At 35.4% G+C, this 57671-nt stretch carries 56 protein-coding genes (2 of these 56 running past the window's edge); 18 read left to right on the plus strand and 38 right to left on the minus strand.

What is annotated here, in order from left to right; all coding sequences use genetic code 11:
- The 31 genes from MHM83_RS04840 to MHM83_RS04990 all read right to left on the minus strand — a co-directional run.
- Positions 1 to 305, minus strand: the 5' portion of a protein-coding gene (locus MHM83_RS04840; RefSeq protein ID WP_159612857.1) for a DUF1304 domain-containing protein. The gene continues 58 nt to the left of window position 1, outside the view; 305 of the gene's 363 nt are visible here — the first part of the coding sequence; it begins with the start codon at positions 303 to 305; its stop codon lies off the left edge, out of view.
- Positions 306 to 311: 6 nt separating this feature from the next.
- Positions 312 to 2411 carry a copper-translocating P-type ATPase gene (locus MHM83_RS04845; RefSeq protein WP_239178628.1) on the minus strand — a complete coding sequence of 700 codons (2100 nt, stop codon included), beginning with the start codon at positions 2409 to 2411 and terminating at the stop codon, positions 312 to 314.
- An 18-nt stretch (positions 2412 to 2429) separates the two neighbouring features.
- Complete coding sequence (locus tag MHM83_RS04850; protein WP_159612930.1) at positions 2430 to 2723, minus strand: phosphoribosylpyrophosphate synthetase; 294 nt, start codon at positions 2721 to 2723, stop codon at positions 2430 to 2432.
- A gap of 7 nt (positions 2724 to 2730) precedes the next feature.
- Positions 2731 to 3315: a hypothetical protein gene (locus MHM83_RS04855; RefSeq protein ID WP_239178630.1), complete on the minus strand. Its 585-nt coding sequence runs from the start codon at positions 3313 to 3315 to the stop codon at positions 2731 to 2733.
- Positions 3316 to 3377: 62 nt separating this feature from the next.
- Positions 3378 to 4271 carry a ribose-phosphate pyrophosphokinase gene (locus tag MHM83_RS04860; protein WP_159612851.1) on the minus strand — a complete coding sequence of 298 codons (894 nt, stop codon included), beginning with the start codon at positions 4269 to 4271 and terminating at the stop codon, positions 3378 to 3380.
- Positions 4272 to 4279: 8 nt separating this feature from the next.
- Positions 4280 to 5782, minus strand: a complete 1503-nt coding sequence (locus MHM83_RS04865; RefSeq protein ID WP_159612849.1) for a thymidine phosphorylase family protein — start codon at positions 5780 to 5782, stop codon at positions 4280 to 4282.
- Positions 5783 to 5789: 7 nt separating this feature from the next.
- Positions 5790 to 6191: a DUF6010 family protein gene (locus MHM83_RS04870; RefSeq protein ID WP_159612847.1), complete on the minus strand. Its 402-nt coding sequence runs from the start codon at positions 6189 to 6191 to the stop codon at positions 5790 to 5792.
- A 5-nt stretch (positions 6192 to 6196) separates the two neighbouring features.
- The gene (locus tag MHM83_RS04875) at positions 6197 to 7579 is read right to left on the minus strand and encodes an MBL fold metallo-hydrolase RNA specificity domain-containing protein (protein ID WP_159612845.1); all 1383 of its coding nucleotides are present in this window, start codon (positions 7577 to 7579) and stop codon (positions 6197 to 6199) included.
- Entirely contained in the window at positions 7576 to 8436 is an 861-nt protein-coding gene (locus tag MHM83_RS04880; protein WP_159612843.1) for an ATP cone domain-containing protein, read from the minus strand. The genes MHM83_RS04875 and MHM83_RS04880 overlap by 4 nt, the downstream gene beginning before the upstream one ends.
- Positions 8437 to 8439: 3 nt before the next feature.
- The gene (locus MHM83_RS04885) at positions 8440 to 9270 is read right to left on the minus strand and encodes a universal stress protein (protein ID WP_159612841.1); all 831 of its coding nucleotides are present in this window, start codon (positions 9268 to 9270) and stop codon (positions 8440 to 8442) included.
- 29 nt (positions 9271 to 9299) lie between these two features.
- Complete coding sequence (locus MHM83_RS04890; RefSeq protein WP_159612839.1) at positions 9300 to 10295, minus strand: 2-hydroxyacid dehydrogenase; 996 nt, start codon at positions 10293 to 10295, stop codon at positions 9300 to 9302.
- Between the two features lies 1 nt (position 10296).
- Positions 10297 to 11565, minus strand: a complete 1269-nt coding sequence (locus MHM83_RS04895; protein ID WP_239178632.1) for an MgtC/SapB family protein — start codon at positions 11563 to 11565, stop codon at positions 10297 to 10299.
- A gap of 2 nt (positions 11566 to 11567) precedes the next feature.
- A complete protein-coding gene (locus MHM83_RS04900; protein WP_159612835.1) occupies positions 11568 to 12542 on the minus strand; it encodes an ATP-dependent 6-phosphofructokinase in 975 nt (324 codons plus the stop codon).
- Positions 12543 to 12546: 4 nt separating this feature from the next.
- A complete protein-coding gene (locus MHM83_RS04905; RefSeq protein ID WP_159612833.1) occupies positions 12547 to 13905 on the minus strand; it encodes a dicarboxylate/amino acid:cation symporter in 1359 nt (452 codons plus the stop codon).
- 11 nt (positions 13906 to 13916) lie between these two features.
- Positions 13917 to 14978 (minus strand): class I fructose-bisphosphate aldolase, encoded by a 1062-nt coding sequence (locus MHM83_RS04910; protein ID WP_159612831.1) that lies wholly within the window; start codon positions 14976 to 14978, stop codon positions 13917 to 13919.
- Between the two features lie 11 nt (positions 14979 to 14989).
- Positions 14990 to 16000 (minus strand): type II glyceraldehyde-3-phosphate dehydrogenase, encoded by a 1011-nt coding sequence (locus tag MHM83_RS04915; protein WP_159612829.1) that lies wholly within the window; start codon positions 15998 to 16000, stop codon positions 14990 to 14992.
- A gap of 1 nt (position 16001) precedes the next feature.
- Positions 16002 to 17315 (minus strand): Na+/H+ antiporter NhaA, encoded by a 1314-nt coding sequence (gene nhaA / locus MHM83_RS04920; RefSeq protein ID WP_159612827.1) that lies wholly within the window; start codon positions 17313 to 17315, stop codon positions 16002 to 16004.
- On the minus strand, positions 17308 to 18699 hold the full coding sequence (locus MHM83_RS04925; RefSeq protein WP_159612928.1) for an NAD(P)/FAD-dependent oxidoreductase: 1392 nt from the start codon (positions 18697 to 18699) through the stop codon (positions 17308 to 17310). Before MHM83_RS04925 ends, nhaA begins: the two co-directional genes overlap by 8 nt.
- 16 nt (positions 18700 to 18715) lie before the next feature.
- Entirely contained in the window at positions 18716 to 19177 is a 462-nt protein-coding gene (locus tag MHM83_RS04930) for a universal stress protein (protein ID WP_159612825.1), read from the minus strand.
- Between the two features lie 26 nt (positions 19178 to 19203).
- Positions 19204 to 19521, minus strand: coding sequence for a hypothetical protein (locus MHM83_RS04935; protein ID WP_239178634.1), 318 nt, complete (start codon positions 19519 to 19521; stop codon positions 19204 to 19206).
- Positions 19522 to 19727: 206 nt separating this feature from the next.
- Positions 19728 to 20342 carry a lycopene cyclase domain-containing protein gene (locus tag MHM83_RS04940; protein WP_239178636.1) on the minus strand — a complete coding sequence of 205 codons (615 nt, stop codon included), beginning with the start codon at positions 20340 to 20342 and terminating at the stop codon, positions 19728 to 19730.
- A gap of 113 nt (positions 20343 to 20455) precedes the next feature.
- On the minus strand, positions 20456 to 20734 hold the full coding sequence (locus MHM83_RS04945; protein WP_159612819.1) for a DUF5676 family membrane protein: 279 nt from the start codon (positions 20732 to 20734) through the stop codon (positions 20456 to 20458).
- An 18-nt stretch (positions 20735 to 20752) separates the two neighbouring features.
- A complete protein-coding gene (locus MHM83_RS04950; RefSeq protein WP_159612817.1) occupies positions 20753 to 20971 on the minus strand; it encodes an SHOCT domain-containing protein in 219 nt (72 codons plus the stop codon).
- A gap of 20 nt (positions 20972 to 20991) precedes the next feature.
- Entirely contained in the window at positions 20992 to 21213 is a 222-nt protein-coding gene (locus MHM83_RS04955) for a heavy-metal-associated domain-containing protein (protein WP_159612815.1), read from the minus strand.
- A gap of 327 nt (positions 21214 to 21540) precedes the next feature.
- Positions 21541 to 21846: a cytochrome c gene (locus MHM83_RS04960; protein ID WP_159612811.1), complete on the minus strand. Its 306-nt coding sequence runs from the start codon at positions 21844 to 21846 to the stop codon at positions 21541 to 21543.
- 21 nt (positions 21847 to 21867) lie between these two features.
- Entirely contained in the window at positions 21868 to 23052 is a 1185-nt protein-coding gene (locus MHM83_RS04965; protein WP_159612809.1) for a porin, read from the minus strand.
- Positions 23052 to 23426, minus strand: coding sequence for a c-type cytochrome (locus MHM83_RS04970; protein ID WP_239178640.1), 375 nt, complete (start codon positions 23424 to 23426; stop codon positions 23052 to 23054). The genes MHM83_RS04965 and MHM83_RS04970 overlap by 1 nt, the downstream gene beginning before the upstream one ends.
- Before the next feature lie 116 nt (positions 23427 to 23542).
- On the minus strand, positions 23543 to 24148 hold the full coding sequence (locus MHM83_RS04975) for a WG repeat-containing protein (protein WP_159612805.1): 606 nt from the start codon (positions 24146 to 24148) through the stop codon (positions 23543 to 23545).
- A 71-nt stretch (positions 24149 to 24219) separates the two neighbouring features.
- Positions 24220 to 24801, minus strand: coding sequence for a helix-turn-helix domain-containing protein (locus MHM83_RS04980; protein ID WP_159612803.1), 582 nt, complete (start codon positions 24799 to 24801; stop codon positions 24220 to 24222).
- A 176-nt stretch (positions 24802 to 24977) separates the two neighbouring features.
- On the minus strand, positions 24978 to 25403 hold the full coding sequence (locus MHM83_RS04985) for an HYC_CC_PP family protein (protein ID WP_239178642.1): 426 nt from the start codon (positions 25401 to 25403) through the stop codon (positions 24978 to 24980).
- Between the two features lie 164 nt (positions 25404 to 25567).
- Complete coding sequence (locus MHM83_RS04990; protein WP_159612801.1) at positions 25568 to 27799, minus strand: TonB-dependent receptor family protein; 2232 nt, start codon at positions 27797 to 27799, stop codon at positions 25568 to 25570.
- 245 nt (positions 27800 to 28044) lie between these two features.
- Between MHM83_RS04990 and MHM83_RS04995 the strand changes: the two genes are divergently transcribed.
- From MHM83_RS04995 to MHM83_RS05075, 18 genes are all read left to right on the plus strand, one after another.
- Entirely contained in the window at positions 28045 to 28461 is a 417-nt protein-coding gene (locus MHM83_RS04995; RefSeq protein WP_159612799.1) for an HYC_CC_PP family protein, read from the plus strand.
- 102 nt (positions 28462 to 28563) lie between these two features.
- Positions 28564 to 32301, plus strand: coding sequence for an efflux RND transporter permease subunit (locus MHM83_RS05000; protein WP_159612797.1), 3738 nt, complete (start codon positions 28564 to 28566; stop codon positions 32299 to 32301).
- Positions 32298 to 33515, plus strand: a complete 1218-nt coding sequence (locus MHM83_RS05005) for a TolC family protein (RefSeq protein WP_159612795.1) — start codon at positions 32298 to 32300, stop codon at positions 33513 to 33515. The genes MHM83_RS05000 and MHM83_RS05005 overlap by 4 nt, the downstream gene beginning before the upstream one ends.
- 2 nt (positions 33516 to 33517) lie before the next feature.
- The gene (locus tag MHM83_RS05010) at positions 33518 to 35803 is read left to right on the plus strand and encodes a multicopper oxidase domain-containing protein (RefSeq protein ID WP_239178647.1); all 2286 of its coding nucleotides are present in this window, start codon (positions 33518 to 33520) and stop codon (positions 35801 to 35803) included.
- A 40-nt stretch (positions 35804 to 35843) separates the two neighbouring features.
- Positions 35844 to 36476 carry a DUF3347 domain-containing protein gene (locus tag MHM83_RS05015; RefSeq protein WP_159612791.1) on the plus strand — a complete coding sequence of 211 codons (633 nt, stop codon included), beginning with the start codon at positions 35844 to 35846 and terminating at the stop codon, positions 36474 to 36476.
- Positions 36477 to 36929 (plus strand): heme-binding domain-containing protein, encoded by a 453-nt coding sequence (locus MHM83_RS05020; protein WP_159612789.1) that lies wholly within the window; start codon positions 36477 to 36479, stop codon positions 36927 to 36929.
- A gap of 20 nt (positions 36930 to 36949) precedes the next feature.
- Complete coding sequence (locus tag MHM83_RS05025; protein ID WP_159612787.1) at positions 36950 to 37522, plus strand: DUF3347 domain-containing protein; 573 nt, start codon at positions 36950 to 36952, stop codon at positions 37520 to 37522.
- Positions 37523 to 37909: 387 nt separating this feature from the next.
- Positions 37910 to 38044 carry a hypothetical protein gene (locus tag MHM83_RS16155; RefSeq protein WP_255724774.1) on the plus strand — a complete coding sequence of 45 codons (135 nt, stop codon included), beginning with the start codon at positions 37910 to 37912 and terminating at the stop codon, positions 38042 to 38044.
- A gap of 13 nt (positions 38045 to 38057) precedes the next feature.
- Positions 38058 to 38615 (plus strand): potassium channel family protein, encoded by a 558-nt coding sequence (locus tag MHM83_RS05030; RefSeq protein WP_239178649.1) that lies wholly within the window; start codon positions 38058 to 38060, stop codon positions 38613 to 38615.
- A 77-nt stretch (positions 38616 to 38692) separates the two neighbouring features.
- On the plus strand, positions 38693 to 39118 hold the full coding sequence (locus MHM83_RS05035; protein ID WP_370641903.1) for a nuclear transport factor 2 family protein: 426 nt from the start codon (positions 38693 to 38695) through the stop codon (positions 39116 to 39118).
- A gap of 6 nt (positions 39119 to 39124) precedes the next feature.
- Positions 39125 to 39712: a DUF2911 domain-containing protein gene (locus MHM83_RS05040; RefSeq protein ID WP_159612781.1), complete on the plus strand. Its 588-nt coding sequence runs from the start codon at positions 39125 to 39127 to the stop codon at positions 39710 to 39712.
- A gap of 1 nt (position 39713) precedes the next feature.
- Positions 39714 to 40424, plus strand: a complete 711-nt coding sequence (locus MHM83_RS05045; RefSeq protein WP_159612779.1) for a PepSY domain-containing protein — start codon at positions 39714 to 39716, stop codon at positions 40422 to 40424.
- Positions 40425 to 40428: 4 nt separating this feature from the next.
- Positions 40429 to 42222, plus strand: coding sequence for an efflux RND transporter periplasmic adaptor subunit (locus MHM83_RS05050; protein WP_159612777.1), 1794 nt, complete (start codon positions 40429 to 40431; stop codon positions 42220 to 42222).
- 257 nt (positions 42223 to 42479) lie between these two features.
- Complete coding sequence (locus MHM83_RS05055; RefSeq protein WP_159612773.1) at positions 42480 to 43046, plus strand: AraC family transcriptional regulator; 567 nt, start codon at positions 42480 to 42482, stop codon at positions 43044 to 43046.
- Between the two features lie 106 nt (positions 43047 to 43152).
- Positions 43153 to 45411, plus strand: a complete 2259-nt coding sequence (locus MHM83_RS05060) for a heavy metal translocating P-type ATPase (RefSeq protein ID WP_159612771.1) — start codon at positions 43153 to 43155, stop codon at positions 45409 to 45411.
- 23 nt (positions 45412 to 45434) lie between these two features.
- Positions 45435 to 45647 (plus strand): heavy-metal-associated domain-containing protein, encoded by a 213-nt coding sequence (locus tag MHM83_RS05065; protein ID WP_159612769.1) that lies wholly within the window; start codon positions 45435 to 45437, stop codon positions 45645 to 45647.
- A 15-nt stretch (positions 45648 to 45662) separates the two neighbouring features.
- On the plus strand, positions 45663 to 46463 hold the full coding sequence (locus tag MHM83_RS05070; RefSeq protein WP_159612767.1) for a zinc-dependent peptidase: 801 nt from the start codon (positions 45663 to 45665) through the stop codon (positions 46461 to 46463).
- 196 nt (positions 46464 to 46659) lie between these two features.
- The gene (locus MHM83_RS05075; protein ID WP_159612765.1) at positions 46660 to 47754 is read left to right on the plus strand and encodes an alpha/beta hydrolase family protein; all 1095 of its coding nucleotides are present in this window, start codon (positions 46660 to 46662) and stop codon (positions 47752 to 47754) included.
- Between the two features lie 103 nt (positions 47755 to 47857).
- On the opposite strand, the gene MHM83_RS05080 is transcribed toward MHM83_RS05075, so the two are convergent.
- The 7 genes from MHM83_RS05080 to MHM83_RS05105 form a co-directional block, all read right to left on the minus strand.
- Entirely contained in the window at positions 47858 to 48310 is a 453-nt protein-coding gene (locus tag MHM83_RS05080; RefSeq protein ID WP_159612763.1) for a Fur family transcriptional regulator, read from the minus strand.
- 16 nt (positions 48311 to 48326) lie between these two features.
- A complete protein-coding gene (locus MHM83_RS05085; RefSeq protein ID WP_159612924.1) occupies positions 48327 to 50330 on the minus strand; it encodes a heavy metal translocating P-type ATPase in 2004 nt (667 codons plus the stop codon).
- A gap of 14 nt (positions 50331 to 50344) precedes the next feature.
- Positions 50345 to 50761 carry a Fur family transcriptional regulator gene (locus MHM83_RS05090; RefSeq protein WP_159612761.1) on the minus strand — a complete coding sequence of 139 codons (417 nt, stop codon included), beginning with the start codon at positions 50759 to 50761 and terminating at the stop codon, positions 50345 to 50347.
- A 191-nt stretch (positions 50762 to 50952) separates the two neighbouring features.
- Positions 50953 to 52194 (minus strand): efflux RND transporter periplasmic adaptor subunit, encoded by a 1242-nt coding sequence (locus tag MHM83_RS05095; RefSeq protein ID WP_239178653.1) that lies wholly within the window; start codon positions 52192 to 52194, stop codon positions 50953 to 50955.
- 20 nt (positions 52195 to 52214) lie between these two features.
- A complete protein-coding gene (locus tag MHM83_RS05100; RefSeq protein WP_159612920.1) occupies positions 52215 to 56648 on the minus strand; it encodes a CusA/CzcA family heavy metal efflux RND transporter in 4434 nt (1477 codons plus the stop codon).
- A 125-nt stretch (positions 56649 to 56773) separates the two neighbouring features.
- Positions 56774 to 57088 carry a DUF6660 family protein gene (locus tag MHM83_RS16225; RefSeq protein ID WP_370641893.1) on the minus strand — a complete coding sequence of 105 codons (315 nt, stop codon included), beginning with the start codon at positions 57086 to 57088 and terminating at the stop codon, positions 56774 to 56776.
- Positions 57089 to 57293: 205 nt separating this feature from the next.
- Positions 57294 to 57671 carry the 3' end of a S41 family peptidase gene (locus MHM83_RS05105; RefSeq protein ID WP_159612759.1) on the minus strand. The gene runs 1068 nt beyond the window's last position, so 378 of the gene's 1446 nt are visible here — the last part of the coding sequence; its start codon lies off the right edge, out of view; the stop codon is at positions 57294 to 57296.

Consider the following 57671-nt stretch of genomic DNA (forward strand, 5'->3'; position numbering starts at 1 on the left):
ATCTTTTTTGAAATAGATAAAGAGCCATATATCCCAGCAATGATAATGCAGCCTAAAAAGAATAATGCGATATTGTTAGACCAAATGGGGTTAGAGATAAACAACGTCCATAAGAGACCGACAGCTAAAAAACCATTGTACAGACCCTGATTTGCTGCCATAGCTTTAGTGGGTTTAAAAAGATCCTTTGGAATTTCCTTGAATGTTTTTTTGCCTAAATGCTCCCAAGAAAACATTTCTATATATAAAATGTAAAAATGCTCCAAGGTAACTAAAACGATTAGTATTTTTGAAAGTATTGCCATAAATCTTTATTTACTTATTTTCCTCTTTAGTAGTTGTGCGTTAATTGCTACTATAATCGTGCTTAAGCTCATAAATACGGCTCCGATGGCTGGTCCCAATACAAATCCAGAAGAATACAACACTCCAGCAGCTAAAGGAATGGCTATCACATTATATCCCGTTGCCCATATCAGATTCTGAATCATTTTATTGTAAGTTGCTTTTCCAAATAATATCAAATTGGCAATGTCCTTTGGATTGCTGTTGACCAAAATAATATCGGCTGTTTCGGCAGCTACATCCGTTCCAGAACCAACAGCAATTCCAACATTAGCCTTGGCAAGCGCAGGAGCATCGTTTACTCCATCACCAGTCATTGCTACAAATTCATTTTGTGCCTGAAGTTTTTCTACGATTTCTACTTTTTGGTGTGGTAATACTTCAGCATAATAACCATCTAGCCCAAGTTTTTCGCTTACTGCTTTTGCCGTCTTTTCATTATCACCTGTAGCCATCAAAACTTTAATATTATTCTTTTTAAAAACCTTTATGGCTTCGGCAGATTCTGGTCGTATTTCATCGGCTAGAGCAATATATCCTGCTAATTCCCTATTTATTATGACAAAAACTACTGTTTCGGCAGCATCACTATAGGCGTCTTTTGGGATATCTATTTTTTTATCTCTTAAATAACCTGGACTTACCACCTTAACTTGTTTTCCTTCTACATTTGCCTCTACACCTTTGCCGGTAATGGCATTAAAATTTTCGGGATTAGGAATGGTAATATTATCTTCTTTGACCTTTTTTATGATTCCAACGGCTATAGGATGTTCCGAACTCTGTTCCAAAGCGCTAGAAAGTCTTAAAATTTCTTCTGTTGAATATTCTTGTTTAACCGATTCAACTCTTGTGACACCAAAATCACCTTTTGTCAACGTCCCGGTTTTATCAAACAACAAAGCTGATATTTTTCGGGATTCTTCAAAAGCTGTTCGATTCCTTATCAATAAACCATTTTGTGCAGATACCGCTGTAGATATAGCGACAACTAACGGGATAGCAAGTCCTAATGCGTGTGGGCAAGCAATAACCATAACCGTTACCATTCTCTCTAAGGCATATACAAATGGAAAGCCTAAAATGAGCCAAACTGCCAATGTCCCAAAACCAATAGCCAAAGCAATGTATGTTAACCATTTTGCAGCCCTGTCTGAAAGGTTTTGCATTTTAGATTTGGTCTTTTGTGCTTCCTCGACCATTTTGATTACTTTGTTGAGATAACTATCCTTACCTGTATGTTCTACCTTAACCTTTAAGGCACTATTGCCGTTTATTGAACCACCAATTACTTTATCATTTTCATCTTTTTTTACTGGTTTGGATTCTCCTGTGAGCATCGATTCGTTTAAATAACTCGAACCATCGACTATAATACCGTCAGCAGGAACTTTTTCACCTGGCTTTACTAAAATCACATCGTCTTTTAATAAATCTTCTAAAGGAATATCTTCTATAGCATCACCTTTTACTCTATGAGCTTCGGAAGGCATCATACTTACTAAAAGCTGTAAGGCTTTTGATGCGCCCAATACACTTTTCATCTCTATCCAATGTCCTAATAACATTATCGCGATTAGTGTTGCTAATTCCCAGAAAAAATCATCTCCCTTTAAGCCAAAAACAGTCGCGGTACTATAAAAATAGGCGACACTAATAGCCATAGAAATTAAGGTCATCATCCCTGGTGAACCTTTCTTTACTTCGGAAACAAATCCCTTAAGAAATGGCCAGCCACCATAGAAATAGACTACAGAAGAAAGTGCAAATAAGATATATGGGTTTCCTGGAAGTAAAAATTCGTATCCAAAAAAATCTTGAATCATTGGGGATAAGAATAGAATTGGAATGGTAAGTGCAAGTGTTACCCAAAACCATTTGCGAAAATCATCAATCATCATTTTGTGATGGTCGTGCCCCATCTGTCCGTGACCAGGATTATGATTGGAATGACCACCGCTTCCGTGGTTCATTTTAGAGTGATCTTCTTTTTTGTGCTTCATCTTTGAATGGTCCATTTTAGAATGGTCCATTTTTTCGTGATTGTGGTGTTCGTGGTTTTCCATTATTATAGTGTTTAAGTGTTATCGTAATTTTTTTCTCATTGCTTCAGAAATGTTTTCAGCATAGACTCTATAGGCATCTACCAAAGTGCCCTTAATACCATCTTTAGATGATATAGCGTACAGTACACTATTATCGTCGGTACTACTCATTCCTTCAAAACGATGGGTTTCATCAATTTTAAAATCTTCAGGTTTAATTTCAATTTTAAGCGAGACGCATTTTAAGCACGTAGGTTTTATGTTAAAATCGTAACTATAACCTCTTTGCTTTAAATCATTAATGGCCTCTATGAGTGTATCGTAATTTTTCAATTTATTTTTAATCATAAGTCATTGTAAAATAGCTGCCATCCGTTTCAGTGAATTTTTGAAACATCAATAAATTGTTATTGTTTAATTGCTCAATAACAGTATAATTGAGTTGTTTGATACGGATACCTATTGCATAGGCTTTAATATTTATTTTTGATTCGATTTGCATGTTTGCTTTGTTAGTTTTCAATTGACGGTTATATATTTTAATAAGACTTTTAGAGCCAAAAAAGTTCAGTAAGCCAGAGTTGAAACTCATTTCTAGCTCAATATCCTTTAAACTGCCTAAATCGTAGAGTTCAGTAAAGTTTGTAGTTGAACTATTGATTTCGGTTTCTTTAGAATTGGGTTTTGTAAAAGGGAATGCCATTACCATAATACTTGTTTCATCAGGTTTGCATTGATAAATTGTTGTGTATTTCTCGATATTGATTTTCTTGTTATCGAATAACTCTGTTGCAACTTCAATTTTATAATATCCGTCTTTTTTTATTATTTCTCCCGCCTTAAATGACTGCTTGTTAAGCAACGTACCATCTTTATCAAAATTTTCACGTACTACCGTTCTGCCTGAAATTTGTTCAATAAGCATTTTAGTTTGTCCATAGATTGTGAGATTGAATAGGATAAAAAATAGTATGAAGCTTAGTTTTTTCATATATGATGCATTAGTTTCTTTACCTCTTTCGACATAATATCGCTCAAATCAATAGTATTTGATGGGTGTGGAATGGTATTGCAGGTCACTATTTTTTCAACACCTGAATCCATTAGGTCTTGATAGGCATTACCTGAAAAAACAGCGTGAATGCCCACACATATTGGCGGTTTCATTCCAGCCCTTTTTAAGTGGCCTACAGTCTCAATCATAGTACGAGCGGTTGAGATAATATCGTCAACCAAAACAGGTGTAGCATCTTTATATTTATCAATGTCTGGCACCGAAACTTCAACATCTCTATCGCCGTGACGTACTTTCTGTAACACAGTAAATGGTGCACCTGCATTTTTGGCAACTTCAGAAACCCATTGTTCACTTTCGGAATCGGGACCAATCAATACAGGATTTTCAATATTTTCTTGTATCCATTTCGAAATAGCATCTGAAGCATGAATAACTTTGTTTGGGATGTGGTATACTTCACTCAATGAGTGTATCCTGTGTAGATGAGGGTCAACAGTGGTTATACTATCTGCAAAACCAGAAATTAACTTTCCAAAATAGGTAGAGGTAATGCCTTCACCTTCGTTAAATATTTTGTCTTGTCGCATATATGCTAAATAGGGTGCAACCAAACAGGTGCACATTGCGCCTAATGATTTTGCTGTTTGGCTTAAAAAATATAGTGGTAATAATTTCTCATCAGGGTCGTGTAGGGTGCAGATCAAAACCACACATTTGTCTTTTACATCGGATAATATGCGCGTGTAGGATTCGCCGTCAGGGAACTTTCGTAAAGTAGTCTTTCCCACTTCAGCGTCTATTTTTGTAGCCATTAACTCTGTTAATTCCTCGTTTCCAGGAAGGCTGAATAGTATAGTTTTCATTTTACTCTTTATTTAATAGTTATAATGTCGTTATGATTGTTCTTGTAGTCTAAGGCATAATTTAATTCGCCTTGTGATTCTGCATAGAGGGTATACAGTAATTGGTTTTTTTCAATTTGTTCGTTTAAATGTACATTCAATAAAATTCCTGCAGATTTAGACTGTGGTGCACCCGAAAGTTTGGCGAGCTTCGCTATCTTTCGATTGTCAATGCATTTCAAAGTTCCTGAAGCCTCTGCTTTAATTTCTGCTTTATAAGGTGCCAATACAGGTTCGATAAAACGTCCTTGGGCTTTACAGATGGCAAGAAACTTTTCATAAACCTTACCAGATTCCAATAATTGTATGGCCGTTTGACGACCTGAGCCTAAAGATACTTTACCTGAAAGCTCAAGAAGTTCACCTGCCAAAAGCATAGCTCGTTCTTTAAGGTCTTTGGGAGCATCTGCCTCATTTTTTAAAACTTTTAATATGTCGATAGCTTCTAAAGTGGGACCTATACCTCTTCCAACGGGTTGTGTACCATCTGTAATAACAACTTTTACATTAAGTCCAACAGCGTTGCCTACGGTTTCCATATGATTCTTTAGTTTTTCAGCCATTTCTGTACTTCTAACTTTAGCAGTTTCTCCCACAGGAATATCTATAACTACGTGTGTTGAACCTGCGGCAGCTTTTTTAGATAAAACTGAGGCGATGAGTTGACCTTCACTATCAATGTCCAAGGCTTTTTCAATTTTAATAAGGACATCATCGGCAGGGCTTAGTTGAGCAGTACCACCCCAAACAAAACAACCACCTTCTTTTTCTACCACAGCCGTTATTTCTTCGGAAGAGAGCGTTACGTTGGTCAGAACTTCCATAGTATCTGCTGTGCCGGCAGGAGAAGTTATAGCCCGTGAGGATGTTTTTGGCATTGTAAGTCCATAAGTAGCTACTATGGCCACTACCAAGGGCGTGGTTCGGTTTCCAGGCAAGCCACCTATGCAATGTTTATCTACTACAATTTCTTTGTTCCAGTTTAGTTGTTTGCCAGAAGCAATCATCGCTTTGGTGAGGTCGGATATTTCATCAATGTTCATTCGGTTGCCTGCACAGGCAGTAATGAATGCTGAAAGGTGTATGTTGGAATAGTCGCCTTCAACGATGTCGGTTATGATTTGGTTGTAGGCATTATAATCCAATTTTTGGTTATAGATTTTTGCCCTAACGTGGCTTAATGATTCAATAGGTTCCAAATGGGAAACCTGTAAGGTGTCATTGTCAGAAATGTTCAATTTTTTAGCTGCCGCATCTGATAGACCTATTTCATTAGATAGTAGGATATTGGAATTTATAATGTTAAGACTTGCAACAATTGAATTGGTTGTAGTTGATACCCTAATCCTGGTTAAGGCTTCAAAGCCTTCTGATATGCAAACGTGGCAATCCTCTCGCATATACACCACATTCTCGTTTTGGGTATAAATTCCTATATGCTTGTATTTTAATATGTTTGAGCGTTGTTCCATAATACATTTATTTTTTTATTTTTAATAATCTTGAAGAAGTCCAAAGTACCCAAATACCAAGAGTTATATCAACTCCCAAACAGAACAGTGGCCACCACTGAGGTGGGTTTGTTGAAAACACAATATTTCCTTGAAAAAGATCATAGATGCCGTGTAATATCAGTGCAATACCTACGATTTTTATGTGCTTATGATGTCCTAATATTGCTATAATTGAGAATAGGAAAGCAATGCTCGTTTCAAATATAATTTCGTAAGTATTGTTAGCCTGTAAAGCAAAAAGAACATAGTAAAAAGCAATAACAATCAATAATACTGGATAGAAACTGCTGTCCTTGTCAAAGCCTGTTTTCATCGCAAGTAATACAATGAAAAATCCTAGTAGTATCCCAATTATTAATTCGATCATATCTGTTAACTAAGTATTATTTCTTCAATATTATACAGTTGTGGAATTTCTGCATCCCAATTATAGGTTTCCTTGATGCCTTTCTGTAAGGCTTCTGCGCTTTCTTTTTCGCCGTGTACGATGAAAATCCGCTCTGGCTTATTTTTTATTTTACTCATCCAATTTATAAGTTCGGCGTGGTCTGCATGTGCCGAGAGTCCTTCAATTTCTGCAACTTCCATATGAAATGGCACCCATTTTCCGTACACTTTCAACTCTTTATCCCCTTCTAATAATTTTCTACCACGAGTACCTTCAGCTTGATAGCCCACAAATAACAATGTATTGTTTGGGTTTTGTGCTTGGGTTTCAAGATAGTTGAGCATTCTTCCGCCAGTAAGCATTCCACTTCCGGCAATGACAATTTTTGGTTTGTTATCGGTTCTTAGCTCCATTGTTTCACGATAACTACTAACTACAGTAAAGTGTGAGCACATTTCATTACATTCATTAGTTTCTAATCTATGCCAATCTCTGGTGCGGTGGAACAGTTCGAGTACATTTGCTCCCATAGGGCTATCCATTATCATTTGTACTTTGGGTATTTTATTCTCCTTTAGTAACTTCCAAAAGATGAGCATCATCAATTGGGCTCGTTCTACTGAAAAGCTTGGAACAAATAAGCTTCCCTCTCTGTTTATGGTATCATTAACCAATTTTTCAATCTGCGGAAGGGCTTCTACTTCATCTGGATGAAATCTACCACCGTAGGTGGATTCCATAAAGAGTACATCTGCTTTTTTTGGTTTTAATGGTGGATATAAAAGTAAGTCATTGGTTCTGCCTATATCTCCTGAAAACACAAAACGTTTACCACGTATATCCAATTCGATGTAGGTTGCTCCAAGAATGTGACCATTATATTGGAATCGGGCTCTGATACCATCAAATAATGGAATCCATTGTGCTTGAGGGATTCCTTTAAAATGTGGGATGGTTTTTTCTACATCTTTTAAATTGTACAAAGGCTCTGCAGGACTGTGTTTAGAATACCCCTCTTTATTAGCACGTTCTGCTTCTTGTTCTTGTATTCTAGCACTATCGTTCAAGATTATTTTTGCGATGTCCAAAGTAGGATTAGTACCATAAATGGAACCATTAAACCCTTGTTTTACTAATCGAGGCAGATATCCTGTGTGGTCCATATGGCCGTGTGTGAGCAAAACCACATCAATTTCTGAAACTTCAACTGGTGGATATTCCCAATTTTTTAGACGCAATTCTTTTAGTCCTTGAAAAAGCCCGCAGTCTATAAGTATCTTTTTTTCTCCCGTATCCACTAAATATTTAGAACCGGTTACGGTGCCTGCCGCTCCCAAAAAGTGAATGTTTATTTTAGTGTTGTTCATTTTTTTCTGTTATTTGATTTTGTTTTACATAGTTCTTCAGAATCTTCTAAAATCTTTTTATGTCTCGATTTTTCAATTCCAATTTTATTCAATAAACTAGGTGTTTCGTGAAGCTCTTTACAAAGTACAATCCCAGTTTCGAGTAACATAGTTTTCTCTTGTTTTGTGATTGTTGTTAATGCTGTGAGTGGATGTAAACCAGATTGGTCTATTCTGTTCTTAAGACCATTTCCCAATGGATAATCCCAACTGGTCATTAGCAACCCAACACATTTACCATATTGTATAGCATCCGTGGTAAAGCGGGTATTGGTGTACACTCCACCTTGATGAAATTTTGCTTCGTGACCTTTTTGATGCTTCCATTTCTTTTCTATGTCTAAAAATCTTGAATGGATATATAAGGGTATTTTTACGTTGCAAAACCTCCCTTGGTCACTATGGTATTTACATTCAATCATATAATGAGAATTGTCCTTTTGGGCTATTACATCTACTTCGTGCTGTACACAATTTCCTTGTACAATAACTCCAACTTTTGTTTCAAATCCTTCATGTGCCAGTAGTTTGCCTACTAACTTTTCAAACGGAAATCCCGAAGGTCCCAATTCCATCAAGGCTTTTTTGAGTTTGTATTTTGAGGCACTTACTCGTGATTTATCTTTAAGCATTTTAAAAGCCATTTGATAGATTTTTTTCGTAGTAATCCCCTCGTAAATTGTAGATTCAATTTGAGTTATTATTTCTTGAATTATCTCCTCACTTGTTTGAGCGCGTCGTAATGAATCTTTAAGCTTGTCAACATTAAAAGGAACAACATCTCCAGAGTGTTTTATTATGTTTATTGAGTTGCCCATTGTTTAAATATGTATGGTCATTACAGGTAAAGTGGAATGATTAGTGACACCTTCGGCAATACTCTTTGAAAATAGGCTTAAAAACCCTGTTTTACCGTGTGTGACCATGGCTATTAAATCTGTAGGATGTTGTTCTAGAAATGTATTGATTCCTGTTTCAACTGAGGGTTCATTATAGACAGCCATTGAATAGTTTTTTAACTTCGGGAAGTTTTGTAACATTTTTTCAATAGGCTCTAGGCCAAGTCTAATATTATTGAAATCTGTCTCGGTATTAATACGCAATAAATGGATGCGAGCATCGCATTTATTAGCAATGGATATTACCTGTTTAAAAGCATCAGTTATATCCTCTTCGAAATTTGAAACAAATACAATATTCTTAAAAGGAAAGTTGACTTCTTCATCTTTTACAACAATTACGGGAGCATTGGCTTTTCGTACAATTTGTTCAACATTGCTGCCTGTAATTTCTCTTATAACACCTTTAGTACCACTACTTCCTGTAATGATAAAATCGTGATGAAAATGACCTGAATGGTCTATAATATCACCTTGGTCAGCATCAAATTGTAAAAACGTTCGACATTTTAGGTCATTACGCTCTGCCGTTTTTTCCAGTTCACGTAATGCTGATTTTGCTTTACCTATTTGCTTTAATGTTTCGGGATATTGTTTTTCCTTTTCTTTATCTAGTTTTACCCAATCTACTGGGGTTTTCATAAGATGTAAAAAGTGAATTTCAGAACCGTACAACTTGGCCATTTCAATGCCTAGTTGTGCTGCTTTGTGGCAGTTTTTTGAAAAATTGGTTGGTATTAATATGTTTTTCATTTTTTGATGATTTATAGGTTCATATATTTTTAGTTTAGGGTAACTTCATTTCTAGAAGGGACTTTTTCTTCAAAACAGTCTAAATTGTATATCGTGGTATCTGCGATATTTTTTAATGCAGTTTCGGTTAAAAAAGCTTGATGGCTAGTGATAAGAACATTATTAAAGGTCATCAATCTGGCAATTACATCATCTTGTAAAATGGTATCAGAGTGGTCTTCAAAGAATAGACCTTCTTCCTCTTCATAAACATCCATCCCGAAATATCCAATTTTACCAGATTTTAATCCTTCAATTACGGCTTTTGTGTCAACCAAACCACCTCGGCTTGTGTTAATGAGCATAACGCCTTTTTTCATCAAGCTTATGTGTTCTGTATCAATTAGGTGTTGCGTTGATGGCATCAATGGAATGTGCAAGCTTATAATATCTGCCTGTTTGCAGATTTTAGTACAGTTGGTATAGGTTACATTATATGAGTCTATGAGGTTTTTGTCTTCAACGATATCGTGAGCCAATATTTTGCATCCTAAACCATGTAGTATTTTTATGAGTGCTGCTCCTATTTTTCCTGTTCCAATAACCCCCACAGTTTTGCCGTTTAGATCAAACCCAGTAAGTCCATTTAGTGAAAAATTTTGATCTCGAACTCTGTTGTGTGCTCTTATTATTTTTCGGTTAAGGGCTAAGATGAGAGCTAAAGTATGCTCTGCAATGGCATATGGAGAGTAAGCAGGAACCCTAGCAACTTTTATGCCTAATTTATTTGCTTTTTCAAGGTCAACGTGATTAAAACCAGCTGAGCGTAATGCGATATACTTAATTCCTTGTTGATTCAATATATCTAAGACATCGGAAGAGGCATCATCGTTTGAGAATAGGGCAATAGCTTTGGATCCTTTCGCTAATCTTGCTGTTTCTTTTGTAAGTCTAAATTCTAGAAAGTTTAATTCATGTTTTCCATTGTTTGCCTGTTCAAGGAAAGGCTTATCAAATTTATGTGTACTGAATATTGTTGTTCTCATTTTAATTTCTTAATTGTATTAATATATATGTTATGCCAACTATAATGACACTTCCAAAAATTAGCATTACTAGTTTTCTTGTTTTTTTGGAACCTTTAAAATAGGTAATGCCTAGTTTTACTATCATATTGCTTATGGTCGCGGTAAGAATAACATTTGTTACGAGAGCAAATTTTTCTTCTAAAACCCCAAATTTTGACATACTAATAGTTATGGCATCTGTATCGCCGAGACCAGCAATGAGTGCAGAATAGTACAGTCCTTTTTCACCAAAAAACTGATTGCCGTAAAAAACAGCAAATGCTATTCCTATATATATTGCTCCAAAACCAAGTGCATTCCAGATATTAAGTGGATTACCAAGATTAATTCCTGTTTCGGTAACCTCATTGTCTTTTTTCATAAAAAAGAGGGCACTAACCAAACAAATAAATGTTAGGATGGAGAAAGGAACGACTAAAAATGCAATTAGGGCATTGTTGAAGATATAGGCTAATACAGCAAGTCTTGGAAACATAATGGCAGAAGCTATAATAATACCTGCGGCGTATTGTTTTGACAGTTCTGGGGATTCTTTGCTTCGTGATGCATAGATCCAGGATACAGCCGTGCTTGAAATTAGACCGCCCAAAATGGCAGTAAGCAAGATTCCTCGCTGGGATCCTACATATTTTACAAGGAAGTAGCCGATGAAATTCAGAAAAGAGACAATCACTATTATTGCCCCAATCTCAAAAGGGTTTAGTAAGCCTTCTGAACCATAATCTTGATTTGGTAAAAAAGGTAAAATAAGAAGTGCAATAATTGAAAATTTAATAAAGGCAAAAAGCTCTTCTGAAGTAATGTTTTTTATGAAAGTATTAAAAGTTGTTTTCAGTGATAACAGAGTAACAATTACTACTGCAGTGGCAACAGCTTCTTTGTGCAAATGATTAGCAACCATAACTCCCAGAATCAATGTAGCAAATAGTGCTAAATTGGTAGTAATACCCGTCATAGCATGTTTTTGAACTATAGAAAGATGGCTTAACGATAGAAATAATAGGAATGCCGATGCAATAATGATAACCAACCAAGGTGTATAGGTTATGGATAGACTTCCCAAGATAAAACCAATAATGGCAACAATAGGGAAGGTTCTTATACCTGCAAAACCTTGTTCTTCCTTCAATTTATCATACTCGCGTTCTAACCCCAGAATAAGACCAATGCCTAGGCTTATGAGTAGCCCGAGGATAAATGGATTGATATTTTTTAAAGCTTCTATCATTTCTACTTTCCAAATAGTTCTAAAAGTTCGTATAATTCAGTATTTACTTGATGTTGCTTCACCACCTCTTTAAATGAGGTTAGGTGCAATTGATTGTTTAAAAAACCGACCATGACATTTTTTTCACTTTGTAAAAGAGTATTTACACTTGCCACTCCAAGCCTTATACCCAGGATTCTATCTAAAGCAGAAGGATTTCCACCTCGCTGTACGTGGCCAAGTTTTGTAATCCGTACATCGACATTGGGATTGATTTCTTTTATTTTTGAGGAAACAAGTTCGGCACCTATTTCATCACCTTCAGAAACGACGATAAGGAAAGCATCTTCACTATCATATTTTTCAACCTTGTCCAGTAGATATATAAAGTCTTTTGCGCTTTCGGGAATTAGTATGGCATCGGCACCTATCATCAATCCTGAATGAATTGCTATATATCCTGAATCTCTTCCCATTACTTCAATAATAAATACACGATTATGGGATTCGGCGGTATCCCGTATTTTATCAATATTTTCAATAGCGGTATTTACAGCAGAATCAAAGCCTAAGGTGTAATCCGTTCCAGTGAGATCATTATCAATGGTTCCTGGAATACCAATAAAAGGGATATCACATATTTCTGAAAAAGCCAATAGACCTTTAAATGTGCCGTCACCGCCTATGGCAATTAGAGCGTCAATTTTGTTTTTTGTTAAGGTCAGTAATGCTTTTTTACGACCTTCAAGAGTCATAAACCGTTTACTTCGTGCCGTTTTTAAAATTGTCCCTCCTTTATGCATTGACTTTTGTAAGTCGTGTGATTTTAATGGAATTAAATCATCATCTATCAATCCCTCATATCCTTTTCTAAAACCACTTACTTTTATACCCTTTGCTTCAGCAGATTTTACAATGGCGTAGAGAGCAGCATTCATTCCAGGGCTATCGCCTCCAGATGTAAATATGCTTATATGTTTTATTTTGTTAGGATTCATTGATTTATAGTTTAAAACTTGATTTATATTTACTTTCAATACCAACTAATAGCCGGTTTTTACCATATAGAGTATTGAACACTATACAAGCTGTTAAATCTCCTGTAACATTCACGGCAGTCCTGAACATACCTAATAGTCTTTCTACACCAATAATTATGATAATACCTTCTGATGGAATGCCAACACTTCCCAAAACCGAGGCGAGTATCACTACACCACCTCCAGGAATAGCTGGTGTACCAATTGATGCGGCAACAATGGTAACGATGATTACAATAATGTTAAGTAAACTCATTTCCAAGCCGTAGGCTTGAGCTATAAAAAGAGTAGTTATAGTTTGATAGAGTGCAGTTCCATCCATATTGACGGTTGCACCGATAGGTATAATAAAATTGCTAATAGTCTTATCTACTTTCAATTCTTCTTCGGCGGTTTTTAACGACAAGGGCATTACAGCTGCTGAGCTTGTTGTTGAAAAAGCTAATAGTTGAACATCTCGAATTTTTTTTAGGAATTGAAACGGGTTTGTTTTTCCCAATAGTGTAACAAGTCCTAAATAGAAAATTACCAATAGTAAAAGACCAAGAATTACGACTCCCACATAGTATGTTAAACCAGATAAGGAACTTAATCCGACACTAGAGGTTAGTTGAGCCATAAGACCAAAAACGGCAACAGGTACTAGAAGCATTGACCATTTTACTACTGTCATACAGACTTCTTGTATAGCACTTAAAACAAGCTTTACTGGGCGTAGTAAAGAGTTTTCAAGCGATAGTACGGCTATTCCTATAATGATTGTAAAAATCACGATACTTAACATTTCCCCACTTACCATTGATGCCAAAGGGTTGTCAGGAAGTAGGTTTGATATAGCATCAGGAATGGTGTCGAGTCCAAAAGAAAGTTCAGCATCTTCTGTTGCAGTGTTAGTTATTTTGTTGTGTTCTAATGATGCTTGTTGGTGTAAAAAACGACCTGGTTTGAAGATTTGTGATAGTACAGTACCTAGAGTTACCGAAACTACGGTAGTACCCAAAAAGTAAAGTAACACGCCACCACCTAGTTTTTTAAGATTATCCTTATCATTACTAGCGATACCAGTAATGATAGATGCCACAATCAATGGAATCATAATCATTTGAACCAACTTTAGAAAAAGTACGCCGGGAAGTGCGAGCCAATTGCCTATCACATCAGCCGTTTCTTTAGAGATCCAGCCATTTTGGGGACTCAAGAACAAACCTAATCCAACACCGAGGAACAAGGCAATGATAACTTTTAACCATAGGCGGCTTTCTGTCAGTTTTACCAAATAAGCGTTAAATGATTTTAGTGATTTTATCTCTGTTTCAAACATTTTCTGTTTTGTTAAGCAATATTGATTTCTGTATTCAAATAAATACTTTGAACTAATCTTAATAGTTCTACTCCTTCACTAAAAGGTCTCTGAAAAGCCTTTCTTCCTAATATTAAGCCCGAACCTCCTGCACGCTTATTAATAATTGCTGTTGTAATAGCTTCGATTAAATCTGATTCGCCATTAGAGCTTCCTCCAGAATTAATCAATCCTATTTTTCCCATATAACAATTTGCTACTTGCAACCTGCATAAATCAATAGGGTGTTCTGTAGTGAGCGTTTCAGACATTTCATCATTGTATTTGCCGAAATCGATATGTTTAAAACCAAAATTGTTGGTTGGTAATTTTTGTTTGATGATATCGGCCTGTATGGTAACGCCTAAATGATTTGCCTGACCAGTTATGTCGGCAGCAGCATGGTAATCTTCTTTTTCTGTTTTAAATGCTTCGTTTCGGGTGTAGCACCATAAAATGGTTGCCATACCCAAACTATGAGCCTCTTCAAAAGCCTCTGAAATTTCTTTAAGTTGACGGTTACTTTCTTTTGAGCCAAAATAGATAGTTGCACCAATGGCAATTGCACCCATATTCCAAGCGTCCTTTACCTTCCCAAATAGAGTCTGATCGTATTTATTTGGGTAGGTTAGCAATTCATTGTGGTTAATCTTTACAATAAAAGGTATTTTATGGGCATATTTTCTGGCATTTAATCCCAAAACCCCAAACGTTGATGCTACTCCATTACAGCCCGCCTCAATAGCGAGCTTAATAATGTTCTCTGGGTCAAAATAATCTGGGTTTTTATAGAATGAGAAAGCAGCGCTGTGCTCAATGCCTTGGTCAACAGGCAGGATGCTTAAATACCCAGTTCCTGACAGATTTCCGTGACCGTACAACTGTGAAAGACTGCGTAGAACCTGTGGATTTCTATTGCTATTAATAAAAACGTTATCAAGACCTTTATTACTTGGTGTTTGTAATTCGTCTTTCGTGATTTTTTCACAAACGTGATTTAAATAGTAGGAGGCTTTTTCGCCCAACAATTCTACAATGTTCTTGTTTGTTTTCATTTTAATTAGAATTAAATTCCTAAACTTTTATTGGTTTTAGATATGGATTTTGTTCCGTCGGTTTCAATTCCTGTAAGTGCTCTTATAGCATCTATAGTTTCTGGTATTACTATAGCTTGGTTATCCACGATATAGGCATAAAAGAGTTCATCTCCCACTACCTTTAGCATATCTTCCCAAAGTGCAACTTCGTACATATCGCCCCAAGGTCTTCCCATATCCAAAAACATTTCTTTAATGGTATTGTTTGAGACTAGGCCTTGGTCATATTGAATAAACTTTATACGACTAGACGTTTTAAAAGCATTTAAAACTTCTTCTTTCGAGGCTTGCTTTTTTAACTTCACATTCCAGTAGTGCATATGGCTTAAAGTTTCTGGAACTTTTACCGCAGAAGTAATCACATCTAATTCTGGGTCAACGCTTTTAGCATCCGGACCTTGATGGCTCGGGATATCTCTTTCGGGAACCATTGTATTCATTATACCACCCAAATGACTTTCCCAAGGGTCTGTAGCTCTTCTTAAAAGCGTCCCTCTGGCATAATCCAATAAATCAGCTCTTTTTAACGCGGTTAACGTTCTTAATATAGAGGTTGTATTGCAAGAGACTACTCTGGTCGCATCTCTATTTAATGCCGATTCATAATTATTTTCGGCACTAAAGGAATGCCCCGTGGTTTCGTGTTTTTCGCCACCGTGTAATATGAATTTGATGTTCTGTTCCTTATAGATTGTCACATTTAGAGCCGCAATCTTTTTAGGCGTGCAGTCCACAACAAGGTCTGACTTATTTAAAAGTTCTTGCATATTTCCTTTTACTGTAATGCCTTCAGATTTCATTTTGTCTTCAGCTTCATCAGTTGCTGAATAGATATCGTACTCTTTTCTTACCGCATTTTGAATGCGCCAATCGCTTATGATATCGCATACTCCAGAAAGCTTCATATCATCCTGTATGTTGATTGCATCGGCCACTCTTTTTCCTATTACTCCGTATCCTATTACTGCTATTTTTTTCATATTATATTGTTTTAAGTGTTTGATTTTTTATTAAAATGATGGAACCGATAATGCCTGCGATTAGTGATGAAAATAAAATGCCGACTTTAGCGGTATAGATAAATTCCTCATCGGCAAATGCCAATTCGTTTATAAAAAGGGACATTGTAAACCCGATACCAGCTAAAAAGGCAATGCCGTAGATGTGATACCAAGTAATGTTCTTAGGAAGTTTCGCTAATTTTAGAAAGACCAAAATTTTTGAAAATAAGACGATACCAATAAATTTCCCGAGTATGAGGCCAAACCCTATTCCTAGACTTATTGGGTGGGTAAGTACTTCCAGCACTTTGCCATGTAGGTGAATACCAGCATTAGCAAAAGCGAATAGTGGTAGTACGATAAAATTCACAAATGGATTTAGGGCATTTTCAAGTTTTTGAAGTGGTGTTTGAGCTTCTGAACTTGTAACTTTAATTTCTTCGAGTATTTCTAATTGGGAATGAGAAATCAGCGAACCTTTTACGGGCTTTTCTTGTTTGAACTTTTTGTGTAATGCAGCAAGGCGTTGCGAAAATGTAGCTTCGTTAATTTTTACACGACCTGGTATAGCTAGGGCTGTTAGTATGCCAGCAATGGTAGGGTGTACTCCTGAGAAGAAGAAAGCTAGCCAAACACCACCTATTCCTATAATGGCATAGAACCAAGTTTTTCGTACTCCAGCATAATTGCCAATAATTAGTAATCCAAAGAAAAGAAAGGCGTGAAATAAATCCATAGTGGATATACCAGAAGTATAAAAAAGTGCAATCACCATTACACCGCCTAAATCATCAACGACGGCGAGTGTTACTAAGAAGACACGTAATGCAATGGGTAAGCGTTTTCCGAAAAGAGCCAGTACACCCATAGAAAAAGCAATGTCGGTGGCCATAGGTATTCCCCAACCCTGTGATGCTTCGCCACTAGTATTAAGGCTAAAATATATAAGGGCTGGAAAAACCATTCCCCCAATAGCGGCACCAATAGGCAATACTGCATTTTGAGGTGTTGATAGTTTTCCACCTAATATTTCTCTTTTTAATTCTAAGCCAACCTGAAGAAAGAACAGAGCCATTAATCCATCATTAATCCAGAGCAGTAATGGTTCGGTCAATTGAAAATTACCGATGCTAAATGAAATAGTAGTATTTAGAATATTTTGGTAGGTGCTTTGCCAAGGTGAATTTGCCCAAAGCATAGCTATTGTTACTGCTATTAAAAGTACAATTCCTGTGTTACTAAACACTTTATTCGTAATGATCCAGACGCTATTATATGCAGTACTTTTAATCATTGATTGTTATTTTTTTTACTGCGGGTTGCGAATTGATTGTGGATTTTGATTCTGATGGTTTGTTGAAATTTCTAATAATCAGGCGGTTGCTCTTTTCGTAAGTGAAATAGCTTACCGCCCAATTAAAACCAACCATCAATCTATTTCTAAAGCCGCTAATGGACATAAGGTGAACGATAGACCAGAGTAGCCAAGCGAAATAACCACCAAATTTGAATTTGCCTAAATCGGCTACTGCTTTGCGCTTACCTACGGTTGCCATTGAGCCCTTATCTTTATACTCAAAAGGTTTTACACTTTCACCCTTAATTATTTTTAATAATGCAGTACCCAAGTATTTACCTTGCTGTATTGCCGTTTGCGCAACCTGTGGATGCCCTTTTGGTGCTTTATTGGTAGTAACAGCTGCTATATCGCCAATAGCAAAAATATTTTCGTAACCTTCTACCTTTAAAAACGAATCTGTTTTTAAGCGGTTGCCCCTAACTACATGCTTTGAGTCAATGCCCTTGGGAAACTGACCTTTAACCCCAGCTGTCCAAATGAGATTTTTGGCTAGAATACTCTTTCCGTTTTTTGTAGAAACATTATTGCCATCGTAATTAGTAACGGCTTCATTAAGAAGCACCTTTACATTAAGATCCATTAAGTATTTTAGGGTTTTTGACGATGCTTTATCCGACATTGTGCCTAACAGCTTTTCTCCTGCTTCGATCAAATAAATATTCATTATTGAGGATGAATACTCTGGATAATCTTTGGGAAGAATATATTTACAGAATTCTGCCAATGCCCCTGCCATTTCTACACCTGTAGGTCCACCTCCAACAATCACAAAATTGGTCAGCGCATCACGTTCTTCATCATCACAAGTGATGGCGGCCTGTTCGAGATTTTGCAACATCATATGACGAATGTTTAGGGAATCTCTAATATCCTTCATTCCTAAGCTATTTTCTTCAACGGAATCCATACCGAAAAAATTAGTAGTAGTTCCTGTGGCTAATACGAGGTAATCATAATGAATACTTCCTTTATTGGTTTTAACAACATTTAAAGAAGACTGAATTTCTTCTACTTCTGCTAATCGGAAAACCACATTTTTATAACCATTAAACTGTTTTCTAAAGGGAAACACAATACTGTCAGGCTCTAGTGCACTAGTAGCTACTTGGTAAAGTAATGGCTGAAATTGATTAAAATTGTTTTTGTCAAACAAAACCACTTGCACTTTTTTGTTCTTTAGCTTTTCTACCAAGGCCAAACCTGCAAAACCACCCCCTACAATAACCACGCGTGGCCAATTGGTATCTGGTAGGCATATATTGTCCGCTATTTTGCAAGCCGATTTTGATTGTATATTATGTATGTGGTTGTCTTCCATATTTATTCTGGATACTCTAACTGTTATTTTTATCTCTTGCAATCATTACCGAACATTTAGCGTGGGTGGCTAAATATTGTGATACAGAACCCAATAATAGACGTGAGAGAGCACCTTGACCTTGAGAGCCAACTACTATTAAATCAGCATCCCATTCTTCAGCCTTTTCTAGAATGGCAATTTTAGGTAACCCACTTACAACGCTGGTAGTTATGGTAAGTGTCTTATTTATACTCTTAAGGTTATCGCTAGCTTCCGTAACAATCTCGTTCCCTAGTTTTTGAGCACCGTTTATGAATTCTTCAAAATAATGGTTTAAGCTACCGCCGATAGCCATTAATTCTGGGCCTAGTGCTGTGGGGAATTCGTAAACGTTTATAAGGTGAATCTCGGTATTTGAAGGCAAGGTCATTCTGTTAAGTTGCTCAACAGCTGCTTTACTGAAATCTGAGCCATCTATTGCCAATACTATTTTCATGATTTTATGGTTTATTAATAAATATTTTAGGCTCTATTTTTATTTATAAAGTTTTGAGCATCTTCTTTTGAAGCGAAATAAAAGACATTCCCTTTACTTTTATCCTGAACGATTACGGCATTAGCCTTGTCTATTTTTGTGTCATCGATCGGATTGCTACCAAAGCGGACATTATCTATGTTCTTCTGAAGTTTTTCAACACAACCTTGGCAGCACCCATAGTAAGTTATACCCTCTACATCAATCGGTATTTGCTCAACTCCCATATACCTATCGTTTACCATACACACTTTATCGTTTGGTACAATTTCATAAGTTGTTTGAGAAACAACAACTGAATTCATTTGAATGGGTTTTGTTTCTGAGACCGAAAGTGCTGCTGTCTTCTCTTTTTTCTGATTAGAACACGAGAGAAACATAAGCGAGACTATAAGCGTGACTAGAATAGTTATGGATAGTTCTGATACTTTAATGATTGGTTTTTCTACTGTTGTTATTACAGATGCAACGTTCTGTTGTTTAAATTGTCTTTGTTTCATTTTACTTTTTGTTAATTGTGAATTGTTTTATTTAAGCTTACCGGTTTATGCCAATACAAGTGTTCATATAAACTAGACCAATACATCCCAAATGTGAAAGCGAACAGCAGTTCCTCGATAGGAATTCCTAGAATAAGAATATGGGTCAAGTTATCGAGATTCCAATACAACTTCACATATTGGGGATAAAATGGAAGAATACTTCCAAAGTATATGAAGTACAATATGGTAAACAGGATGCCTCCAACCCATATCTTTCTTTTTAAATCTGACCGGCAATATAATGTTGCCAAACCACCTAGGAACATTGCTATAGTACCGCAATAAATATGGTTTAATGATGTGAATAGTGCTAATATTAAAAATATAATAGCTGGTACAAATAAGATGTATTTATGCAAGTGATGTCTTCTGTGATTCCGCTCTGTATGTGTTATTTCTACCAAGGTTTGTTTAAAAATAAGATTGTAGAGCACCACACCTATACCGCCGATAGCAAAAGAAAAAATGAAGCTTTCTATATCAAAACCTGTTTTTTTAGCCAAGTCAAAAAGCGAAGGAGGCATCCAATATTCAGGTACGAACAAAGGTTCTGTAAACCCAAAAGGCATCGTAATTAGGCTCATCTTGAGCATTTCTTTTCTCGAATCTTTCTTTATGAGATAAATTACTGCCCAAAGTGCCAGAATAATTAATGACCATATAAACCAAACGTACTGCATAAGATCTTACAAGCTTTCTATCTTTTTATTTTAATTTGTGCATTGTAAAATGCCGCAATACAGGCGCCAACAAGCCAACCGAGTATAAAGGTTTGTATGATTCCTAAACCAGCTTCCCATAGAGGAACATCCATTCTGATTATATTTGTAGTGTCTAAGCCGTGCAAGAGGCTGTTAAAAAAGTTGATTGTTCCTTCCTTTCCTGCAGTCGACATTACGATCATACAGCCTAGGTAAATTAGTGCTCCAGTAAGACCAAAGGCAAATCCCAGTTTTTTTACGTTTAATCGGTACATAATTTTATAGTTTTTTAATTAGCTGTCTGATTTTAAAATCTTTTTCGATTCTTCAAATTCTTCCTTAGATATTTCACCTTTTGCAAAGCGTTTTTTTAAAATATCCAGAGGGTTTTCTTCTTTGTTTTTTTGATATGGAATATCTGCAGGAATAAAGAATATCCAAGCAAGAAGTATAATCCATATAATCCACCATATAAGGTGCATTCCACCAAAGTGTCCGTCGTATAAATGCATAATTTTTAATTTTAAAATTGTTATTGATTTATTTTTGTAATTGTATATTCCCCTAATTTATCTAGTTGCTTTTGTATGTCTTGAACAGAGAGCGTTTCGTTCATAGAAATAATCGTGGCACCTTTTGGTGCTAAAAAAATCTCTACTTTTTCAATATTAGGATGTTCTTCCAATGTCTTCTTGACCCTTGAAATACAACCGCCACAACTGATACCGCTTATTTGAAATTTTTGTTTTATCATAGATGTTTTTTAATGATGTTGATGCTTTTTGTGTTTTTCTTCTGAATGGTTGTGTTTATTATCCTGGTCATTCTGATTGTTATGTTTATGTCTTCCATGTCCGTGTGAACCATGGGGCATAAATAGGTGGATAGCAAACATGAATAGTATAAAGATGAAAAGGGACGAGCCTCCACCTATACCGAAAGAAGGTGCTAAAAAGATAAAAAGTAACGGCAGTCCGCATCCGATGACCATCCATATCCAGTGATTGTTTTTCATTGTTTTTTATTTTAGATACATTCCTTTACATGTAAATAAAAAATGGAAAGAAATATATTTTAGTTGTTAATTAGAAGATTTTAGAAAGGCCTCAATTTTTGTGATTTCCTTTTCTGTTAAGTTTGCCCGAACTCTCATGTGTAAACTTATAGTCTCCCAATCAGTATCATTATAATCTGCTGGTGAAGGTGCTAAATGACACCTGTTGCAAGTCTCTCCCCATAATTGTGCGCCAGACTTTTCAATTTTAAATTCGTCTTCAACAGCCGTTACAGCTGTGTATTTATCTTTTGTAGAGGAACAGCTTACAATTACTGCTCCTGTTATAAGCAACATTAAACCTATTGAAGCTATTTTATATATTGTTTTCATAATTGTTGTTTTATAAGTTTATTAGAATCCGATAGCCCAGTGTACAAAGAAGCCGGTAGTTTTGCCACCTCCATCGTGACCACCAGTACTATCAGTTGTCTGATAGGCAACTTTTATCACAGACCTCCAGCTTAACCAATAGTTTAGGCCGAAAGCATATTGATCAGACTGTTCTTCCCATTCGGCACCTTCAGGAGTATTAAAGTTTGAATACCTTCCTACCACTTCTAGTTTTTTTAGAAAGTCACTACTAGCCATTGTTGGACGATAGCTAAGCTGAGTATAAAATGAGTTGCTTTTATTGTTGAAGGTATATTCTTCCTCTATATCATCCTCTATCTCAATATAAGTGGCGTTATCAATATTGGAATTATTGTATTGCCCTTTAATATCTATAAAGCCTTTAAGGGCAGGGATTTGTTTTATATAGGAAAAATCAATGGCGTATAAGAATGCTCCAACATTCTTGTATTCGGAATCACTAGCGCCAACTTTATTTGCTGAATATGCAGAAAAGCCAATCTCTGCTGAAGAATCTGCAAAAGGCAATAAACCAATACGACCTCCAAAGGCTTTACTGTTATTATTATCTTCAAAATTTTGGAATAGAAGCATTCCTGCTTCTTCTGGTTCATCACTACCATCTTTTAATCTTGGACCATTAGTAGAATACACAGAATAATTTAATTTTGGTCCTCCTAAATCAAAAGCTCCGCGAAGTTCTACCCCTATGCCGGAAGAAGGGGCAATACCATCGTGACCAAAACCTAAAGGTCTTGTAGGAAGCCTGTTTATCCAAGCAGGATGTAAGCGTTCCATAAATGTCCCAAAAGGCAATAAAAACTTTCCAGCTCGAATTGTCATGTTTTTGTTGAGAACATACATTACATTAGCATATTCTAAACCAACTTCTAATTCATTACCTTCTAACTCAAACTCTAACTCAGCCTCAAACATAAATCTATCTGAATGTTTGAATAAAAAAATGGGAGCAAAGGCAGAACCAACATATGATGATTCTGTTTCTTCACTATTGCTTAAAGTATTTAAACCTGTATGTCCATACCCTCTAATCATAAACTGAGTTTTACTTGGTTTAAATGACTCGGAGGTTTTAGTGCTGTCTGTTTTAAAATTGTTATATGTCTGACTATAAGTGGAGTAGTTTAAAATAACAATTGCAATAAATACTAGTGTCTTTTTCATTATTTCAGGGTTCTTAAATAGTTAATAAGTTCCCAGCGTTTTTTTTCTGGGATTGAAGTTTTATATGAGGGCATTGGTGAACGTCCTTGTTCTATCTTCCAGAAGATTGCTCCATCTGATTGTGATTGAAAAGTGTCGCTGGTTAAGTCTGCTGGCTTTGGTGTAAGTCCTGTGCCTGCCATACCATCACCTTTTCCTTTAGGTCCATGGCAAACAAAGCATAGCATTTTATATATCTTTTTACCTGATGCAGTAGCTTTTGCATCGCCTTTCAATGGGTTTTTTATTTTATCAGCACTTGCTGGAGCCACCCACTTGTCTTGCTCTATTGAAGTATATTCTCTTTTAGGAGAATTAATAAACCCTACTGTCAAGAGGTAAATTAATCCCAGTAGAGTTATGCTGAAAAAAAGCTTTTTTGTTCTCATTTGATTATGATTTAGTGTGTTACTGTTTTTTAAAATATCTTAAGATTCGACTAGAATAGGATTCAACGTGATATCTTTTTTAAGTTCCATTTGTTGTTATTGCTCTTTACCACAATTAGACTGTCTGAAATAAATTTAGAAGTGATGATTGGTGGAGTTTTACTTTTAGTATATTTTGGAGGAATATGTATAGCTAACTGAGTTAGATGGTCTATAACATTTCCGTTTTCATCAATGATCACTTCATAATAATGGTAGTTGACCACATCTTTTTTAAAGATATCATTATAACCTATGGTCTCTTTATGAACTATTAATGCTAAGGCCTTGTTACCTTGAAAATTCGAGACATTTAGGAACTGTGGTTTGATACTTGTTTTTCCTTTTTTATCAATAAAGCCATAATAGAGTATACCATCCTTTTGATGTGTTATAATACATTTACCATTACTGAACACAGGATAGTTACCCTTGTCTGTTTTGGTCTGTATCAAATCACTTCTAAAGTCAATAATTATAGAACCGTTTTGATCAATAAATGCCCATTCATTCCCTTTTTTTACAGCTGCTAGACCGTCGTGAAAAGGGGAGATAAAGTCAATATGCTCTAGGGTTTGCCCAAATCCTAACATTGGGATAATTAATAATGTGAGGAGGATTGTTCTCATTTTGAATAGTTTTTAATTTGATGAAACTAGAGGTTGTTGCAGGTTTTTATCTGCATAACTTTCTTTTTTATCTATATAATTTCATCGTAATTATTTCGCTTCCAATTTTCTGTGTTTTTATAATCTGTCATACTCATTCCAACCACATCTTTAAACTGCCTAGATAAGTGATTTACACTACTGTAATCTAATAAGTAACCTATGTCAGAAAAGGAATGTTGTTTAAGTTGAATGAGTTCTTTAACTTTTTCGATTTTTAATCGTATAAAGTACTTTTCAATAGTGGTCTTTTCCTTAGATGAGAACAGTTTGCTCAATGTTTTATAGTCTCGATGAAGGGTTGATGATAAATGTTCCGAAGTCTTAACCTTTAAGGTTAATGGAAGTTCAACAAGTTGTTCAATAAGAATAATTTTTATTCTTTCAACCAGCATATCTTCTTCACTTTTAACAATCTCAAAGTTATTTGCATGAAGTACTTTAGCGACATCTTGGTTAATTTGTGTATCGCTTATTCCAGGTGCTTCTACTAAAAGTCTCCCTAGTTCTAAAGAAAGGACAGTTATTCCTAATTCTTGTAGCTCTTGCTTTATTACTTTTAAGCAACGACTACATACCATGTTTTTAATCCAAAATTCTTTTGGCTGTATCATAATTAAAAAGGTATTGTTATTAAGATGTCACTCAATAACTAATTCTGTAAATGCATGCTTACTGCATAATGCGTAAATAATGTTGTTGGAAATTGGGTACAACAGTTTATAGCCTAAGCTATGCTTTGACTATAATTAATTGTGCAGTAAAAGGGTTTTTACTGCGATGTAGAAAATCAAATTAAGTAAGTCTCGTGTAGAATATATATATCCTTGGAAAACAAGGGAGGGACATAGTCCTTAAAAGGAACCATGTTTTTATCTAGTCCTTCAAAAAGGTTGATGTAGGAATAAATAAATGTTTTTAAGAAAACTAAATTATCAACTTCTAGAACTGTAGTTGATTTTTTGAAGCTATCACTAGCTGCTTCTATAAGAACAGTCTGATTGTCACAACACTCTTTTTCCTGTAAAGAGGTGCATTTTTTTAAAGAACGATCTTCTTTTTGAACTTTTTCCTTACAGGTTTGTGCTTTACTAAAAAAAGCCATATCTACTAAATCATCACAGCAAAAATGCATATTTACTGCGAAAGATGTGGTTGATAGCAGTATAAATGCTGCTAAAAAGAAAGACAATATTTTAGTAAAAAATGTTTTCACACTGTAAAGGTAATAATTTTTTTAACATCTAAGATAAAGTGTAATTGCTCTCTTAAGGTGTTTGTTATAAGTGCTTCATTAGTTTTAAGTCAATCAACACATGTACAAAGATAAATTTAAAGTGTGTATTGAAAAATGACTTTTATCAGTTCTTGTTTTCTATTCTAAAACTCATAGGTTAAACCAAAGTTAATACCAAATGGATGTCCTGGTCGTAAGCCTGCTGGCACTCGTGATACAGCGTAAGTAGTATTAAATAAATTGATAATATTAGCTGATAATGTAAATTTGCTATCAAGAAAATAACGAGCAGATACATCTACTACCAAATTTGAACTTACTTTAAATTCTTTCGGAATTGATCCAGAGCCTGCTGTAGTTCTAAATGCGCTGGTATATCTCGAATTAAAATTAAGATCAAATTTTTTATGCTGCATTCCTATGGTTGCGTTTAATTGATGTTTGGCAATGTATGGTATTTCATCTCCAGCTGTAACTATACCATAAATATCTTCACTGCTATCAAAACTTGTCAAAAACTTGGTATCCGTCAGCGTATACGAGAATGAGATGGGTAATGTGAATTTTTTAGTTGTATTACGTAATAGATTATAGTTAACCAGAAATTCGATACCACTCACCCTAACTTCACCAGCATTAAATTGGTCTAAACTCCCTGTTCCACCTGAAGCAGCTAGGTCACTTCCAAGCAAATTTTTGTAATCATTGTAAAAACCAACGAACTCCCCTTTAATTCCTTTGAAATTAAAGCGGGTACCAAGTTCATAATTTATGCTCTGTTCAGCCTTTTGTTCAGGTGTGTTACTTGGCGGTGAAAAGCCTTTATGTACACCCCCAAATATTGATAGGTAGTTGTTGAATTTGTAATTGGCTCCTATTCCTGGAATCCATATATCTATTGAGTTTTGTCGAATCGATAAATCTTGCCCTATTCTTAATGGGTCACTAGTACCGTAGTCGGTTCTGGTAAGTACTATATTTTCATAACGTAAGCCTGGTGTGAGGGTTAATTTTTCGATTTTGGCAGTATATAACAAATGAGCAGCTAGGGCTTTTGCATCACTAATGCGATTCGAATTGGATCCTTTATTGGCTACGGTGGTACGGATTAATTCATTGTTTTGAAAAGCATATCTGTCTACCCATTGAAATCGATCTTCTTCATCTTCATGATATCGTATTCCTATCTCCATGTTTTGCAACCATTCTGTCCCCCATTTTATTGTTGCTACGGATTGAATCCCGGTAGAAGTATAGACTCTATTGTTGGCTTTGATACCTAAAACATCGGGCTGAGTATCTGCATTACCTAGGAGGGTTTGATATTCGGAAGGAAAATTTTCTGGTGCAGATAAAACTTTGCCAATGCTTATGCGTTCACCTAAATTGACATCATCTAGTTTATACCAATTTCTCTTGAATTTATTAATATATCCCGTAGTTCTTATGTTGATGAATGGTGAAACACGTATAAAATGGGTAAGTTGATACTGTTGGTGTTTTCCATTCATTACGTCTTTGCTAGAAGCTCTATACCTTCTAAATGGGTTGTTTTTAAAATCTTCATCTGTTAGACCTAGGTATGTTTCATTTGCCTTTTCTTCGGAATACTGGATTTTAAGTGTTAATGCTTGATAGGTCTTGGCGTCTAAATTAGTGTTAAGTCTAAATTTAGCAGAATAATCAGATTTGTCAAACCCAGTATTGCCACCGCCGTCTAAACCTTTGAAGCCATCCGAATTATAGTTAAAATAATCACTAACAAATCCAAAATTGTTAAAACTGTTACCGATAACGACTTGAGTGTTTCTTGAATTAAAATTTCCTGCAGAAATTGAAGCTTTTCCTGTGAATTTATTAGGAATCTGGGTTGAAATCATGTTTATAGCACCACCTGTAGTATTGGGGCCGTATTGTATTTGACTACTACCTTTTAATACCTCTACAGACTCCATTCTACCTATAGTTGGGAAGTAATATGCTGCTGGAGCACTATAGGGAGCAGGTGCTATGAGAATTCCATCTTCCATCAAGTTGATTTTGGAACTACGCTCTGGGGAGGTGCCACGCAAACTAATATTTGGACGCAGTCCAAATCCATCTTCTTCATAAATATTTATCCCGGGAATGGTCTGCAGAATCCTATTAATATTGGTGTAGGAGAATTTTTTTAAATCTTTTTGTGAGATATAGCTTGCGGATCCTGTTTTGTTTCGAGCTTCAAACTTGCTTCCAAGTAGTGCATTACCTGAGATAACAACTTCTTCAAGGAATTCAGTTTTTAGTTGGATGGAGTCTTTTTCTTGTGGGTTTGTCTGAGCTACAGCTATTGTAGTTGTAAATATCAGAATAAGTAAATGTGTTGTGATTTTCATTTAATGTATTATTTAGAATTAATTTAAATAGCGACAAATGTAATTTCCTAATTTTAAAACACCAACTTTATTTAGAATTATTCTTAATAATTTTTTTAACCAAATTTACTATTCAATTATTGCAGCAGGTATGCAATATTTCAAAAGTTAATTATTCAATATTCAAGATTTAAATCCAAAATCATTTCTGAAAATTTTGTTAAACAAAATTAATATGATGATTTTTTTGTAGCTTTGCATTACCAATGAAGCATTATTTTTATAAAATAGTATCCTTTTGTATGGGGCTTTTAGTGTTCCTGTCTACAATGTCTTTTACTATAGAAAGTCACTATTGTGGTGATGTTTTAATAGATACTTCGGTGCTTGGTAAAGTTGAGTCTTGTGGTATGGAAACTCAACAAAAAACATCTTCAAAAGAGTGTGATATCAGTAAGAAAGACTGTTGTAGTGATGAGCAGTTGGTTGTTGATGGTCAAGATGATTTGAAAATTTCTTTAGACAAATTAGATAAGGAGCAACAGCTATTAGTTGCTGCTTTCATCTATTCATACATAAATCTGTTTGCAGAACAACAAACGGAAAATATTGCTTTTAAAAATTATTCTCCTCCTCCTTTGGTCAGGGACGTTCAAATTTTAGACCAAACTTTTCTTATTTGATTTTTAAGTAATTAATACTGTAGTCCAACATTAACTTGTTTGGACTAAACTGCTTGTCTTTTGTTTTAAGACCAAATTTTTAATTACTTAAAATTCATTTATATGCTAAATAAAAGCATCAAATTTTTAATAGAAAATAAATTAGTAGCAGTTTTGTTACTAGCCTTATTTGTGGCGTGGGGTGTTGTAAATGCGCCTTTCGAATGGAATACTGGTTCTATGCCACGTAATCCTGTGGCTGTAGACGCCATACCTGATATTGGTGAAAATCAACAGATCGTATTTACCAAATGGGATGGACGTTCTCCTCAGGATATTGAAGACCAAATCACTTATCCACTTACTACTTCCTTGTTAGGAATTCCTGGGGTAAAAACCATACGTAGTTCCTCAATGTTTGGTTTTTCGAGCATCTATATCATTTTTGAAGAGGATATAGAATTTTATTGGAGTCGAAGTCGTATACTAGAAAAATTAAATTCACTACCAGCGGGATTATTACCAGAAGGAGTAAACCCCGCGCTAGGTCCTGATGCTACAGGTCTCGGACAGATTTACTGGTATACATTAGAGGGTCGTGATGAAAACGGAAATGTTACCGGTGGTTGGGACTTACAAGAATTAAGAAGTATTCAGGACTTCTACGTGAAATATGCTCTATCCTCAGCAAGTGGTGTTTCAGAAGTAGCATCAATAGGTGGTTACGTTTTAGAATATCAAGTGGATGTCAATCCTGAATTGATGAAACAGTATAAAGTTGGATTGAACGAGGTTGTTAAAGCTGTAAAACAAAGTAATCAAGACGTTGGTGCGCAAACATTAGAAATTAATCAGGCAGAATATCTAATTCGAGGTTTGGGATATGTCAAATCTATTTCCGACTTAGAAAATGCAGTAGTCACCTCAGAAGATTTTACTTCTATACGCCTGAAAGATATAGCTAAAGTTTCTCACGGTCCTGCAACAAGAAGAGGTCTCTTAGATAAAGAAGGCGCAGAGGTTGTAGGTGGTGTTGTGGTTGCTCGCTATGGAGCCAACCCTATGGCAGTTATTAATAATGTTAAAGAAAAAATTAAAGAACTAAGTTCTGGTTTACCATCAAAAACCTTGAGTGACGGAAGGACATCACAATTGACTATTGTTCCTTTTTATGATAGAACTGAACTCATTCAGGAAACATTAGGGACTCTTGATGAAGCATTGACTCTAGAAATTTTGATAACCATTTTTGTTATTATCATTATGGTTTTCAACTTAAGGGCGTCAGTATTAATCTCAGGACTACTGCCTGTGGCTGTATTGATGGTTTTTATATCAATGAAATTATTTAATGTAGATGCCAATATTGTAGCTTTATCTGGTATCGCCATAGCTATTGGTACAATGGTAGATGTAGGTGTTATTCTTTCCGAAAATGTGCTACGCCATATAGATGAAAATGACCAGAACTTACCAATGAATACAGTAGTATATAATGCCACAGCCGAAGTGTCTGGTGCTATTCTTACTGCGGTTATGACTACAATAATAAGTTTTATCCCAGTGTTTACAATGATAGGAGCTGAAGGTAAGCTGTTTAGGCCTTTGGCTTTTACAAAAACTGCAGCACTCACGGCATCGCTTATAGTAGCACTATTTCTTATACCACCATTTGCAGCCTATTTTTTTAAAAAGCGAAATGTGAAAATTTCTTTTAGGTACATTCTTAATGGTGTCTTGGTAATAATTGGTCTGTCAGCAGTTATTTTTGGTTTCAATCTAGGGTTCATATTGATTGCATTCGGTATTGTTGGTTTATTATCTGTTAAAGAGAAAATTTCGGTGGAGAGAGCCAATATAATCAACATTTTTGTTTCAGCCTTTGCCATTGTATTCTTGTTAGCCGAATATTGGAGACCATTGGGCGTGGATAGAAGTATTTTCTGGAACTTAATATTTGTAGGCTTGATATGTTTTGGTTTGCTAGGTGTTTTTACACTATTTAGACATTATTATGTGCGCATTTTAAATTGGGCACTACGTAATAAACTCTTATTTCTATCTATACCTACAGCCATTGTCATTTTTGGTGTTATGATTATGCGTAGCACAGGTAAGGAATTTATGCCTTCACTCAATGAAGGGTCTTTTCTCTTAATGCCAACATCTATGCCTCATGCAGGGGTTGAAGAAAATAAACGTGTTTTACAACAATTGGATATGGCAGTTGCCAGTATTCCTGAAATTGAAACCGTGGTTGGTAAATCTGGACGAACTGAGTCTGCATTGGATCCTGCTCCACTTTCAATGTATGAGAATGTAATTCTTTACAAGCCGGAATATATTTTGGATGAAGCTAGAGAGCGACAAAAATTCAAGGTAAATGAAGATGGCTTATTTGTTCTTAAGGATGGTTCTCTGGTTATTAATCCAAATAATGATATTGATGATCAGTCTAAAGATAAAGGTCAAATAAAAAAGGAATTTTATCAGGTCGACTCCAAAATACTAATACCAGATAATGATGGAGAATATTTTAGAAACTGGCGACCAGAAATTGAATCCCCAGACGATATTTGGAAAGAAATTGTAAAGGTAACAAAACTGCCGGGAGTTACTTCAGCACCAAAATTACAACCTATTGAAACGCGTTTGGTTATGCTTCAAACAGGAATGCGTGCGCCTATGGGTATTAAGGTGAAAGGTCAAGATTTAAATGAGATTGAAGCTTTTGGTGTTCAACTAGAAGACATTTTAAAACAGGCTGAAGGAGTAAAGGAAGAAGCCGTTTTTGCAGATCGAATTGTAGGCAAACCATACCTTTTATTAGATATTGAACGAGACAGACTCGCCCGTTATGGGATTTCTATACAGCAAGTGCAACAGGTCATACAAGTGTCCATAGGAGGTATGGTACTTACACAAACTGTTGAAGGTAGAGAGCGATATGGCATTCGTGTACGTTATCCAAGAGAACTACGAGCCAACCCGAATGATTTAAAAGACATCTATGTTCCTGTAGAAAAAGGAACTCCTGTACCATTAAGCGAATTAGTAACGATTAGATACGAACAAGGACCACAAGTAATAAAGAGTGAAGATACTTTTTTAGTGGGTTATGTACTTTTTGATAAACTGGATGGATTTGCAGAAGTAGATGTAGTAGAGAATGCACAAGCTCTTATTCAGTCTAAAATTGATAATGGAGAACTTATTGTTCCTAAAGGTATAAACTATCAATTTACAGGAACTTATGAAAATCAATTAAGGGCAGAAAAAACACTTAGTGTAGTTGTGCCACTAGCATTACTCATTATATTTCTCATTCTTTATTTTCAGTTTCGTTCCATAGCAACATCACTTATGGTATTTACAGGAATTGCCGTAGCGTTTGCCGGTGGTTTTTTAATGATTTGGTTTTACGGTCAAGATTGGTTTTTAAACTTTAACTTCTTTGGAGAAAACTTACGTGATTTATTCCAAATGCATACCATAAACTTGAGTGTGGCCGTTTGGGTTGGATTCATTGCATTGTTTGGTATTGCTACAGATGACGGGGTTGTAATGGCAACTTACTTAACGCAGACTTTTGATAAAAATAAACCTAAAGACAGGAAAGGAATTAGAGCGTCGGTAATTGAGGCTGGAGAAAAACGTATCCGCCCTTGTTTAATGACAACGGCGACAACCATTCTTGCTTTATTGCCTGTGCTCACTTCAACGGGTCGAGGTAGTGATATAATGATACCAATGGCAATCCCATCTTTTGGAGGAATGCTCATTGCTTTGGTAACCTTATTTGTTGTGCCGGTATTATTTAGTTTAAAACATGAACTTCAATTAAAACGAGCTACAAAATGAGATATATAATATTAATAGGAATCGCTTTTTTCGCTTTAGCGGAAGGAAATGCACAAGACTTAGCAACCTATATTAAGGAGGCTCAAGAAAATAACCCCGAAATTCAAACTTTCGAGTTGCGCTATAACATAGCAGAAGAAAAAGTTAATGAAGTCAATACTTTACCAGATACTCAAATAAGTGCTGGCTATTTTGTAAGTGAGCCTGAAACTCGCACAGGAGCGCAACGTGCACGTTTTTCAGTTAAGCAGATGTTACCTTGGTTTGGAACCATTACAGCTAGAGAAAATTATGCCAGTTCAATGGCAGAAGCTCAGTTTGTAGATATAGAGATAGCAAAAAGAAAACTTACTCTAGCTGTATCTCAATCTTATTACAAGCTATACGCCATTAGAGCAAAACAACATGTTTTAGATAAGAATATTAAGCTTTTAGAAACTTATGAGCGTTTGGCATTAACTTCGGTAGAAGTTGGTAAGGCATCGGCAGTAGATGTATTGCGTCTTCAAATAAGACAAAATGAGCTTTTACAGAAAAAAGATGTGTTGGAGCAAGATTATCTTGCTGAACAAGTGGCCTTCAACAATCTCTTAAATCGTGATGAAACTATTGCGGTAATTGTTGTTGACGACATGTTTCTTCCAGATGAGGATGCATTAATATCAGTCGAAACTCTTCAATTAAATCCTGAATTGTTAAAGTATGACAAGTTGTACGAATCGATTGAGCAATCAGAATTGTTAAACCAGAAAGAAAGTGCTCCTAATATTGGTTTTGGGTTAGATTACGTACCAGTTTCAGAGCGACCAGATATGAGTTTTATTGACAACGGAAAGGATATTGTAATGCCTATGGTTTCCATTTCTATTCCAATTTTCAACAATAAGTATAAGTCTATAACAAAACAGAATCGATTGAAGCAGTTACAAATACAGTCCCAAAAAGAAGATAGGCTAAATAAACTAGAAACATTATTAGCAGATGCAAAATACAATCGAACGAATGCGAGAATAAAATTCAATATTCAATCAGACAATTTAAAGCAAGCGAATGATGCTGAAGAAATCCTGATTAAAAACTATGAAACAGGAACTATAGATTTCAATGACGTATTAGATGTTCAAGAGTTACAGTTAAAATTTCAAATAAATCTTATTGAATCTATTAAAGGGTATTATGTGCAATATGCTTTGATTAATTACTTAACACAATAGAAATGAAGACAATAAATATAATCATATTATTACTATTTACTCCTGTCACTTTTGCTCAAGTAGGCACAAACGGAAAAGATAGAAAAGAAGAAGGTAGACCTGTTAAGGAGTACAACCTTACCATTGAAGAAAATAAAATGACACTTGGGGATGTTACTGCAAAAGCCATGACGATAAACGGAAGTATTCCTGGGCCCGTTTTGGAATTTGAGGAAGGTGATCTTGCAATCATTAATGTAACCAATAAAATGGATGAAGAAACATCAGTACATTGGCATGGCTTAATCCTTCCAAATTTTTACGATGGCGTTCCATATCTAAATACGCCACCAATTGAACCAGGAACCACTTTTCAATATAGAATTCCAATCAACCAATCGGGTACATATTGGTATCATTCCCATACGATGTTACAAGAGCAAAAGGGGGTTTATGGGTCTATTATCATTCACCCAAAAGAAAAAACCTTGGAATATGATAAAGATTTGGTCGTGATGTTATCAGATTGGACCGATGAAAAACCATTGAATGTTTTAAGGAATCTAAAAAGAGGTAATGACTGGTATCAGGTAAAGAAAGGAACATCAGTACCATTAAGTAGAGTAATTAAAGAAGGGGCATTAGGAGCACAATTCAAGTTTTGGAGAGATCGTATGGAAGGAGCAGATATTTCAGATATTTATTATCCCACATTTTTGTCCAACGGTAAAAAAATGGCGGAGTATCCAGAATTCAAGCCAGGTGAAAAAGTACGTCTTCGCTTCATCAACGCATCGGCCTCTACCTATTATTGGTTGGATTTTGGTGGCGGAAACCCGATGGTGGTATCTAGTGATGGTATTGACGTACAACCGGTATCCAAAAGCCGATTTCTATTTGGCATAGCCGAAACGTATGATGTAATAATCACTATCCCAAAAGGAGCTATAGAAATTGTTGCTACAGCTCAGGATGGTTCTGGTAATACTTCAATTCGCTTAGGAAATGGAGAACTTTTTTCTGCGACGGTAATCGATAGACCCAACAAAGTCGAAATGATGAAGCAAATGGCAAAAATGGACATGAAGATGGGAGCGCCTGCGATAATAGGAAATCAAAAGAAGAAAACACCAGAGTTATTAATGCAAAAGTATGGAATGAAGATGGATATGAAGGACGGACAAATGAATATGAAAGATAGTAAAATGGGCAATCCAATGGAAACGAAGACAAATGACCATATGGGTCACGATATGTCAACGATGCAGAAAGATACCGCGTCTTTTGATTACAGCACACGTAAAGCCTATTTCAATTATGATTTTTTGAGGGCAAAGGAAAATACCACATTCAAAGCTAACTTACCCGTAAACGACATTTTGTTGAACCTGACTGGAAATATGCAACGCTATGTTTGGAGTATGAATGGAGTACCATTGTCAGAAATAGATAATATTAAAATTAAAGGCGGTGAGGTTACTAGAATAACATTGAACAATCTAACAATGATGCATCACCCAATGCACCTTCACGGACATTACTTTAGAGTGATAAATAAAAATGGAGAACGTTCGCCATTAAAACATACTGTTAATGTACCACCGATGCAAAAAGTGGTTATAGAATTTTATAATGAAGAAGTTGGTGACTGGATTTTTCATTGTCATGTGCTATATCATATGATGGGAGGTATGGCTAGGGTATTTAGTTATGATACGCCAAGAGACGATAGGATGAAAGAATTTCCTGCGCAAAAACTAGTAGATGAAACAGATCTTTATTATTCGTGGGGATTGGCTCGTGCTGGGTCAAACTTCAATGAGCTTTTTTTAACCTCTAGTAATATCCGTAACGAATTTGGATTAAGAACAGAGTTCGATTACAATCAAAATCTCGAAGCCGAAGTAAATTACAATAGATATCTCAATGATTGGGTACGTCTCTATGTAGGTGTTAATCTCGAAACCGAAGTGCCTGACTCCTATAATAAGTTCAACACAGTTGGTCTTATTGGTGTAAAGTACTTTACACCTTACAGGTTCAATGTAGATGTGAGTATGGATAATCAGCTACGCCCAAGAATACGTCTGGATAGGGAGTTATTGATTTTTCCAAGAATTTTTCTGGAAGGCGAATACGAATATAGAGCAGACTTTGGATGGGTCAATGATTTAGAGGATAATAAATCCTTTGAAAGTGAAACCCAATGGTTGGTAGGTCTTTCATACATCCTCTCACGTAATTTTTCAATTCAAGGTAACTACAATAACCGATACGGTTGGGGTGGTGGTCTTTTAGCAAGATTTTAATAAAATTAAAGTATATCATAATAATTAAATCAAAAACAAAATGAGCAAATTAAAATTAGTATTAGGAATAGTTACAATAGCATTTGTAACCTTAACAGTAGTGTCTTGTAAAGATGCAAAAACAGATAAAAACAATTCTACCGGTCACCATTCAGAAATGAATGCAGATGAAGACCATTCAAAAATGAATCACGATAATAGTGATGGACACCATGATGCGGATAAAAAAGAAATGACAATGAATGGGAATGGTAGTTCAGAAACTGTTTTAAATGATTATTTCAATCTTAAAGATGCTTTAGTAGCAGATGATAATTCAAAAGCTAAAGAGCTTGGTGCAACCTTAGCAAAATCTTTAGCGAGTCTTGAAATATTATCAAACTATTCAGATAAACAAAAGACAGACTTAAAAGATATCATAGAGGATGCAGTAGAGCACGCAGAGCATATTTCAGAAAGTGATATAGCACACCAGAGAGAGCATTTTAAGGTGTTAAGTAAAGATGTCACCGATATTGTTGCCATTACCGGGACAAAAAACACATTGTACCAGCAGTTTTGTCCGATGTATGATGGTGGTAGTGCTTGGTTGAGTATGAGTAAGGATGTTAAAAACCCATATTACGGTAGTAAAATGTTAAAATGCGGTAAAGTTCAAAAAGAAATTAATTAAATGAAACTAGTAAAAATCATAGCAATAATCTTGTTAGTGGTCTTTGTGGGCATACAGTTTATACCTGTAGGCCTTAATCAAAGTAATAGTATTCCGAGAACTGACTTTATGTTGGTTAATGACGTCCCTAATGGTATTAAGGATAAGTTACAAGTCTCGTGCTATGATTGTCACAGTAACAACACAAAATATCCTTGGTACAATAAAATTCAGCCAATAGCTTGGTTTCTAGAAGACCATATTGAAGAGGGAAAAGCAGAGTTAAACTTTAATGAGTGGGATTCTCTTTCAAATCGAAGAAAAGTAAGTAAACTAAGGTCTATTATTAAACAGATTGAAAGTGGTGAAATGCCTTTAGATTCTTACACTTTGATTCATAAAGATGCAAAGTTTTCAGAAGCCGAGAAAGAAGAGATAATCAGTTGGATAACACAATTAAAAGATAGTTTATAAATAATTTAAAAATTAAAAAGATGAAAAATTTAAAAATGAGTATAGCAATAATGCTATTGATGACAGTTTCTTTAACCAATGCACAACATAATCATGACCATGGTAAGAAGGAAAAAAAGAGTGAGCACAATGATGGAATGAAGCACAGTAAAATGATGAATAAGAAAAGTGATATAAAATTTGAAGCGATTTTAAGTGATTATTTCAACTTAAAGGATGCATTGGTAGCTGATGATTCTAAAAAAGCAGCTACAGTAGGCTCTAAATTAGCATTATCATTAAAAGCATTTAATAAGTCAAATTATACTTCAGCTGAACAAAAAGAGTTGACAGATATCATTGAAGATGCTATAGAACACGCGGAGCATATTTCAAAAAGTGAAATAGGTCATCAAAGAGAACATTTTAAGACATTAAGTAAAGACATAACAGATATGGTTGCTATAGCTGGTACCAAGAATACGCTTTACCAGCAGTTTTGCCCAATGTATGATAAGGGCAGCGCTTGGTTAAGTACAAAACAAGAGGTGAGAAATCCGTATTACGGAAGTCGAATGCTAAAATGTGGTAAAGTACAAAAGACTATTCAATAGAAACTCTATAGGAGCCATTCTATCATACTGGTTTGTTAGTTAACAGTAGATAGGAAGGTATTAGACTTCGGAATAGCAAAAGTCCTGTCTCGGGAAGGAATACAATGTATAGTTAGAGTTAGTTCCTTCCCGTACGGGCACAAAGTAATTGAAAATAAAGTTGATTTGACTAATAGAAGCCTGTATAAGAAAGTAGAGTAATACTTGTCTTCTTTGTTGGGTGAAATACAAACTTTTGAAAAGGAGGAATTTTTTGAAAAGTACTTGATTTTGAGAGAAGAATTTGTTTTTGATTGATAGATAAATTCCGACTCTCATTTTCAAGTACGATTTAAAAGTAAAATAATAATTCGTAAAACAACTATTTGATTTAAATAAAGTAGAACTATGAAAGATTGTTGCAAAGACGGATGCCATCAAAAAGCAGAAAAATCTATTGTTAAAAAATGGTTCAACTATTTAATCTATGTAATACTGTTAATAATAATTGGTGGTGCATTAGTACTTCAATTATTTGATTAAAAGATTAATAAAAGTGAATAAGGAAGATATGGCAAAAACACCTGAAAGTACTAGTTTTTATGAGCAGCTCTTTAAAAAAGTATTGTTCACCACAAGCATAGTCACTGTATTGTCATTAAGTTATGGACTATGGGTCAATGAAAATCCTGATAGCTTGTTTCTACAACTTTTAATTGTTGGATTGGCTTTACTCAAAACCATTGTTATTATTAGACTCACTTTTCTACAGTTAAGTATGATAATAGGAGAAAGTCATCAACTTACACATATTTTAACATTATTTACTGTATTAATTGTTTTGATTATTTTTTCTTTTTCAGCTGATTATCAAGCCTTGTACGTGCTAAATTCTGAAAGCTTTAAATCTGCCACATCGTTTAATGACTCCTTTTTTATGCAATTTTTTGAGTTTATGTATTTCAGTTTGATCACATTTTCATCAGTTGGTTTTGGTGATATCGTACCTGTTTCTGTTTCAGGAAAAATAATTGTAATACTAGAAATCCTATTGAGCTTTTTTGTTTTGGTTTTTGGTATTGCCAATATTAATAGAATACACATATATAAATAACTCATTTAATAATTATAATTATGAAAGCACTTAAATTAATGACTACCATGATATTATGTTTTACAGTTGTAAGCGTCATGAATGGGCAAGAAGTAAAAAATCAAACCGATGTAGATGCCGTTATTTCGGTAATGAAAGTTTATAAAGATGCACTACAAAACCTTACCACCGAAGGAACATTCGAATTGTTTACAAAAGATTCTAAAATTTATGAATCTGGAGGAGTAGAAGGAACTTACAGTCACTACATCGAACATCATTTAGGGCCAGAATTAGGCCACTTTAAAAGTTTTACATTTTCAGATTATGAGATTGATGTGAAAGTAGATGTACCCTATGCATTTACTACAGAAACTTATATCTATACTATTGTCTTAAATCCAGATGATAAGGGTATTTCTCGAACTATTAAGAAAAAAGGGGTAGCAACTTCCATTTTAAAGAAAATGGATGATGAATGGAAAATAATTAAAACACATTCTTCTTCAAGAAATAAAAAATAAAACCAGATGAGACCATGTATTCTTTTTATCCTATTATTCTGCACGTTTCTTTTTGTGTCTTGTAAGCAAGAAACAAAAGAAACCGAAACAATTCTAAAGCAACCAAAAACTGAAACTTCATCGAAGTCATTAAAAAAAGTATTAAGTCCGCATACTTCAACTATGACCATGGTCGGTGATGCACATATTCATATAGATTATTCATCGCCTGGAGTTAGGGGACGAATCATTTTTGGTGGATTAGTTGGTTACGATAATGTTTGGCAAGCAGGTGCACATATGGCTACTTGGCTACAAACTAGTAAAGATTTAACCATTGATGGAAAAGAACTTCCTGCAGGTAAATATGGATTTTTTACAATTCCTTCAAAAGAAGATTGGACTATAATGATTAATAAAAATTGGAATCAGCATGGAAAAGATGATTACAATGAAAAAGATGATGTAATAAGGTTTAAAGTAACACCAATTATTTCAGATAAAATTATGGAGCATTTAGAATATAAAATAAATAAGTTAAGTGAAACAGAAGGGACTATTTCTCTTGCTTGGGAAAAGGTAATAATTAACATTCCTTTTAAATTAAATCAATAAGATGGTAAATAGACATACAGCATTAAAAATAAGAAAGGCGCATCGTTATTTGGGTGTTTTTTTAGGTATTCAATTTTTAATGTGGACTATTAGTGGGATGTATTTTAGTTGGACGGATATTGATGAGATTCACGGCGATCAATTCAAAAAAGAAAATCCCGAGAAAACTGCATTTATGGATTTATTGGGGAGTTCTCAATTAGCCGTTAAAGACCCTATTAAGTCTCTAGAACTTCTTGAAATAGCAAATACACCTTACTATTGGATAAATGAAACAACACTTTACAATGCCCTTACGGGAATAAAAAAAGAGGGGCTAACAGAGCAAGAAGCAATTAAAGTGGCGGAACGCTATATGTTATCGGATTTAAAATTAGACAAAATACAGAGAATTGAAACTGTAAGCGATCACCACGAATACAGAGGAAGGCCTTTGCCAGCCTATGAGATTTCATACAAGACCGATGAAAATCTTAAGGCTTATGTAGCTGTCGAAAATGGAGATTTTCAAACAGTTAGGCATCGTAGTTGGCGCTGGTTCGATTTTTTATGGATGACGCACACGATGGATTATCAAGGACGAGATAATTTTAATACAATAGTTTTAAGAGCTTTTTCACTTTTAGGATTAATAACAGTACTCAGCGGATTTTTACTGTGGTACATAAGTTCGCCTACTATTAGAAAAATAAATAAGAAAACAAAAAAATAATATTATGAATAAAAACATTATTTACATAAGTATTGCAGTGATTGTTGGTCTGCTAGGCGGCTATATAATATTCGGTGGAAGTTCTGCTGATACTGTAACAAGCACAACTAAAGATAATCACGATCATTCAAAGGAAATTGCATCTAATCAAATGTGGACCTGTTCGATGCATCCACAAATAATGCAGGCTGAACCAGGTGATTGTCCTATATGCGGAATGGATTTAATACCTGCTGAGGCCGGAGCAGATGGATTATCAGCTGATCAGTTTAAAATGACCGAAAACGCATTAGCACTTGCTAATATACAAACAAGTATAGTGGGATCGGGAACTAGTGAAAAAGCAACTCTTAAACTATCTGGGAAAATTAGAGAAAATGAAGAGTCAAATGCAGTTCAAGTAACTTATTTTTCTGGAAGGATTGAAAAACTTTATGTAAATTCTACAGGTGAGAGAGTAGGTAAAGGGAGGCCTTTAGCTACCATATATTCCCCAGAACTTGTATCCGCTCAGCAAGAACTTTTAACCGCTGCTTCACTCAAAAAATCTCAGCCAGAATTGTATTTAGCGGTTCGTAACAAACTTAAATTATGGAAACTTTCAGAAAAACAAATTAATTCTATTGAAGAAGCAGGAAAGGTGCAGGAATACTTTCCAGTATATGCTACGGTTTCAGGAACGGTTACCCATAAAATGGTAGAAGAAGGCGATTATGTAAAACTTGGTCAACCTTTGTATAAAATAGCAAACTTAAATACGGTTTGGGCGGAGTTTGATGCTTACGAACACCAAATAGCTTCATTAAAAGAGGGGCAGGAGATTAAGATTACGACCAATGCTTACCCTAATCAAGAGTTTGATGCTAAAATTTCTTTTATAGACCCACTTCTTAATTCAACTACAAGAACAATAGTTATACGTGCAGTGCTCAATAATAAAAAAGACAAATTTAAACCAGGAATGTTTGTAGAAGGAAAGGTTGGTGGAATTCAGTCAGATATTGATGAAATCATTAGCGTGCCTGCTAGTGCTGTTATGTGGACTGGAGAACGTTCAGTAGTTTATCTAAAGACAAAACCCGATGAGCCTGTTTTCGAAATGAGAGAAGTAAAACTTGGAACTGCAACAGGTGAAACCTACTTTATATTAGAAGGGCTTGAGAGTGGAGATGAAATAGTTACAAATGGAACATTTACGGTTGATGCTGCCGCTCAGTTGAAAGGAAAAAAATCCATGATGAACACTAAAGGAGGTAAAACAATGACAGGGCATGAAGGACATCTTGGGATGCAAAAAGAGAGCTCGGATGATAATGTAAATCATTCAGAGATGAACCAGAGAATTGAAGTTTCCAATAACTTTCAAAATCAATTAAGAGAGGTTTTTAATGTCTATATTCAATTGAAAGAGGCTCTTGTCAATGACAATGCTATAGAAGCACAAACTATTGCGAAAAAAGTAAATCAAAGTTTAGCAAAGGTAGACATGAAACTATTATCTAATGAAAAAGCCCACAACCATTGGATGACGATTCAAAAAGAATTGAAAAGTTCTGCAAGCGCAATTGAAAAAGATTCGGATATAGCAGTACAAAGAGGGCATTTTAAACATCTTTCTGCTCATATAACAAGTAGTATAAAACTCTTTGGTATTAACCAAAAAGTATATAATGAGTTTTGCCCTATGGCAGATAACAATAAAGGAGCCTATTGGTTAAGTCTAGAAGAAGACATTAGGAATCCGTATTACGGACAAGTAATGCTAAAATGCGGTGAAGTAAGGGAGATTATAGAATAATTAGCCTTACCGAGTAAGCTTGTATAATTATATAGTCTCAAGAACAATGTATGTAAAGGCAAGAAGAAATAGGATAAGAGAAAATAGAAAAAATAGAAGAAAAGCTCAAAGGAATAAGGATTTATATAAAAATAATATTACCAGAAAAGATAAAATTATTGGTATACTAGCCATCGTTGCGATATTTATTATTGCTGCTATAGCCGCATATTACTATTCCCTTTCAAAAGCTGGGCTGAAGCTATTTTAAACAAAAAATGAGTTATATTATTCATATAAAAAATATGGTATGTCCAAGATGTATATCCTCTATATCACAGATTTTACATGGATTGAATCTACCATACAAAAATATAAAGTTAGGCGAAGTAGAATTGAGTTTACCACTTAGAGAAGAGAAAATAGATACATTGTCTATTGAACTTAAAAAAGAAGGATTTAGTTTGATAAATAACAGAAAGAGTCAGCTAATCGAAAGCATGAAAAACCTTGTAGTTAATACTATTCACTATTCTAATGATGAAAGTGATATTGTTTGGGTAAATTTGGTTAGCGATAAACTAAAATTAGATTATAAATATTTAAGTTCCTTATTCTCATCGGTAGAAAGTATCACGTTTGAGCAGTATATTATCCACCAAAAGATTGAACGAGTTAAAGAACTCATAGTCTATGATGAGTTAACCCTAAGCGAAATAGCTTTTAAATTGCATTACAGTAGTGTTGCCTATTTAAGCAATCAGTTTAAAAAAGTAACAGGAATGACACCTACGCAATTTAAAAAGAGTACTATACAAAACAGAAAATCGTTAGATGACATTTAGTTGTAAAAATAAAAACAAGTAAATTTTACAAATCATTCAGCAAATAACACAACGTATTAAAATCCTTTAATCTGGATATTTGTAATGCACAAATTAAAAATAGATTATGGAGATTTCTAACGTTTTTAAAGCTAAAGAAAAAAGCTTTAAACAAAATGTGAAAAATTCATTCCCAGTTATAGGAATGACATGCGCATCGTGTGCAGCTAGCGTTGAATCTGTACTGAAACATACAGAAGGTGTATTGGATGCTAATGTAAACTTTGCAAATAGTTCTGTTCTTGTGGAATATGAAAAGGAGTTAAACCCTAATCAATTTCAAAAAGTACTTCGCGAAGTGGGGTATGATATGATTATTGATGTCGATAACCCTTCTGAAATACAAGAGGAACTTCAACAAAAACAGTATCAAGATATAAAGAATCGCACTATTTGGTCTGTCATTTTTACACTTCCCATCTTTATATTAGGAATGTTCTTTATGAGTTGGGAACCTAGTAAGTGGATCTCTTTGGTAATGACTATTCCCGTTCTTTTTTGGTTTGGACGTAGTTTTTTTATTAATGCATTCAAACAGGCTAAATATGGTAACGCAAATATGGATACTTTAGTCGCCTTGAGTACGGGAATTGCTTTCATTTTTAGTGTATTTAATACTTTTTTTTCTGAGTACTGGTTAAAACGTGGTGTTGAACCTCATGTATATTATGAAGCAGCTTCGGTAATTATAACCTTTATTTCTTTAGGTAAACTGTTGGAAGAAAAGGCAAAATCAAATACATCCTCTGCTATAAAAAAGTTGATGGGATTGCAGCCAAAAACATTGATAATTATTGAAAATGAAGAGGAAAAAGAAATTCCTATTTCCTCAGTTCAAGTAGGTCAAATAATTTTAGTTCGTCCTGGAGATAAGATCCCTGTAGACGGTCAAGTATTTAAAGGGAGTTCTTATGTAAATGAAAGTATGATTACAGGAGAACCCATACCTGTAGAAAAAATAAAGGGTGATAAAGTATATGCAGGCACAGTAAATCAAAAAGGAAGTTTTCAATTTATTGCTAAAAAAGTAGGTGGAGAAACCTTACTATCTCAAATCATTAAAATGGTTCAAGAGGCTCAAGGAAGTAAAGCACCTGTTCAGAAACTGGTCGATAAAATTGCTAGTGTTTTTGTTCCTATTGTATTGGGTATATCTATTATTACGTTTATTGTTTGGATGTTTGTTGGTGGCGAAAATGCATTTTCTCAAGCCTTATTAACCTCCGTGGCAGTGTTGGTTATTGCCTGTCCCTGTGCTTTAGGTTTGGCGACACCTACTGCCATTATGGTAGGAATTGGTAAAGGTGCCGAAAACAATATTCTTATAAAAGATGCTGAAAGTTTAGAACTCGGTTATAAAGTAAATACAGTCATTTTAGATAAAACTGGGACAATTACAGAAGGAAAACCTTTAGTGACGGATATATTTTGGAACGATAAACTCAAAAATAACGACAAATACAAGCAAGTACTTTTAGCAATAGAAGCACAATCCGAACATCCTTTGGCAGAAGCAGTAGTTAAACATTTAAAAAATGAAAATATTGAAAAAGTTGAAGTTGTGTCTTTTGAAAGTATTACAGGAAAAGGAGTAAAAGCTGAAACAGAAAACGGTTCAAAATATCATGTAGGAAACGTTAAGCTAATGCATGATAAGAATATTCAAATCGACAGTTTTTTAAAGCAAACAGCAGAAGGTCTAGAAGAACAGGCAAAAACGGTTATTTTCTTTGGTAATGAAGAACAAGTTTTAGCGATACTCGCCATTGCAGATAAAATAAAGGAAACTTCAAAAAGGGCTATAGAAACACTTAAAGAAAACGGTGTTGAGGTTTATATGCTTACAGGTGATAACAAAAAAACGGCATTTGCTGTTGCGAAACAAGTAGGAATTACCAATTACCAAGGTGGTGTAATGCCTTCTGAAAAAGCCGCTTTTGTTGAGAAATTACAAGCAGATGGAAAAATAGTAGCTATGGTAGGTGACGGTATCAACGATTCCCACGCTTTAGCACAGGCCAATGTAAGTATAGCAATGGGAAAAGGATCTGATATTGCAATGGACGTTGCAAAAATGACCTTGATAACTTCCAATTTGCAATCCATTCCCAAAGCGTTGGAACTGTCAAAGAGAACCGTTTTGGGCATACGCCAGAATCTATTTTGGGCATTTATTTACAATCTCATTGGTATTCCAATTGCAGCAGGCGTTTTGTATCCCGTAAATGGATTTTTATTGGACCCAATGATAGCAGGAATGGCAATGGCTTTAAGTAGTGTATCTGTTGTTCTAAATAGCTTAAGGCTTAAACGCGTAAAACTTTAATAATAAATACAAATTCAAAAATTATGAAAACTTTAAAATTTAAAACAAATATCAATTGTGGTGGTTGTGTATCAAAGGTGACTCCTTTATTGAATAAGCAGGAAGGTGTAGAAAGTTGGGAAGTAGATACGGATAATCCAGATAAAATTTTAACCATTGAAAGCGATAGCGCTATCGAAGAAGATGTAAAAGCTACTTTGCAAAAAGTAGGATTTAAGGCAGAATCTGTAGAGTAACATCCTTAATTTGATATGGGTTACATTATCTTCTTAGGAATCATTCTTCTTTTGGTTGTACACTTTTACAGAAAAGCACAGAGACAAAAGGTGCAACCTTTCCCAAAGCATTGGCACGAATTGTTGTTGGATAATGTGCTCTACTACCGTAATCTTTCAATTGAAAGACAAGTAACTTTTCAGAAGAGAATGATGCAATTTTTAAGCGAAGTATATATAGATGGTGTACAATTTGAATTGCAAGAATTAGACAAAGTTTTAATTGCTGCGAGTGCAGTAATACCTGTTTTTGGCTTTAAAGAATGGCATTACGCCAATTTAAGTGGAATACTATTATATCCAGATAATTTTAATGAGGATATGCAATTTGGAGCTAAGTATAAAACACGAAATATTGGCGGAGTAGTCGGGAATGGACGGTTTGAGAAGCAAATGATTCTGTCTAAAAAAGCATTGTATCATGGTTTTAAAAATACAACCGATAAGAGCAATACTGGTATACATGAATTTATTCATTTAATTGATAAGTTAGACGATAGAACAGATGGTATACCAGAACGATTATTAGAACATCAATACGCAATACCTTGGTTAAATTTAATTCATAAAGAAATGGAAGCGATAAATAGCAATCATTCCGATATTCGAAAATATGGAGGGACTAATCAAGCTGAGTTTTTTGCTGTAGCTTCAGAATATTTTTTTGAGCGTCCTGATTTACTAAAAAAGAAGCATCCTAAACTTTATAAAATGCTTACTTTATGTTTTAACCAAAAATTAATTAAAGAAAGTAAAAGTGAAATGACAAAAGTCTAATAGTTAATATGAATCAAGAAGAAAAGATTTTAAAATCCAAATTAGGCTTACTGGAATTATCCAAAAAATAGAAAGTGTATTTTATGTATTTCTATAAAGCCATTGAAAACAACATATATTGAAGTCATTAGTTATGGTTGACTTTAAAGGATAGTAACAAAATTCAACCGTATTCGTCTTGTTTAAAAACAATTATATGGATATTAAAAAATTGTACTTATCAATCTTTCTAATTTTTTTGATTCCTCTTTTAGGGTGTAAACAAGAAAAAAAATATTTAAATCCAGTTTCTGAAAACGTAATATTTATAAATACTAAAGATAACGTACAATTATATGGAACTTTATCACTACCAAACAAAGAAGGAAGTTTTCCCGTAGCCATTCTAATAAGTGGAAATGGTAAGCATACAAGAGATGCGGCATTCGGAAAGCATAAACCTTTTCTAGATATTTCTAACTATTTAACAAAAAAAGGAATAGCTGTTTTAAGATATGATAAAAGAGGGATTGGACAGTCAACCGGCAATTACGATTCTGCTGATTCTTTTGATTTTGCAGAAGATGTTAACTCAGCAATAAAATATTTATTAACACGAAAAGAAATCAAGAAGAATCAAATTGGATTGATTGGTCACAGTGAAGGAGGGTTAATTGCACCAATTGTAGCTTCTCAAGCATCTAATGTAGCGTTTATAATTTCTTTGGCAGGTCCAAGTTTATCAGGAGATAAAATTCTTTTATCACAACAAAAGGCTATTGCCTTAGCAAAAGGATTAAATAAATCAGAAATAGAAAAATCACAAGCACTAAATCGCAAAGCTTTTGAAATAGTTAGATTATATAAAGACGAAATTGTTTTAAAGGAAAAAATGACTGAATATATAGAGGAGATCTCTTTGAATGATCCAGATAAGCCGAAAAGTATGACATACGAAGAATATGTAGATGTTCAAGTTAATGGAATTTTAAGACCTTGGATGGTAAACTTTCTAAAATATAATCCTCATGAATACATTGAAAAAGTAAAATGTCCTGTTCTTGCATTGAACGGTTCTAAAGATTTGCAAGTACTATCAAGTCAAAATTTATCCGAATGGAAAAGGATTTTAGAAACGTCTGGAAACAAAAACATAACAACAATAGAAATTAAAAACTTGAATCATTTATTCCAAACTTGTGTAACTGGACTTCCTGAAGAATATGAAGAAATTGATGAGTCTTTTTCTGCTGCAGTAATGAAGAAGATGGTTAATTGGATAGAAAAAGGTATTGTAACTAAAAATGAGTAAACGAAGTTAATCGTTAGGTGAATCAAATAGAAAATCTTTGTGTACTTCCTATTTGATTCATGTTTGTAGGTGTTTTTTGTGTAAAATTCTGTTATAAGTTATCCTAAAAACTAGAGCTTTTTAAAACTATTTCTAATTGTTCTTTTTTTTGGCATTTTTTACAAAAACCTTTAATAACCATATTGATTTCGGCTATTTCGTACCCTCTTGGTAAACTTTCTTTTGATATTTGGTTTTCTAAACATTTAGTGGTATTACAATTAATACAGTGCAAATGCATATGTACATCGTTTTCTTTTTTGGAAATGGCGAACTTTATTGTTCCTGTACCATCATCTATTCGATGAACTATGCCTTTTTCCTCAAATTTTTTTACAACTCTATAAAAGGTTGTCCTATTTGCTAATTTTTTTGGAAATCTGTTTTTTAAGAAAGCTGCTCTTATATTTTGTAAACCAACGGCGGTATCTTGTAACATTAAGAATTGAAGAATGCCAATTCTCATTTTAGTAGGTTTAATACCCTTATCTATTAATATTTCGCTGTTCTCATCCATTTTAGTGTAAATATTTTCAACGATTTTCTTTATTCTTTTTATACGCTAACAATCGTAATGCATTAATAACTACAATTAAGGTTGAACCTTCGTGGATAGCTACGGCAATTCCTATACTTGCCCATCCCATAATCGTAGATGGTATAAGTAGGGCTACAATTCCAAGACTTATCCATAAATTTTGCCTTATTATGGATTTGGCGCTTCTACTTAAGCCAATGGCAAAAGGTAGAACCTCCAATTTATCTGCCATTAATGCGATATCAGCAGTTTCCAATGCCACATCACTACCGGCAGCTCCCATGGCAATGCCTACTGTACTGTTCGCCATGGCTGGAGCGTCGTTTACTCCGTCACCAATCATCGCTAACCTCTTTTCTTGCAAAGCCAGTTGCTTTATAGCCTCAACCTTTTCTTCTGGGAGTAAACTTCCCTTGGCTTCGGTTAGCCCAATTTCCTGGGCCACGGCATCCGCTACTTTTTGGTTGTCACCTGTAAGCATTATCATTTTTTTGATGCCTATTTTCTTTAGTTGTACTAAGGTTTCTTTTGCTTTTTCTCTAGGCGTATCCATTAGCCCCAATATGCCTATGAATTCATTTCCAAGTTTTATCAACATTGTTGTCTTTCCTTCTGCTTCCAATGAATGTACTTTTTCAGCCACTTCTTTCGGAACACCATTGTCTATACCATCAAACAGCTCTAGATTACCAATGTAAACGGGTTTGCCTTGATATTCTGCTTTGATGCCTTTACCTTGTATAGATTCTGTATTACTCGCATTGGGGATATTCACATCTGGGGATAATATCGTTTTCCCATCTCTAACTACTGCTTTGGCTAATGGATGGTCGCTCAACTTCTCAACGGCAATAGCTACTTTTAGTAAGTCTTCTTTTTTGATACCGTCAAAACCAATGGCATCGGTCAGTTTTGGTTTCCCTTCGGTGAGAGTCCCCGTTTTATCAAATGCCAAGGCAGTTAAAGAACCTAAATCTTCCAACGGTCTCCCCCCTTTTATCAGAACCCCTCCACGGGCTGCCCTAGCTACACCACTTAGTACTGCCGATGGTGTTGAAATGGCCAATGCACAGGGGCTTGCAGCGACTAAAACTGCTAAGGAACGATATAAGCTTTCGTTCCAAGTTTCATCAAGTACCAGAAAGGCAAAATTAAGTAGGATGACCAGCAGGATTACCGAAGGCACGAAGATTTTTTCGAATTTGTCGGTCAACAATTGCGTAGGCGACTTTTGCTCTTGTGCATTTTGAACCATGGTTACCAATCTGCTTAAGGTAGAGTCCTGTGCTTCTTTAATGACTTTTACTTCTAAAACATTGTTTCCATTTATAGTTCCTGAAAACACCCGGCTTTCTTCGGGGATATTGTTATAGTTCTCATAATTTGTGTCAAGGTTTTCTATAGCCTTTTTATCTACAGGAACGCTCTCTCCCGTAATAGGTGCCTGATTTATGCTACTTGATCCACTAACAATAATACCATCTGCTGAAATTTTACTGTTAGGACGAATAACAATGACATCCCCAATTTTTAAGGTCTCGATGGCTACTTCTTCAGTTTTCTTTCCTTTTTTCAACAATGCAGTTTTAGGGGCTAAATCGGTAAGGGCCGCAATGGATTTTTTTGCTTTTCCCATAGCGTAATTTTCCAAGGCATGTCCCAAACTAAAAAGGAACAACAATAAAGCACCTTCTGCCCATTCTCCTAAATAAGCTGCTCCTGCCGCTGCTACGAGCATTAAAAAATCAATTTCAAACTCACCTTTTGAGATTTTTGTAATGGCTTCTTTTAGGGTAAAATACCCTCCGAAAAAGTAAGCTGAAATATATAATCCAAAAGGAATATTACTTGAAATACTTCCATATTTTTCCAGTAAATATCCTGTGATTAAACAAATACCACTTAAAATTGCAAAATAGAGCTCCGTGTTTTTTCCAAAAACACCACCATGGTCATGATGATGCCCTCCTTCTTTGTGATGTTTTTCGCTTTTATTCATCATATCTCAATGTTTTAATCCATATTACATTTTTCACAAATGCCTTTTACCGTAAGGTTCATATCTTCTGATATATAACCTTTGGGAAGGTTGATTTGTGGGATTTTATAATCTGTCAAGCATACCGTTTCTTGGCATGTGTTGCATCTAAAATGTAGGTGCAGGTCATTATTTTCCTTAGAAGTAGAATGATTTTCACAAATAGCATATTTTATGATACCAGTGCCATCTTCTATCGAATGTACCAATCCAATTTCTTCAAATGTTTTTATAGTCCGATAGAGCGTACTTCGCTCAGAGGTTTTAAAGTCTTTTTCCAGTTCGCCTAAGCTTATGGCATTTTCTCTATTCACCAATAATTTATATACCAATAATCGCATTGCAGTAGGGCGAACCCCTTTATCTTCTAGTATTTTTACAATTTGTTCCATTTTATTAAGTGTTACCAGTAATGATTGATAATACTTAGCATTTTATTTCATTTTGCTAGTGAATTCATTTTTATCATTTTCCCTATTTCATGAATTGCTTTTTGATTGGGCCTGCCGTTTTATCCCGTTTTTGGAATGACATCGAACAGACCCTTATCAACCAATCAATCAAAATCGATTTTTATATTTTACTAATGACTATGCGACGTTTCGCTTTTTTGCATTTCAGATATTAAGTAGTATGCATTGTTGAATACCACTTGGACATCCTTAGAAAGCGGTTCCAATAGTTTTATTTCCACCCAACCATCTTCGGTTATTCCTGTTCGGACTTCAAGAGGTTTTAACTCCCATTCAACCTTACCATCTTCCAAATGTTTTTGTGCTATAAAAATGAACGGCTTTCCACCTTCTTCTATAATGGCATCTTCAGGTAAGGCCGTCACCGGTGCCTCACCAGTCCTTATTTTTCCATTGATATACATTCCAGGGATAAGGAAATCTTCTTTTTTATCGATTTCTGCGTGTATGTGTACGGCCTTAGGGTTCTGTTCAAATTGCTTTCCTACGGAATAAATTTCACCGGTAAGATTACTCCCGGGAACCGACTCTAACGTAAAAGAAATTTTTTGTCCCTTTTTAACCTTATGGATGTCCTTTTCAAAAACCATTAGATCCGCATGAATATGCTCATTATCCACAATTTCAAACATAGGCGTTTGCGATGCTACATACTGTCCCATTTGAACTTTTACTTTCTCTATATAACCAGCAATAGGGCTTGTTACCGGAACATATTCGTAAATTTCACCACTCCTTATTTTTGAGGCACTTATGTTCAATTGTCGTAACTGCGATTCATAGCCTTTTACCTCTGCTTTAATCGATTGGTATTCAGACTCCGTTTGTTGAAACGTTTTTCCCGAACCTACCTTTTCTTCATATAACCGTTTTTGGCGCTCGTATTCTTTTTCCAAAAACTGCATCCTGTTATAGGTTTTTATATAGTTGGTCTGGATTTGGGACAGGTCGGGGTGGGAAAGATATGCCAAGGTCTGTCCTTTACGCACTTTATCTCCTTCTATGACTTTGATGCTACTTACATTACCACCCAAAATAGCAGTTACCGTAGCTTCGTATTGTGGTGGCACCTCCAATTGTCCATTAGCTTTAACCACACCCGATAGCGGCCTTGTTGGTAAGACTCCCACTTTAATCCCCAAGCTATTGAATTTCAACTCGGATAGATGCACTGCATCTCCTTCTTCAGAACCTTCTTCGTCTTCTTCATGTTCCTCTCCTTCTTTATGGTCATGAGTTTCTTCTGTATTAGAAAGCTTTTTTTCTCCATTTTGCTTTACTTCTTCCTTGCAACCCATAAAAATGGCAAGCACAAGGGGCAACATTAAAATCTTTATTATTTGCGTTTTCATCTTATTATTTATCTTAAATTTTATTTAGAATTTTTTAGGTAATACTCCAGTTGGTAACGACTGTCCAAGTAACTATTAAAAGCTTCCCAAGCACTTATTTCTATGCGGATAACATCTCTAATATTTTGCAAGAAAGCCACATAGTCGATAGCACCTTCCTTAAAGGCCAATATGGTACCTCTTTGCTGTTCTTTGGCCAATGGAAGTGCTTTATTTTTATAATAATCCCACGAGTTTTGCCATTTTATAAAATCTTCACGCATATTTTCATAGGCTGTTTTTAACTTTAGCTTTTCGGTATAAAAATTCTCTTCTGCTATTTTTTTGTCAATTTTTGACTTTTGTGTTCTTCCTAAATTGGCACCGAAAAACAATGGAATTTGTACTCCCACTTGATATTGATAAAATCCTGATTGCCCGTTGATTTGTTGCCTGCCGTATTGTGCCTGGAACTTTGGCAAAAATTCAGATTTTTGTACCCTGGTAACTGCCTTAGCTACCTGTATTTGTTGCTTTGAGGCTTGAAGTAATGGATGGTTTTCCAAGGATGTTGTCCTATAATCAAACGGAGCTTCTAAAGATTCCAATGAAGCATTTGGCACACTGTACAACGTATCGCTGGCAAACCATTGGTTTAACTGTTGCAATGCTTTGTTGTATTCCCTAAAAGCCTGTTCTTTTTGGATTTTGACCTCATTGGCTTGATTGGAAGTTGCCAAATATTCCAAATTAGAGGAAGCTTCGGTCTCATACCTTATTCTGGCCGCTCTCTCAATATCCTGAAAAACGGAATCCATGTGTTTATATACCAAATATGTTTTTCGTTTTGTGTACACATTTGCCCAAGCCCTGCTTACCTCTCGTTCCACTTCCAGGGCAGTTAGGTTGACAAGGTTTTCCGCCAAATGGATACGTTCCTTTTGCAACTTTAATTTGGGAACAATCCCAAACACATTGATGTCCTGCTGTTGCACCCCGATGGTATTGGATACACCGTTTTCTCCATTGCCTACTTCTTCCTTTCCAGTAAATATTTGGGTATTTCCAAAATCAAAGGCAGTTTTTCGCATCGCTTTCTCGCCTTCAATTCCAAGTTTTGCAGCTTTTAAACTCGGGTAATTGGCAATTGCCATTTTCTTGGCTTTTTCCAGGCTTATCGTTGGCAAACTATCCTGTAGGGTTATTTTGTTTTCCAATATACTTTCTTGAGCAGAAGCTGGAATGGCAAAACCCAATACACAGCCTACGATTAAAACGGTAGTTATAGCACTTGGCTTCAATGAAGAAAGCTTCTTTTTACCTTTGTTTTCTCCCCGCTTTTCAATGAATGTATATAAAATTGGAAGTACAATTAATGTTAGTAAAGTTGCCGTTAGCATACCTCCTATGACCACGGTTGCCAATGGTCGTTGTACTTCGGCACCAGCCGATGATGAAAATGCCATAGGCATAAAGCCTAAAATATCTGTAGTTGCTGTTAACATAATGGGGCGTATTCTTTCTTTTGTTCCTGTTACTATTCTTTCCCGTATGCTTGTTACACCTTCTTCCTTTAAGGAGTTAAATCGGTTTATAAGCACCAATCCGTTCAGAACGGCAACCCCAAACAATACTATAAACCCAACACCCGCAGAAATACTGAATGGCATATCCCGTAACCATAGGGCAAATATGCCGCCGATGGCCGCCAATGGGATGGCGATGTATATCATTATGGATTGTGAAAACGATTTTAGAGCAAAGTACAGGAGCACAAAGATCAAGAACAGTGCTATGGGCACTACGATGGTCAACCGTTCTTTGGCACGTACCAGATTTTCAAACTCACCGCCATAGGTAATATAATACCCCGGTGGCAGTTCTAGCTCGGCATCCAATTTCTGTTGAATATCGGTTACCACGGATTCCACATCACGTCCTCTTGTATTTATACCTACATAGGTTCTACGAAAAGTATTGTCGCGGGATATCTGCATGGGCCCTGGCACATAGCTTATGTCCGCCACTTCTTTGATGGGAACTTGGGTGCCATCGGGCAAATCGACATATAAAGCGCGTAAATTTTCGATGCTTTTGCGGTGCTCCTCATCAAATCGGATAACCATATCAAAGCGTTTTTCCCCTTCAAAAATGACACCTGCATTACCACCGGCGAATGCGGCACTTATGTAACTGTTTACCTTCTCGATATCCAGTCCGTACTGTGCCATCTTTTTTCGATTGTACCTTACGGTCATCTGTGGCAAGCCTGATGTCCGCTCTGGATTGACATCGCCCACGCCCGGAACGGTTTGGATAATGGCAGCCATTTCTTCTGCCTTTTTGGAAAGGACCTCTAAATCTTCGCCATACAATTTTACGGCAACGTCTTCCCGAACTCCTGTTAGCAGTTCGTTAAAACGCAGTTCCACAGGTTGGCTAAATACTAGGTTTACCCCTGTAAGTTCACTATCCAGTTTATCCTTGATTTTATCGATGAGTTCTTCTTTTGATTTTGCCGAAGTCCATTTGTCCATATCTTTTTCCAAGATGATGAACATATCGGCAATATCCATCGGCATTGGGTCGGTAGGGATATCGGCAACACCAATTCTGGCAACTGCTGTCTTTACTTCTGGAAAGTTCTTGATAAGTACACTCTCTATTTTGTTTGATACATCGATAGCTTCTGTTAATCCTGTTCCCGGTCTTAACAGCGCTTGCATGGCAAGGTCTCCTTCGTCCAATTGAGGTACAAATTCGCCTCCCATTCTTGAGAATACAAACCCTGAAACAAGAAGTAAAACTACAGCTGCTCCTATAACTAAGGATTTTGCTTTTAATGCCCCTTTTAAAAGTGGTAGATAGGCTTTTTGGATACTACCTATAATATTATCACTGATTTTCTCCAACCAACTTTCAAATTTCCCGAACCAATTGTTTTTGTTTTTAACGGGTTTCATAAATAGAGCAGACATCATCGGAACATAGGTCAAGCAGAGGAAAATAGCCCCAAGCATGGCAAACCCAAAGGTAAACGCCATAGGACGGAACATCTTGCCTTCAACTCCTGTTAAAAAAAGAATAGGCGCAAATACGATTAGAATGATGATTTGCCCAAAAAAAGCAGAGCCCATCATGGTGCTTCCCGCTTCATAGGCAACTTCATCCATAATACCTTGATTGAATTTGAGCTTTCCGGAACGTATTCGTTTTTGGATTTCATAGACCGTCCCTTCTATGATAATTACCGCCCCATCTATAATGATTCCAAAATCGATAGCTCCCAAGCTCATTAAGTTAGCCCAAACTCCAAATTGTTTCATCAAGATAAAAGCAAAGAGCAACGATAGGGGTATGGTTGTGGCAGTTATCAATCCGCCCCTTAAACTTCCCAATAAAAAGACCAGGGCAAAAATGACGATAAGTGCACCTTCCAAAAGGTTTTGTGTTACGGTACTGGTGGTTCGTTCTATGAGATTGCTTCTATCCAAAAAGGGTTTGATTTCCAACCCTTCAGGTAAAGACTTTTCAACGTTTTGCATTCTTTCCTGAACATTGGCAATCACTTTATTGGGATTGGCTCCTTTCATCATCAACACCATTCCACCAACGGCTTCGCGACCATCTTGTGTAAAGGCTCCGTAACGTACTTGGTTTCCAAATTGTACTTTTTCGGCAGCATCTCCTATGGTAATCGGGAGTCCATTTTCATTTTTTATGGCGATGGCCTTGATATCGTCCAAAGACCTTATGAGTCCTTCCCCCCGGATGAAGTTTGCCATTTTACTTTTTTCAATATAGGCACCTCCTGTATTGACATTGTTCCTTTCCAAAGCGGCAAATACCTCGGATATGGAAACACCTATGGCATTTAGCTTTTCGGGGTTTATGGCTATTTCGTATTGTTTTATGTTGCCACCAAAAGAGTTGACTTCCACAACACCATCCAAGAGAGTCATTTGGCGTTTTACGATCCAATCCTGTATGGTACGGAGATCGGTAGGGGAGTATTTGCTTTCAAAGCTCTTTTTTGGTTTTATGGTATATTGGTATATTTCCCCTAAACCGGTGGTAATCGGTCCCATGGAAGGGCTCCCAAATTTTTCTGGGATGCTTTCCCTAACCTCGTTCAGTTTCTCTTGTACCAATTGTCTAGGTTTGTAAATGCCCATGTCATCATCGAATACGATGGTTACTACGGAAAGCCCAAAACGGGAAATAGAACGGATTTCGGTTACATTGGGCAAGTTGCCCATGGCCAGTTCCACGGGATAGGTCACGAATTGTTCAATATCTTCGGTAGCGAGGTTTTCAGATACGGTGATGACCTGTACCTGGTTGTTTGTGATATCTGGCACCGACCCCAGATTTACGGTAGACATGGACCAAATACCGGTTATGATAAGCGCCAATGTCAGTAGTCCAACAATAAATTTATTATTGATGGAGAATAAAATGATTTTATTGATCATTATGAAAAAAATTAATTCAGTTAAACTTTTCGCTAAAGTTTGCATGAGGCAAAATCAACGCAATGAAAGTTCAGACCTATCGAGCAGAAGGGTCTAAAAAGGATGTAGTTGTCCTAAAAACTGAATTAAACCTGGGGTGGTTGTAGTAGGGAGTGGGTATATTCTTTACCTATGTTATCGAAATGGATAATGGGTTCGAAAGGGAAGTCCATAACGATTGGCTCAAAATCTGGGAGTCCAAAATTTATGGTATGTACATGGCAGCAGTGACAGGTGCAAAATGGACTGCATAAGTCAGAAGTACCATTTTCGGAATGGTCTGTGTGATCATTCATCACAGTTTCCATTTGATTGTCATTCGTAGAAAAATTCACATCACTACAGGGTAGCCCATTAAGAGCTAGAAGATAAAAGATTAATATGAGTGCTGTTATTTTCACAATACAAAGATACAAAATTAACAATGCACAACTTGTGCAAATATAGTTACGATGCTATTTTAATAACAAATAACATATGTTATATCTTCTTTATATATTACTTATTAAGTACATTTATCAAATATGCATACTGATAGCTTTTTTGAAGTATGAACTTACTCAATTTCTTAATGTATATAACGTAAAATTAAGTAAGGTTGATCAGTTATTTTTTAATCATGTAATAAATTTCTAATAATCCTGCATCTTGCTCATTTAGAAAATATTTATACTTTTTCTCGTTAGAAATATTTATATCAGGCATTATTTTTAGTTCTGGAACATTATTTTCTATTTGAGAGCTGAAACTAATTTCCATTAAAGGAACATCAAGCAGTATTCCTGTGCCAGGTAATTTATATGTAATCAATTGACCTGCGGTGATATTATGGTGTGATCCGCCAATTTCTTCTCCAATAATTTTACCTCGTGACTCACTCTTAAATAATGCTGTAAAATAAGATGCTGCAGAAACTGTTCTACCTCCTATTAAGAGGTATACTGGTCCTTTAAAAACATTTTCTTGAGGAGTTATTTTATTGTT

Origin of the sequence: Tenacibaculum sp. Mcav3-52, from assembly GCF_022347665.1 — a bacterium.
Classification (GTDB): domain Bacteria; phylum Bacteroidota; class Bacteroidia; order Flavobacteriales; family Flavobacteriaceae; genus Polaribacter; species Polaribacter mesophilus.

Bases quoted from the DNA above. Each gene is read 5' to 3' on its own strand.
- MHM83_RS04880 (WP_159612843.1), bottom strand. From the start codon at position 8,436: ATGGGCAACTCAATAAACATAATAAAACACTCTGGAGATGTTGTTCCT.
- MHM83_RS05060 (WP_159612771.1), top strand. From the start codon at position 43,153: ATGGAGATTTCTAACGTTTTTAAAGCTAAAGAAAAAAGCTTTAAACAA.
- MHM83_RS04910 (WP_159612831.1), bottom strand. From the start codon at position 14,978: ATGAAAACAAACAAGAACATTGTAGAATTGTTGGGCGAAAAAGCCTCC.
- MHM83_RS04885 (WP_159612841.1), bottom strand. From the start codon at position 9,270: ATGAAAAACATATTAATACCAACCAATTTTTCAAAAAACTGCCACAAA.
- MHM83_RS05000 (WP_159612797.1), top strand. From the start codon at position 28,564: ATGCTAAATAAAAGCATCAAATTTTTAATAGAAAATAAATTAGTAGCA.
- MHM83_RS05010 (WP_239178647.1), top strand. From the start codon at position 33,518: ATGAAGACAATAAATATAATCATATTATTACTATTTACTCCTGTCACT.
- MHM83_RS05055 (WP_159612773.1), top strand. From the start codon at position 42,480: ATGAGTTATATTATTCATATAAAAAATATGGTATGTCCAAGATGTATA.
- MHM83_RS04905 (WP_159612833.1), bottom strand. From the start codon at position 13,905: ATGTTTGAAACAGAGATAAAATCACTAAAATCATTTAACGCTTATTTG.
- MHM83_RS04965 (WP_159612809.1), bottom strand. From the start codon at position 23,052: ATGAAAAAGACACTAGTATTTATTGCAATTGTTATTTTAAACTACTCC.
- MHM83_RS05085 (WP_159612924.1), bottom strand. From the start codon at position 50,330: ATGAATAAAAGCGAAAAACATCACAAAGAAGGAGGGCATCATCATGAC.
- MHM83_RS05050 (WP_159612777.1), top strand. From the start codon at position 40,429: ATGAATAAAAACATTATTTACATAAGTATTGCAGTGATTGTTGGTCTG.
- MHM83_RS04930 (WP_159612825.1), bottom strand. From the start codon at position 19,177: ATGAAAATAGTATTGGCAATAGATGGCTCAGATTTCAGTAAAGCAGCT.
- MHM83_RS05090 (WP_159612761.1), bottom strand. From the start codon at position 50,761: ATGGAACAAATTGTAAAAATACTAGAAGATAAAGGGGTTCGCCCTACT.
- MHM83_RS04860 (WP_159612851.1), bottom strand. From the start codon at position 4,271: ATGAAAACTATACTATTCAGCCTTCCTGGAAACGAGGAATTAACAGAG.
- MHM83_RS05075 (WP_159612765.1), top strand. From the start codon at position 46,660: ATGGATATTAAAAAATTGTACTTATCAATCTTTCTAATTTTTTTGATT.
- MHM83_RS05020 (WP_159612789.1), top strand. From the start codon at position 36,477: ATGAAACTAGTAAAAATCATAGCAATAATCTTGTTAGTGGTCTTTGTG.
- MHM83_RS05035 (WP_370641903.1), top strand. From the start codon at position 38,693: ATGAATGGGCAAGAAGTAAAAAATCAAACCGATGTAGATGCCGTTATT.
- MHM83_RS04875 (WP_159612845.1), bottom strand. From the start codon at position 7,579: ATGAACAACACTAAAATAAACATTCACTTTTTGGGAGCGGCAGGCACC.
- MHM83_RS04950 (WP_159612817.1), bottom strand. From the start codon at position 20,971: ATGCATTTATACGACGGACACTTTGGTGGAATGCACCTTATATGGTGG.
- MHM83_RS04895 (WP_239178632.1), bottom strand. From the start codon at position 11,565: ATGATAGAAGCTTTAAAAAATATCAATCCATTTATCCTCGGGCTACTC.
- MHM83_RS04960 (WP_159612811.1), bottom strand. From the start codon at position 21,846: ATGAAAACAATATATAAAATAGCTTCAATAGGTTTAATGTTGCTTATA.
- MHM83_RS04990 (WP_159612801.1), bottom strand. From the start codon at position 27,799: ATGAAAATCACAACACATTTACTTATTCTGATATTTACAACTACAATA.
- MHM83_RS04955 (WP_159612815.1), bottom strand. From the start codon at position 21,213: ATGATAAAACAAAAATTTCAAATAAGCGGTATCAGTTGTGGCGGTTGT.
- MHM83_RS16155 (WP_255724774.1), top strand. From the start codon at position 37,910: ATGAAAGATTGTTGCAAAGACGGATGCCATCAAAAAGCAGAAAAATCT.
- MHM83_RS04890 (WP_159612839.1), bottom strand. From the start codon at position 10,295: ATGAGAACAACAATATTCAGTACACATAAATTTGATAAGCCTTTCCTT.
- MHM83_RS05080 (WP_159612763.1), bottom strand. From the start codon at position 48,310: ATGGATGAGAACAGCGAAATATTAATAGATAAGGGTATTAAACCTACT.
- MHM83_RS04865 (WP_159612849.1), bottom strand. From the start codon at position 5,782: ATGGAACAACGCTCAAACATATTAAAATACAAGCATATAGGAATTTAT.
- MHM83_RS05025 (WP_159612787.1), top strand. From the start codon at position 36,950: ATGAAAAATTTAAAAATGAGTATAGCAATAATGCTATTGATGACAGTT.
- nhaA (WP_159612827.1), bottom strand. From the start codon at position 17,315: ATGATTAAAAGTACTGCATATAATAGCGTCTGGATCATTACGAATAAA.
- MHM83_RS05005 (WP_159612795.1), top strand. From the start codon at position 32,298: ATGAGATATATAATATTAATAGGAATCGCTTTTTTCGCTTTAGCGGAA.
- MHM83_RS05045 (WP_159612779.1), top strand. From the start codon at position 39,714: ATGGTAAATAGACATACAGCATTAAAAATAAGAAAGGCGCATCGTTAT.
- MHM83_RS05100 (WP_159612920.1), bottom strand. From the start codon at position 56,648: ATGATCAATAAAATCATTTTATTCTCCATCAATAATAAATTTATTGTT.
- MHM83_RS05015 (WP_159612791.1), top strand. From the start codon at position 35,844: ATGAGCAAATTAAAATTAGTATTAGGAATAGTTACAATAGCATTTGTA.
- MHM83_RS04925 (WP_159612928.1), bottom strand. From the start codon at position 18,699: ATGGAAGACAACCACATACATAATATACAATCAAAATCGGCTTGCAAA.
- MHM83_RS04855 (WP_239178630.1), bottom strand. From the start codon at position 3,315: ATGCTTATTGAACAAATTTCAGGCAGAACGGTAGTACGTGAAAATTTT.
- MHM83_RS04900 (WP_159612835.1), bottom strand. From the start codon at position 12,542: ATGAATCCTAACAAAATAAAACATATAAGCATATTTACATCTGGAGGC.
- MHM83_RS05070 (WP_159612767.1), top strand. From the start codon at position 45,663: ATGGGTTACATTATCTTCTTAGGAATCATTCTTCTTTTGGTTGTACAC.
- MHM83_RS04945 (WP_159612819.1), bottom strand. From the start codon at position 20,734: ATGTACCGATTAAACGTAAAAAAACTGGGATTTGCCTTTGGTCTTACT.
- MHM83_RS05095 (WP_239178653.1), bottom strand. From the start codon at position 52,194: ATGAAAACGCAAATAATAAAGATTTTAATGTTGCCCCTTGTGCTTGCC.
- MHM83_RS04915 (WP_159612829.1), bottom strand. From the start codon at position 16,000: ATGAAAAAAATAGCAGTAATAGGATACGGAGTAATAGGAAAAAGAGTG.
- MHM83_RS04975 (WP_159612805.1), bottom strand. From the start codon at position 24,148: ATGAGAACAATCCTCCTCACATTATTAATTATCCCAATGTTAGGATTT.
- MHM83_RS04980 (WP_159612803.1), bottom strand. From the start codon at position 24,801: ATGATACAGCCAAAAGAATTTTGGATTAAAAACATGGTATGTAGTCGT.
- MHM83_RS04870 (WP_159612847.1), bottom strand. From the start codon at position 6,191: ATGATCGAATTAATAATTGGGATACTACTAGGATTTTTCATTGTATTA.
- MHM83_RS04935 (WP_239178634.1), bottom strand. From the start codon at position 19,521: ATGAATTCAGTTGTTGTTTCTCAAACAACTTATGAAATTGTACCAAAC.
- MHM83_RS04845 (WP_239178628.1), bottom strand. From the start codon at position 2,411: ATGGAAAACCACGAACACCACAATCACGAAAAAATGGACCATTCTAAA.
- MHM83_RS05040 (WP_159612781.1), top strand. From the start codon at position 39,125: ATGAGACCATGTATTCTTTTTATCCTATTATTCTGCACGTTTCTTTTT.
- MHM83_RS05065 (WP_159612769.1), top strand. From the start codon at position 45,435: ATGAAAACTTTAAAATTTAAAACAAATATCAATTGTGGTGGTTGTGTA.
- MHM83_RS04940 (WP_239178636.1), bottom strand. From the start codon at position 20,342: ATGAGCCTAATTACGATGCCTTTTGGGTTTACAGAACCTTTGTTCGTA.
- MHM83_RS04995 (WP_159612799.1), top strand. From the start codon at position 28,045: ATGAAGCATTATTTTTATAAAATAGTATCCTTTTGTATGGGGCTTTTA.